Source organism: Flavobacterium chryseum (assembly GCF_004362015.1).
GTDB lineage: Bacteria > Bacteroidota > Bacteroidia > Flavobacteriales > Flavobacteriaceae > Flavobacterium.
This window is the reverse complement of sequence record NZ_SNWW01000016.1, coordinates 1-45,241: the sequence shown is the minus strand read 5'-3', so window position 1 is coordinate 45,241 and position 45,241 is coordinate 1. Positions and strand designations below refer to the sequence as shown.

The following is a 45,241-nucleotide window of genomic DNA, read 5'->3' as shown; positions in this document are numbered from 1 at the left end:
ATGCTTTGTAGTAAGTCAAAACCGCTTCCTCCAATACTTTTCTGCCAGTCAAGATCTCCTTTTTCGTTCATTTTCCAGATCCAATAATCCAGGTCGCCGTGGTTATCATCATCTTTATTTCCTGTTTTGTTAGAAAGGGAGCTGCCTGCCAGAATAAAACCGTAATCGGCTGTGGGCTGCGCATCAAAAAGGTAATCTGCATGCTGTCCCCCATATGATTTTTCCCAAAGAATATCCTGGCAGTATGTGAAAAAGGGCAATGAAATAAAAAGTAGTAGGTAAAGTTTTTTCATAAGCGTATGAGATGATAAATCTAGATTTGCGCGCAAATCTAAACTATTCGCAGATGAAACTTTTACGGCTTTCCTCATTTTGGAAAATAAAATTAATTATCACCAATATCTAAAATTAATAAGCCTTCAAAAATCATTGATTTTGAAGGCTTTATGTGTTTTGTTTGTGATTAAACATCTAAAAATATTTAATCATCCTTCGCTCAATCTCTTCAAATCACATCTAAAATGGTTCGAGAATTGTCCCGTTAGGGCTACTAAGTCAAAAAGCTTCAGAGAAATCTGAGGCTTTTTTGTTTATAACAATTTAAAAAGCAGAAGGCTTTTAACAGATTTACGATTTCGATTGAATCAAAAAAATGTGCAAACCAGAAACCTTTTTTCAACTTTGCATAAAAATACTTGGAAGATCATAGGACATTATTATTTATTCTTTTGTCTAAAATCAAATATGTTACTCTATTTCAATACATTACAAGAAAAAAAATCACTATCACTAAAATTGAAACATTATTAATAATTAAATAATATGTTTTCTCAATAACTGAGTTTATATTAGTAAATGTTTTTATAAATTTGCAATCTCGTATTGAAACCCATTATTTTGAATTTAAAATTATGACTTTCACATAAATACGACTAAAAGATGTAAAGTCTTTATTCAAAAACAAATTATATTATAACCATAATTAAATCCAATGCTTAAGAAAAACAAACCCCAAATTCTAATTTTTATTCTTTTAAGTTTATTTTTTTCGATTAATTCGTTTTCTCAAAAAAATCTTTATGCCGGAATTGAAATCGGACGCAGAGCAATAAAAACTTCAGTTCTGGATGTAGATAATATTAAGAAAGCAGATTATAAAATTCTATATTTCTCAAATGATAGAATTAGTCTTGCCGAACACATTATTGCCAGCGGTGAGATTCCTCAGGACGACATCAATAAAACCAGTGCTATAGTTGTTGATCAAATAAAAAAGATAAGAGAGCAATTTAAAGTTCCTGAAGCAAATATATTTATAATTGCCGCTCCCGTTTTCGCAACTGCCCGCAACGTTGATGCTTTGAAAAACAAAATTACTACTCTAACGAATAAAGGCATTGATGTAATTAATGTTGACGAAGAAGCTAAAATATTAGTAAAAGGCGCTATTCCGCCTGTTGATTATCCTAATGCACTATTGCTAGATATTGGTGCCCAAACTACTAAAGGTGGTTACATTAATGAACTTAAAGATAACAAACTAGAGTTTATACCTTTAGAGCTAGATTTCGGGACAATGACGCTTACTGATGCAATACAAAAAACGGTTGTAAATCAAACTCAGGCTAATGATATGTCAACCTATCAGGAAAAGTCTTTTGATTTTAATCCGGTTCTGCGTAAGAAGGTAAAAGAAATGCTAGATGCAAATCCTACTTTAGCAAAAAAAGAAAAAATATACTTGTCTGGTGGAGCAGTTTGGGCTTTTGCAACTTTATATTATGATGAGAACGTTAAAGATCATTACATTTCTTTAAGCATGGAAGACGTTATTAATTATGATGCAATCCTAAAAAATAATTTCAGTAAGTATACTAACCTTGCTAAAACCAATAAAGAAGCAGCCAGAGTTTTGAGTACTTATGACCAGAAATACCTTATTTCTGCAAATAATATTCTGGTGACCTTATTAGAAAGTATTCCAAATTTAGCAACTAAGAAAATATACTTTGTAAAAGAAGGACAAGTAACCTTACTTATCTCAGAAATTGCAGATCATTCTAAAAAAATAAATACTAATTTTTAAAGTTTTACTTTAATACTTTAAAAAAAGCTATTAAGACAAAGCCTCAGAGAAATCTGAGGCTTTTTTTATGTGCAAAAAATTTCTCTGTAATCCTGAGCGTAGTCGAAGGAATACTTCAATTCTTAAGTAATCTTGTCATTTCGAAGAACAACAAATCGCTGTAAAATTTATAAGAACAAGAATCTATATTAATCTACTGTATCGAACTTCCAATTAAAACTATACATACTCCTGGAAAATTATACGCGCTTTTATAAATTCTGACGTTCACTTTTCCGTAAAAAACAAAACAAAACCCTATTTAATATATAACTAATTAATAATCAATATTTTAATTAAGTTTTAAGCGATCAAAAAAGGGGAAAATTCCCCTTTTTTGGTACTCCATCATTTATCTAATTTAGACAAATCTACAAGCCCATGTTTTTATTGCAAGTTTAAAGCAAAACCCGAAGCCTCTCTTCTTATTTCAATTTACGCCTTGAGGCTGACCTTTTTATCAAATCTGAATGAGCATATAAATACTGATTCTTTAAAACTTTACCAAAAGATGATTTTTGAAATTATTCAAATAATTGCAGAACAAGTCAACAACTATCTCGATGAAATTGGGTTAGAGAAAACCGTTGTGGCAGAAAACATCGCTTTTTTAGAGTCTCAAAACGAAGGTGTATCTACAAATTTAGAAGATAAAGTAGCACTTACATTAATTAATTTAAGCGAAGAAGCTACTTTAAAAAACTTTCCCAATCATTCTATAGAAAATTCCAAAACAATTTATAAAAACAGCGTCATCAATTTAAATCTCTATTTACTTTTTAGCGCCAACAGAACTAAATACATCAATTCGCTAAATGATCTTTCAAAAATCATTGCATTTTTTCAGGGGAAAAAACTTTTTACACAAGCCAACACTATTTACAACAGAAATAATGTCGCAATGAACAATATCGACAATTTCAGATTTTCAATTGAGCTCTACACCCCCACTTTTGAAGAGTTAAATTATATCTGGGGAACATTGGGAGGCAAACAGCTTCCATCGGCTTTATATAAAGTGAGCCTGATACAAATTGAACGCAATATTGTACAAGCAGAAGGACAGCTTATTGGCGAGTACAAAGGAATAAGCAAAAGAAAAGAACAGTCATGAGTTTTGCTAATACATATGGATTGTTATTTGAAGTAACGCTTCTTCATAATTATTTTTTGAATAACGGCGAAAAAACCTTTGCTAGTATGTCATCTGCTGATAAAGAAAAAATGCTGCAAAAATTTAGTATTGATGCCTTTGCAACCATAACGCCAACTTTGGAAACCAATACGGTATTAAAAAACTATAAAATGATATTCAAAAAAAGCAAAACAGGTTTTAGAGTATACATTAAAGTAAAAGAAACAGATGAAACCGATCCGTTTATAAAAATTCCTGTCGATTTGAAATTGAATTTTTCAATCACCATCAACGACTATCAATTTGAAAATTATACCAATTTTGACTTTGCTTTGAATCAAGTATTCTTGTTTGGCAATGTTAAACCTGCAACCGAGCCGGTAACATTCAAATATCTTCCAAAAATAGATGACAACAAACTAATTTCAAATGCGTATTTAGTATCTGAAAAAACCACTGCCAATTTAATTTCAACACTGCAGCCGTCAGAACAACAAAATGTCTTTGGGCTTATTTCACTAACCGTTCAAGGCGACAACAGTTCAGAAAACATCGTAAACGATATTGGAAAAATGATAAGTCCAAATTTTAAAATTCATTTTGATAATCGAAAAACACTTTGGAAATATATCAACCGGAAAGCAGGAACCGAAATTAAAACCAATGCCGCAAAACCATTAACGCGCTCTGGTTTTGTTGAAATTGACCCGATTACCGATTTTACGCCTTCACAACCGGCAGAAAGTCAATACCCAAATCCATCTGTAAAATCAATAACAAAAATCAATAGTGATTACTATTCGGAAATATTTATTTAATAATTAAAAAAACAAATCAATTATGGCAACAACTTACAAAACGCCTGGAGTATATGTTGAGGAAATCGTAAAGTTTCCCCCTTCTGTTGCCCAGGTAGAAACAGCGATTCCTGCTTTTATTGGCTATACAGAAAAAGCCACGAACAAGATTAATGGAGATTTGAAATTGCAACCAACAAGAATAACATCTCTTTTAGAATACGAACGCTTTTTTGGCTTTGCTAAACCAGAGACAACAATTAGTGTTACCATTAATGATGTTTCAGGTGATAATGGAGACACAAGATCTATTGTTGTGGATCAGCCCACTGCAAAACAGCCTTTTTTGATGTATTATTCAATGCAGTTGTTCTTTGCAAATGGCGGTGGTCCGTGTTACATTATTTCGGTTGGCCGCTACGGAGATGAGCTGGATGAAACAGACACTCGTGTTACTTCAATCAATAACATTAATGCTTTGAAAAACGGATTATTAGAATTAGAAAAAGTAGATGAACCTACGCTAATTCTTTTTCCCGATGCCACAAAAGTAGCTGCAATAGACGCTACCAATTTCTACGGATTGTACAACAATGCCTTAACGCAATGCAAAAATCTTCAGGACAGGTTTACCTTAATTGATACGCTTAATTACGATGAATCGAGCCCTACGGATGCTAATATAGATGAGTTAAGAAACACTATTAGTTCTGAAAAAGATACCATTAAGTATGGAGCCGTTTATTATCCTCACCTGGAAACAATACTGGATTATGCTTTTGACAGCAATCAAATTGTAATACAGCATTATTCTTATACCGCAAAAGCGTATGATAAAATTGCTTTGGGATTAGGCCCTGTCGAAAATCCGACTACGGGAATTACTGCTACAGTAAAAAAATTGGTTGATGAACCTGTGGCAGGAGATATTGCCGGACAGATCAGTAATTTGCTTTTACAGCTTTACAGTAATGATACAAATGGTTTTGATTTAGGAGGAACATTTGTTAGCAACGCTGTCAAAAAAACAGCATTTTTAAATAATCTCAACCTTTTGCTTGCCACTTTAGAAGAATTATCGGTTTTAAGAAACTCATTAAACGAAGAAGCAAATGCAGCAATCAGCACAATATCAGACGAAGACATGGTTATTGCCGGAACGATCTCCAGCGCTTTAACGGCCTTTAATTTGAATTTTTCTGCAGCAAATAAAATTGATTCTGTATATAAAAACTTGAAAACATTAAAGAAAAAAATACAGGATGAAAACGCAACGGCGAAACTGCTTAAAATCATACAAACCGACGATGTAAGTTTTGATAAAGAACTGAAAAAACTGCTAGATTATACACCGTTAAACGCTCAAACCGGAATTTCAGGACTTGCAAACAGCTTTTCCGGAATTGGTACAAACCTGACCGCTCTTTTAAATGCCATTAAATCTGTTGAAGGAAAAGATTTGAATAATGGCGAATTAAACGGAAGAAAATTAAGTGCTTTAGAATCTGTTGACAACGTGACTTACAATAAAATTCTTGCTGAAATTTACAACCTGCCTATAACACTACCTCCAAGTTCAGCAATTGCCGGAGTTTATGCCAGAGTTGATAAAGACAGAGGCGTATGGAAAGCTCCCGCAAATGTTAGTCTGAACTACGTAATAAAACCGACCGTTAAAATAACAAACACAATTCAGGACAACTTGAATGTTGATACTGTTGCCGGTAAATCCATCAACGCCATCAGAAGTTTTACAGGCAAAGGAACCTTGATTTGGGGATCAAGAACCTTGGCAGGTAATGACAACGAATGGCGTTATGTACCGGTTCGCCGCTTCTTCAACATGGCCGAAGAATCCATCAAAAAAGCAACCGAACAGTTTGTATTCGAAACTAATGATGCCAATACCTGGATAAGAGTTAGAGCGATGATTGAAAATTTCCTAATTCTTCAGTGGAGAGCCGGAGCATTGGCCGGAGCTAAACCCGAACAAGCTTTTTATGTTAGGATCGGATTAGGGCAAACCATGTCTGCTCTAGATATTCTGGAAGGCCGAATGATAGTCGAAATAGGACTGGCAGTAGTTCGTCCGGCTGAGTTCATCATTCTTCGTTTCTCTCACAAAATGCAGGAATCTTAATTAAATCATCATTAAAAAAAATATAAATCATGAGTTATCCATTATCAAAGTTTCATTTCTCAGTTGACTGGGGTGGAACAAAAATAGGTTTTACAGAAGTTTCCGGATTAGATGTAGAAACTGAAGTTATTGAGTACCGCCAGGGAGCAAGTCCGGAATACAGCAAAATTAAGATGCCGGGCATGCAGAAGTACTCCAACATTACCATGAAAAGAGGCACTTTTAAAAGCGATAATGAGTATTATGCCTGGTGGAATACGGTAAAACTAAACACCATCGAAAGAAGGGATATTACCATAAAATTACTCAATGAGGAGCACGAACCAGTAATTACATGGAAAGTAAAAAACGCGTGGCCAACAAAAGTTCAATCGACTGATTTAAAAGCCGACGGAAACGAAGTAGCCATCGAGTCGATAGAATTGGTTCATGAAGGTTTATCTATTCAAAATGACTAGTTATGGCTAACTATTATCCACCCGTAGGCTTTCATTTTCTGGTTGAATTTGATCAACTGGGCACAAAAGAAAAAGACCATCAATTTCAATCCGTATCAGGACTTTCTGTAGATCTTGAAACTGAAGAAATTGTCGAGGGTGGAGAAAACAGATTCAAACATAAACTGCCCGTTAAAACCAAATATCCCAATTTGGTTTTAAAAAGGGGGATACTTATTGATTCTGACGTAATTGAATGGTGCAGAAAAGCATTAGAAAATTTCGAATTTAAGCCCATAGATTTAACTGTAAAACTCTTGAATCAAGACCACGAGCCTCTAATGCACTGGAAAGTTGTACATGCCTATCCCGTAAAATGGGCAGTTGAAGATTTTAGTGCTTTAGAAAGCAAAATTGTAATTGAAAGCTTTGAGCTTGCTTATAATTATTTCACCCTTCATAAAAAATAATTTTACCATGCCAATTGAAATCAAAGAGCTTCACATTAAAATAAACGTGAGCGAAAACTCAAATTCTGGTGCAAAACCAGCTTCTTCATCATCAGCTACTGAAAAAGATACTGTGGCTGAGTGTGTCGAGCAAGTAATGAAGGTTATTGAACGAAAAAAAGAACGCTAATATGGCAACTACTGGTGAACTAAAAAAACTGAAGATCATTGCCTATAGCGATCCTCAATTCAATAATCCTATTTCGGATATTGAAGAGTTTATTACTTTGATGAATCCCGAAAAATATACTTTTCATTACAAGATAGAGCAAGATACAACCCAAGCTGCCGGAACGAGCAGCCCGGCACCAAGATTTACAGCAATTGCTCCGGAGGAATTAGAATTGGATTTTGTTTTTGACCGAACAGGCGTTATTGCCGGCAAAGAAAGTACCGAAAATGGTGTTATTGAAGACATTGAGCATTTTAGAAAAGTAATTTTAGAATATAATGGTACAGAACATAAACCAAATTACTTGAAAATTGCCTGGGGAAGCCTGCTTTTTAAAGGGTCTCTCACAGAAATGACCATTGAGTATAAACTTTTCAGGCCAGATGGAACACCTATCAGAGCCATTGCAAAAGGAAAATTTAAAGGAGTTGTTGAGGATGAGTTAAGGGCAAAACAGCAAAACAATCAATCTCCTGATTTAACCCATACCAGAACTGTAAAAGCAGGCGACACGCTTCCTTTAATGTCATTTAGAATCTATGGCGATTCAAAATATTATCTCGAAGTAGCAAAGGCCAACAAGCTTATTAATTTCAGAAAATTAAAAATTGGCCAAAAAATATTTTTCCCTCCTCTACAAAAACAACAATAGATGAACAATACCGGCGTCATACAAACCAGTAAAAGTGCAGATTTAGTAACGCACAAATTGCTCATTGAGGGAAATGAGCTATCCGGCATTTATCAGGTAATGAGCATTGTAGTTCATAATGAGGTTAACAGAATACCTATGGCGCAAATTATTTTGACCGACGGAGATGCTGCCGCACGAGATTTTAAATTAAGCAACGAAGATTTGCTCATTCCGGGAAAAAAAATAGAAATAAAAGCAGGCTATCACAGTGACGAAGAAACTATTTATAAAGGAATAGTTGTAAAACATTCGATAAAAATAAAAGACAATTCATCCCTGCTCATTGTGGAATGCAAAGACGAAGCCGTAAAAATGACTATCGGTAGAAAAAGTAAATATTTTTATGATGTAAAAGACAGTGATGCTTTTGAAGACATTATAGGCACTTACGGATTACAAAAAGATGTGGAAAGTACTAATTTTAGTCATAAAGAACTAGTACAATACAATACTTCCGATTGGGATTTTATTGTCTCTCGTGCACAAGCCAATGGAAAATTATGTTTTATTGAAAACGGCAAAATTTCGATTAAAAAACCAGATTTAGCTTCCGGATCGGTCGAAACGGTTGCTTTTGGTGCCAGCATGCTCGATTTTGATGCCGAAATTGACGCTAGAAATCAGTTTGCCAAAGTTTCATCCTACAGCTGGAATGCATCAAATCAGGAATTATTAGAAATTGAAGCCAAAGACCCCAGCGTAAGCTTAAACGGAAATTTATCTCCTTCGGATTTATCCGGTATAGTAAAGCTGGAAAATTTAGAATTGCGTCACGGCGGTCATGTTACCGATACTGAACTACAGGATTGGGCCGATGCAAAATTATTATTTCAACAACTTTCAAAAGTCCGCGGAAGAGTAAAATTCCAAGGCATTCCCGCAGTAAAACCTAACACCATTATCACACTCGAAGGCGTAGGAGATCGTTTTAATGGCAAAGCATACATTACAGGGGTTTTCCATGAAATAGCAAACGGCAATTGGACTGTAAATGCGCAGTTTGGCTTGAATCCTGAATGGTTTTCTGAAACTTATGATATCAATACACCATCGGCTTCAGGAATAATTCCATCCATAAAAGGACTGCATATTGGTATTGTAACCCAACTTCAGGACGATCCCGACAGTGAAGACAGAATTTTGGTAAAAATACCAATTATCAATAACGAAGAACAAGGCATTTGGTGCAGAGTAGCTGCCCTGGATGCAGGTGACAACAGAGGCATTTTTTTCAGGCCCGAAATTGAAGACGAAGTAATTATTGGCTTCATCAACGAAGATCCCAATGATGCCATTGTATTAGGAATGCTCCACAGCAGCGCAAAACCTGCTCCACTAAAAGCAACTGACGATAACCATCAAAAAGGGATTTTTACAAGAAGCGAAATGAAAGTGCTGTTTGATGATGATAAAAAATCGATAGCCATTGAAACTCCGGCAGGAAAAAAAATAACACTGGACGAAGACAAAGGATCAATAATTATTGAAGACGAAAATTCGAACGTGATTACAATTGACAGCGCAGGAATAAAAATGGAAAGTGCTGGCGATATTTCAATAAAGGCAACAGGCGATGTAAAAATTGAAGGCACCAATGTAAATGTAAAAGCAACCGCCCAATTTAAAGCCGAAGGCAGTGCCGGGGCAGAAATGTCATCAGCAGCCGTGGCGATAGTTAAAGGCAGCATTGTGCAGATAAATTAATTTATCCTCCATTAGTTTCAGTTCTTAAAACTCTTAAATAAAAATAATAATTATGGGAGCACCAGCCGCAAGAATCAATGATATGCATGTTTGTCCAATGGTAACCGCAACTGTACCTCATGTAGGCGGGCCAATATTGCCACCAGGCGCACCTACAGTACTGATAGGCGGTCAACCGGCAGCCTGCCTGGGAGATATGATCGTTTGCACCGGGCCTCCGGATAGTATTATAGCGGGTTCAGGTACAGTGCTGATTGGAGGAAAACCAGCCGCAAGAATGGGAGATTCAACCGCGCATGGCGGAACAATTATAATAGGATGTCCAACTGTTTTAATAGGTTGATTATGGAAAATAAAAAAGATTTTTTAGGTACTGGATGGAGTTTTCCGCCAGAGTTTAAAAAGAACAATAAAGCAGTCGTCATGACATCTGACGAGGCAGATATTAAAAGCAGTTTGGAGATATTGCTTTCTACCAAAATCGGCGAGCGCATTATGCTGCCCAGATACGGATGCAATATGGATGAATTACTTTTTGAAACATTAGACAGAACATTAAAAACTTATGTTTCAGAACTAATAAAAACGGCAATTTTATATTTCGAACCACGAATTGATGTTGAAAAAATTGACATAACACAGGGTGATGATTTAGAAGGTGAATTATTGGTCATAATCGATTACAGAATAAGAAGTACAAACTCAAGAAGCAATCTTGTTTATCCATATTACAAAGGAGAAGGCACTAATATTTAAAAGCTTATAAGCTATGAGTACCAACAGCAGCCAAATAGACAATGTTATTTTTAAAAGAAATGGAGTCAACCAGGAAGAACGCTTTAGTGAAGCACTAGAGCCGGGCAACCTAAAACTTCATGATTTTACTATTGAGGACTGGCTGCTATTTGCTTATAATTTTGCAAAAGAAGTCAACTTTTTCGACATTGATAACGATAAAACCCCAGAAGGCGATTGGCAGGAATTTTTTAGCTATTTCGGCTTTTCAAAAGATAATCTTCCGGATGGCATACCGAAAAGAACAGATAAAGAATATGCTGTTTTAAAAGAAAATATTACCAAAACATTATCTAATGCTAATATAAATCAGGACCTTACTCCTCACATGACATTGTTTGTGTGTTTCCTGAAATTATTGGAATTATCCCAAAACAAACTTAATCTTATTACGAAAAAGCATTTAGATTTTTTTTACAAAGACATACTGCAAATCAAAAAACTTCCCGCAAAAGCGGATAAGGTCAATATCATTTTTGAGCTGGCAAAAAAAATTGCCGAAGAAAAAATTGCCGTAAATACCGAACTTGATGCCGGAAAAGATCCCGATGGAAAAAAATTAATATACAAAACCACCGAAGAATTTATTGCCAATAAAGCCAATATAGCTTACTTAAAAAGTGTGTATAATGACGTTGATTTGGGCGAAATAAAATACAGTGAAATTGCAAATTCTCTGGATGGAAAAGGTGAACCCTTAAAAGAAGACGCTCCATATTGGTTTCCTTTTGGATATACATCCAATGAAAAGAAGTATCCGGAATTAAGCGATGCCAAATTAGGTTTTGCAATAGCTTCAGAATTATTTAATCTTAAGGAAGGTGATAGAAATATTGACATCACAATTACTTTTGATGGAAATTTAACTTTTCAAAATCCATTTAATGTAGATGATCTTTTGGAAAACATCAGCATTCTATATAGTGGAAAAAAAGGATGGATTGGAAATTTTAAACTTAGCACAGCCATTGCTTTTAAGAATGGAAGTCAATCTTCAAGTATTGGCGGCAACAAATTAAGATTGGTTTTTCAGATACCAAAGGATGACCCGGCAATTGTTAACTACGACCAGAAAGTTTTAGGTGAATTTTTCTCTACAGAACTTCCTGTAATTCGATTTTTAATCAATACGCAAGATCCTAAAGGGCATAATCTTTTTAGAACTTTAGTGACAAAAGCAATCACCAGTATTACCGCAAAAGTTGAGGTTAAGGATGTGAAATCTTTATTGTTAGAGAGTGATAACGGTTTACTTAATGCTGCAAAGCCCTTCTATCCTTTTACAGCTCAACCTGAAAAAAACAGCTCGTTTATAATAAATTATCCTGAAATCTTTTCTAAAAAATGGACAGAGGCTGATATTAACATCAAGTGGAAAAACACTCCATTATCATTTGAAACTCATTATGCTGCCTACAAAAAAAGTTTTCTTGAAACAATAAGTAAAAAGATTTTTATTGATGCCATTTTCATCAAAGGTAACATTGAAGCCAAAATGAAGGCCAACCAGCCCGAAGATGGAATTACAAAAAAAACAGATTCAGAATCAAAAATTGCTTTAGAAACTAACGATTCAATTGCAATAAATCTAAACGGTCCAATTGTTACAAAAGACTATTTTAAAGCAACATTATCTGTTTTAAACAAAGAAGTTTGGGAGAATCAAAATACAGCTGTTAATTTATTTGATGATCCTGATAGTGATAAAGTATTTGAATCTAATATCAATGTAAAAGGGAACACCTATGCGATTGACAAAAGCGGTCCGATACGATTAACATTAAATCAATCGTTTTTACATTCGTTATTTCCAAAGGTTTATACTCTGGCAATAATGAATGTGGCTACAACTCCATCAACGCCTATTCCAAATGAGCCTTACACTCCGGTTGTAGAAAGCATAAGCCTGAATTATTCTGCTGAGGAAACTATTGATTTTACTGCCTACGAGTCTAACCGAATAAAATTGTTTCATGAAGCTCCTTTTGGTCAGCGTGAAGAACATTCGTATTTGAAACAACAAGCCATCAATAAAGAAATTTTAGATACTGCCACGCCAATTACTAATTGTTTGGTTCCGGATTATTGCAATGGAGGCGAATTTTATGTAGGCCTTCAGGATGCCGAAATATTACAGCAGATTTCATTATTATTTCAAATATTAGAAGGAAGCGAAAATACCAGCGTTCCCACTTTTACAGGAAAGCAAAAAGTAGAATGGTACATATTATGTTATAATTATTGGAAAAATCTTGATAAGGATATTTTGGCAAATGGTATCGATAACTTTTTAAAATCGGGTATCATAAAATTTAGTATTCCAAAGCAGGCATCTAATGACAATACACTGTTTCCAGCCAATACAATTTGGATAAAAGCAAAAATGCACAAAGATTATGATGCTGTTTGTAAAGTTATCGATGTAAAAACTCAGGTTGTTACCGCCGAATTTTTTGACAATAACAATAATTTATCTCATTTAGACAGCACATTGCCTCCGAAAACAATATCTAAATTAATTACCAGGGTTCCGCAAATTAAAAATATTGACCAGCCTTTTAATTCATTTTCAGGAAAACCATTAGAGTCTGATCCCTCCTATTATCTGCGTGTAAGTGAACGCTTGCGCCACAAAAACAGGGCTATAACGCTTTGGGATTATGAGCATCTTATTTTGCAGGAATTTCCAAATGTTTTTAGAGTAAAATGCCTTAACCATACTTTTATTTCGGGTACTAATACTTCGTTTTTATCTCCGGGAAAAGTAACGCTGGTAGTAATTCCGGATATCGTAGACAAAAATGTATTCGATATTTATGAGCCAAGAGTAAGCACAGCCACTTTGAACAGCATAGAGAATTTTATTAATTCTAAAAACTCAATGCAAGTGTCTGCAAAAGCAATTAATCCTGATTATGAAAAAGTTATAATAAAATTGGATGTAAAGTTTTATCCGCAATACGATGAGAATTTTTATAAAAAACAGCTCAATGAAGATCTTATAAAATTTTTATCTCCTTGGGCTTTTGATACTTCTAAGCAAATCATATTTGGAGTAGAACTGCAACGAAGTATTGTTATAGAATATATCGAAAATTTACATTATGTAGATTTTTTATCTACGCTTGAAATGGCAATATATATCGATAAAAAAACAGATAAGGAACATCCCAAACTATTAGAAGATACAGAAAACAACAAGGCCAATGTACATCTTTTAGACTTTTTAACCACACTGTCACCATCAAGCCCAAAAAACATTTTAGTCTCTGTTAAAAACCACATTATCGGTACCAACATAATAACTTGTAAACCACAAACTACTGAAGAACCTGAAAAATGTCGATACTAAACCAACATATCACCATTCCTAAAAAATCAGCAACCGAGGACGATTTGGATTTCTTTTATTTAAGAAAAAAAGGAATCGAATATATCGAGTCTTTTGGCAGTAAATTTTGGACAGATTTTAATGAGCATGATCCGGGTATTACGATGCTGGAGATGCTTTGCTACGCCATTTCTGATCTTGGCATGAGACTTAATCTCCCTATAGAAAATATATTAGAATCTAATGACAGCACTAAAGGTATTCCTAAACAGTTTTTTAAAGCCTCAGATGTATTGTCATCAAGTCCGGTCACGCAAAATGATTACCGAAAACTATTTATAGACATAGAAGGAGTTAGAAATTGCTGGCTCGCAAAACATGAAAAAACAGTGTATGTAGATTGCAAAAAAGATAAACTTTCTTATGATATTAAGGATTATGAAAATCTATCAGACAATTTAAGAAAATCTTTCGGGCTCAATGGCTTATATGATCTTTATGTAGATTTTGAAAGCTCAAAACCTGCGGAAATAGAGATCGTTAAAGAAAAAATAAGAAAGCAGTATCATGCAAACAGAAACCTTTGCGAAGATCTTGTTGATATAAAAAAAGTGGTAGACTATCCCATAAAAATATGTGCAGATATTGAAGTAGATACTGAAGCCGATGAAGAACTGGTTCATGCAAATGTCATTACTGCTCTGGAAAATTACTTATCGACAACGGTCAATTTTTATTCCCTAAAACAAATGATTGACAAAGGATATTCGACTTTGGAAATTTTTGATGGTCCAAGTTTAGAGAATGGTTTTATTGATACAAAAGAATTGCTTACGGCCGATTTGAGAAACGAAGTGCGTCTCTCAGATATTATGAGAATAATAATGTCGGTTCCCGATGTACTGCTAATTAAAGATATTTCTTTGGGAAATTGTGGCGGTGATGACCTGGAAAACAAATGGCTTATTTGCCTTTCAGAATACCAAAAACCTGTTGTTTGTGCTAAAAGTGTTTTCAATTACAACAAAGGATTATTGCCCCTCAATATCAATCAGGCTCAGGTAAAAATTTATTTAGACGCCATCAAGGCCGAAAAAGATAAAGCGACAACCAACGCCAGCCAGAATAAAGAATTAGAAATACCAAATGGCGAATATCTTAACACTGATATTTATACAACCATACAAAATGATTTTCCTGAAACCTATGGAATTGGCGAAGTGGGACTTCCTTCCAGAGCATCTATTGAACGTAAATCTAAAGCAAAACAATTAAAAGGATATCTTTTATTTTTTGATCAGATATTAGGAAGTTATTTTAAACAATTAGGTAAAGTAAGCGAATTGCTTTCTGTAAGCGGAAATTTGTCCCGAACTCTTTTTACTCAAGTCGTTCAAGATATTGAAGGTGCTAATGACATTGTAGACAAATATGAAGATTACGACGATGAAACTATTACAGCACTGCTTTTTGACCAACAGGACAATTATATTGAACGAAGAAATAAAATTTTAGACCATCTCCTGTCACGTTTTGCCGAAAATTTTTCGGAATACGTATTTGTTAACAAAACCATTTATGGCAACACTACAGATCAGGTAGTATTGCGCGACAAAGAAAATTTTTTGAAAGATTATAAAGTAGTAAGCAAAGAGCGCGGCAATGCTTTTGATTATTACAAACAGCCCATTGCCAATTTATGGAATACCAATAATGTTTCAGGAGCCGAAAAAAGGATTTCCAGACTTATTGGTATTAAAGATTACAGTCGCAGGAACCTTTCTAATTCGTTTGTCCAGATGTACAATTTTATTGATACAGACAATCAATCTGTCTACAGATGGCGTATTGTAGACACTCATAATGAGATTGTACTTTCTTCAACAGCAGAATACTTCGATACTTCCGCAGCAAATAAGGAGCTTTATTTTGCCGTATTGCAAATTATTCAGACTCGGGAATATAAAATAAAAGAGGCTTTTAAAAACGGCATAATAACAGATTTATCCATTATTGACAATATTTTAATTCAAAAGTCAGATGCCGGGAAATATTCTTATGACATTATAAATCCTGCAATCAAAGACAAGAAAAACCCAAACCGTATTATTGCCCGCAGATTTGAATACTATACTAATTTGCCGGATTTAGAAAAATCGATTCTGGAATTGATTCAATTTATGAAAGAAGATTTTACCGAGGAAGGAATGTTTTTGATAGAACATATGATGCTCCGTCCGGATGTAAATCTGACAACAGTAAATCCAGATACTTTCATGCCTATTTGCGCCGATGAATGCGATAATTGCGAACCAATAGATCCCTACTCCTACCGTGTGAGTGTTGTGCTGCCCGGATATACATTGCGATTTGCCAATACCGATTTTAGAAATTATATAGAAAAAATAATTAAGGAAGAATTGCCGGCACACGTTCTGGCAAAAATATGCTGGATTGGATATAGGGAAAAAGATGTAAAAGACCCCGCAGAAAACCAGCTTGTTCAATTTGAAAAAACATATAAAGACTACTTATTCGCCAAAACTGATTTGAATCAAGAGCAGCCGGAACCACAATTAATCAGCTTTATTAAGGCGCTAACCGTTCTGGACAATGTTTACCCAACCGGACGACTGTTTGATTGCAGTGATGAAAACGAGCGATTGTCAGATAAAATTATACTAGGAAAAACGAATTTAGGATCACTATAAAAACTATTCTCATGTCAGCAAAACTTTCAACAATAACAACACAATACCGCCGATTCACAAAGAATCAGGTACTTACAGAAGGAAACCTTAATGAGGTAGTAGATTTTTTTGACGATCAGGATCGCCTATCCCGCATTTACCTGAGTGGCGTTGGTATAGTTTGCGGATTTTATGCTGCTTATAATGAGGATCAAAAAAACATTTCAATAACACAAGGAACTGGTGTAACTACTGATGGTGATCTTTTTAAATTATATCAGGCAAATATATTGGGAAATAAAAAAATTGATTTTGACTCCAAAACCTATACGCATTGTAAAATTTATGATAATACAAAAGCGGCTTACAAACCTTTTTTTTATGATGGGGCAAACAAGCAATTACCTCTTTTTGAACTCTTGACAAAAGAAGAGCAAAAAAAAGAAAAAGACCCCAATTTTGCTTTATTAGAATTTACCGCAAATACAGAATTTGAGTTGAAAGATGCCGTAATTGTTTTATATCTGGAGTCTTATGAAAAAGAATCTGACCTTTGCGTAAGTCTTTCATGCGACAATCAGGGATTGGAAATTGTGGGCAATTTTAAAGTTTTAATTGTCAGCAAAGCCGTTGCCACACAAATAATGAATCATGACAGCATGATTGGCAAAATCAATTATTCTAATTTATACTATAATTTACCGGACCTAAAATCAAACCGAATTGTACTAAAACCCGATGATTTTGTACATCTTGATGCCATAAAACAAACCTTTACCAAAGGGATTTTCAAAAACAATGTTGTTAAGAATTTACAGGATGGCTACAATAAGCTGCTGACAGGCTTAAATATGCCACTTGTTTTAGATGCTATTCAAAAAAAGATAACCGAACTATTTAATTTTGAAGGAGACCCGGTACTTCCTCAGGATTTTCAATACCTCTATGATCTGCTTAACGACCTTATTGATACGTACAACGAAACCAAAGCACTGCTGCTTACTATAGATGATAATTATTGTTCTCCTGATATTAATGCTTTTCCAAAACATTTAATGCTGGGCGAACTAATAAAAACCGAGCCTTGTTATGAATTCCGTCATGCTTTTTACAAATCGCCTTTACTTACAGGAGAAAACGGTAGCACTTGCAATGACTGTCTTGCAGCTGATGACGCTCCTGTTAAAGATTCAGAAAAAAAGGAAAAAGACGCAACAGCAGATGAAATAAAAATATGCTACGGCGAAAACACATCCAGACAAAGAGTGTACAGTCTTATTCTGCGAAGTGCACAATTATTAGAAAACTACAATCCATTATATGATGTTATAAAAATTACGCCGTCTTTGCAAATGGGTAAATTGGGCAAAAAAGCCATTCCTTTTTACAATAATGTAAACGATTTGCTTATTAAGACCTGGGATTTTGATAAAACAATTTTAGGGTTAGAAAAAAACAATGTTAGTTACCATGATGATTTATTGAATACTAAAAAACCGCTCGAAATTCATCTTGATAGCGATTTTTACAGAATTGAAGGACACCAGGGACGCAATTACAAAGAAGCATTAAAAGCTATTCAACAAATTAGATTAGAAAACGGACTCGGATTTAATATAATGATCCTGGCAGTAAATGCTAATGAACTGGATAAAACCATTCAAAATTTCACCAAATATTACCTCAACAAAAACCATGGTTACGAGCATAAAGCAGGCGTAATTCCGGGAGGTACATTTATAATGATATATCTGGAAGAAAAAACACCTTATTATAAAAGCCGCAGACTATCTTTAACCGGTGACTTCGAGAAATTTGCTGAAGGAATACCCATTTTAAATCCAATTGTTGCTGATTTTTCAATACCGTATTTATGTTGCGACGAAAATAATATAGGTCTTACTTTACCTGTAGATAAAATTTGTTTTGACAGCAAAACACCTCCTCTGCCTTTTAAAGTATCTCCAGCGGGAGGTTTTATAAAAGCTAATGTTAGACCCGATCAAAACGGTGGGGTAACGGTAAATGAACTTGGAGTTCTTGTGTTTGATCCAAATTTAGTCAGCAAAGAGTTAATAGGCCAAACAATAACATTTACAGTTAATAATTTTGATACTAAATGTGCCATAACCATCTTTGAAAAACCAATATTTGATTTTGTTGCTGTTCCTTCACAACCCTCAGGAATTAGCGAAACCGAAGTTACTTTTACCGTAACCGGAGAAAATCTTGCCGGTAATAAATATACCTGGAATTTTGGCGACAAAAGCGAACCTGTTACAGATGAAAAAACAGAAATAAAACACATCTACAAGTATAATAGTGAATCACAAAAAAAATTCACATTTGATGTTACTCTTAGTGCAGACAATGGCAACTGCGGTTTTCAAATCACTCAGCCTGTAAGTTTTGAAATTGAAGACCCAAAAGTACTGATATACAACAGATTACTTAATAACATATCTTTTTGTAGAAATGATAAAGCAGTGCCCCTAACCCTTGAACCAAATATAAAAGGAGCAATTATTTCCGGAGAAGGAGTTGTAGCATTAAAAGGAGGACAATTTAGGTTTAATCCGTCCATTGTAGCGCCGGCTGTCACAAGCGTAACCATTTTGATAGACGGCAAACCATCCAATCTTTCTATTACACTTTTAGATCTGCCTACTGCCAGTTTTACATTTGTTATAGATCCAACGGGAATGCTGACCTTAAACAACAATTCCCAAAATGCCGAAACTTACATTTGGGAAATTAATAAGGAAATAGTAAAAACGGATAAAAAAGACTCAATAACAAGACCAACTGCTTTATTTAATGAATCTTCTATTTCCGTTTCATTAATAGCCGAAGGCAAATGTGGCTCAGTAACCGATGGCCCAAGATTAATTGAGATTAGGAAAGAAGCCGAAGTAAATACATGTCTTGACAATGCTGATTTATTTGTAAAAAATTCAATTGGAACCACTTCCAGTTTAAAAGAAACTTCCGTTTTAAATAAATTCAATAAGGACACAATTAACTTAATTTCTGAAACTGAAAACAGATTTGCCGAAGTTCAAAAAAACCTTGAAAGTTACATCAACGGTAAGTCAAATGCTAAAGTACCTGAATTGTTCACGCAGGAATATTTCAATTTTATATCCACAGTTGTTGCCGCTGCCATCAGACTGCAAAATTTAAATCAGATTTCCGCTGTACAAACACTTATATCGCTAAATACATCCTTGTTTTACACTATTTTAAGATGTCAGGATGCAAAGACACTTAAAACTTCTGAAGAACAAATTGTGCGAACAGCATTGCTTTTTAATGATTTATTTAAAAGTTTCATCGAATTAAAATTCAATACAGATAAGGACGGATCATTGAAAGAGTTTTTGTCGAGCATGCTAAAAGTATTTGCAAAAATCGATTTTATACTGTCTAATTTAAATATACAAATAGAAGAACTTACAACTAGTGCTAAATTCAAATAAACATATTATCAATAAGGTTTTCCTTGAGATAAATACCAATTCTAAAGAAAAAGGATATTATCTCAAGGACAATATTGATGCGTTTTTGCAAAAGGAAATATTCTCGATTTTAGAAAATTATTTTAATGAATTGGATACAAAAAATCCTCAATACAGCATACAATTAGACAAACTCAACATTGATATTGCCATAAATCAAAATTTGGATTTTGAAGATTTCAAAGAGCAAATCCTAAAAAAAATTACAAAACAAGTTGAAGAAGTTTTTGAAAAAGAAGATGCAAATATAGAGAGCTATAGACGCATCAGACCACAGGAAAAAGGAATAGAAAGCTTTTTTTATTTCCTGGAAACTGGCACAAATACCTGGTGGACAACCTTAGATCATGATTTTGAAATAGTAGATGACACTACATTTGGTGAAATCCTAAATGATGAAACCTTTTCTTTTAAGTGGGCAAATGCAGTCCAAAAAACAATTGCGAGAACAAGGTTTATCAAACAATTTACTGATGAACAAATTGTAACAATTATTAAAAAAGGAATATTACTTAAAAAAAATAGTGCTGACAGCAGTGCCAAAATAATCAGGATTAGCGCCATAAAAAAACACATTGAAAGCAGTATTGCAAAAAATGGATTAATTCCAAATCAAAGATTTTTAATGTGGGAAATAGTTGTTTTAAGCCTTTTGGGGACAAGAGATGCAATTGTAAAACAAAAGCTTTCCGGATTGATTTGCAGTGTGTTTGAATTTCATAAAAAAAACAGCTTTTTGAAACACAAAGAACTTTTTCTAAAGGAAATTGAAAATCAGATAGAAAACAAAAACGAACTGGAATTGCTGGCTAACCTTAATACTATTGTTTTGATTATCGAAAAAAAACTTGACAAAGTTATTCTAACGGGAATAGAAACTGCTCCAAAACCCCAAGCAGAAATAAAAACGGAGACAGAAATAGAAACAGAAAAAATTCAGGAAAATAATGAAAAAACAACGCCCAACCCGGATTTGATTTTGTTAAAAAACAAAGATGCGATTGTTCACAGCGCCGATAAAAATACCGAGTCTTTATCAGATAATTCAAAAGAAAAAACTCCAAATAATAACGAAAAAGTAATCGATAAAAAAGATCCTTCTTTTAGAAAAGAAGAAGCTATAATAGATGCAAATATTAGCGGTTTATATGTTGGCAATGTGGGTTTAGTATTGATTCATCCCTTTTTGAAATCCCTTTTTGATAATTGCAAACTGCTCAATAAAGACAACAGCATAAATAATCCTGAAGTTGCCACGCACCTTTTGCATTATATAGCCACAGGAAAAGAACAGGATTATGAGAACGCTATGACTTTCGAAAAATTCTTATGCAATATTCCAATAGACGAACCTATTGAAAGAAACATTGTACTCTCTGAAGAAATGAAAAAAGAAGCGACCACAATGCTGCAAGCCGTGTTGAGCAATTGGGATATAATGAAAACATCATCGGCAGAATTGCTGCAAAACCAATTTTTGCAACGCCCGGGAAAACTAAGTATCAATGGAGATGAAAGCCCTGTAATAATTATAGAGCGAAAAACACAAGATATTTTATTAGACAAATTAAGTTGGAATTTGAGCATCATAAAATTGGCCTGGAAAAAACGAATCATATATGTTAACTGGTAAAAATTAAAAATATGAATGTTGAAAACACCTCTTTTTTAGAATACGATAAAAAAAATATTTTTACTGAACAGCAAAAAGCGTTTGGATTTGTATTCGATAATCTTGATTTATCGAAAATCGCCTTTTGCGGAGGAGTAGCAGATTATTTGAACCTTCGTCAGTACTATCAAATGCAAATAAATGATTTGGATATAATGTATGAAAACGAAGAAGATTTAAATCCTATTAAGAATAAAGTTGATATAAAGAGGTATACCTCAAAATTTTACAGAACCTTAAACGGAGAAACATTGGTTTATAAATTCAAAATTTATGGCAAGGAAATAAATGTAGATAATTTCCCAAATAATTTTTCGAGATTAACCCTTACACAATCACCTCTTTTGGGCAAAATGGTATGGCACTCCTCATTTAATGAAATGAAAAAATTTCATAACAATGAGATACATCTAAAAACCTCTGAAATAGCAGGAATAAATTACGAATGGAGACGATTATATAAACACAGCCGAAAAGCTTCTTTGTACAACAATGTAACTTTTCTGGAAGAAAAAAACTTAATTCATACTATTAAAAAAAATATTTTATGAGGGAAGAGCCTAGAATAATTTACAGCTTAGATGCATTTCCTGTTAGTAATAATCGATGGAATCAGGGGAATAAGTTTAAAGAAACGATTTATTCGACTGCATTAAGTATACTATATAGCCATTTATGGTATAAAGACATCGAGCTTTATGCTGATGAAACAGCTTATAGATTTCTTTATATGTTGCCTTGCAGAGTTACTAAAATTAGCAGTAATAAAGACACTGTCATTTGGATGAAATCGAAAATTGATGTTATCGAAAAACAAACTAAACCTTTTATACATCTTGATAATGATGTCTTTATAAAGAAAAAAATACATTTTGATTTTGATAAGGTAATTGTTGAACAAAATGATTACGAATTACACAGTATGTACAAATATCGTGTAGATTTTTTTAATCAATATACTCAAAATTTAGACTATTGGAAACCAGATCTGGGATATGCATATAATTGTGGAGTATTAGGTTTTAGTGACTTTGAACTTCGAGATCAGTTTTTAAAAGTTTTTTATGATTTAGAAGAAATCTTTATAAAAAATCATAATCCAAAAATAGCAAAAATAGAACCTTGCATTGTTTTAGAACAATATAATCTGGCGGCATTATTACATCATCATAATATTAAACCAACATTATTGCTATGGAAAAAAAACTTGTTCGAAAATTACCAGCTAGCAGATAAAATTGGTTATTCACACATTGTGGGTCAAAAAAAATACAGGATAGACATTGTTCAGGAAATAGAAAACAGGCTTTTTAAACTGTTTCCGTATTGGTACAAAGAAGTAAAGAATGCTTTAGAAAAAGAAGGTATCGTTTAAAAAAACTATAAATAGCTGTATATGAAACAAAGACACAGGATAATTTATAGCCTTGATGTGCTTCCTATTATGAATAACAGATGGAATATGGGAGACAAACTAAAGGAAACTATCTACATGACTGCTCTAAGTATATTATATAGTCATATGTGGTATGATGAAATTGAGCTTTATGTAGATGAAATAGGCTTTGAGTTCCTACACATGCTTCCTTGTGCTGTTACCAAAGTGAAGGATGACAACAAAATAGAACTTTGGATGAAATCTAAAATTAATGCTATGGAACTACAAACAAAGCCATTTGTTCATGTAGATACCGACATATTTATTAAGAAAAAAATAGATTTTAGTTTTGATGATGTAATAGTAGAACGCAAAGAAGATACTTATGAAATCCATTACCAGAAGCAAGTCGAATTATTTACCAAATACACGAATAACCTTCCTTACTGGCATTCCAATTTAGGCTATTCCTATAATTGTGGAATATTTGGTTTTAACGATCTCAAACTTCGCGATGAATTTATAAAAAGCTATTATGATTTGGAGAAAATATACGTTGAAAACCAAAACAGCTTTTCTCTATTGAAACAAGAAGGTTATGAGACTTGCATTTTAATAGAACAATATACCCTTGCATCGCTATTGAACTATAAAAACAATAATCCTACAATACTATTGAAAGGAGAAAACATAACAGAGCAAGGAAAATATGCCGATAATATTGGGTATTCTCATTTTTTTGGAATGAAAAAATATGAAAAATATGTTGTTGACGAGATTGAACTTCGGCTCTCTAAAATATTTCCGTATTGGTATATTCAAATAAAAAACGCATTAGAGAAAGAAGGTGTTATGGCGAATAATCCGCAGTTTGTTTAGTTAAACAAATTATTAATCCAAAATGGTAAAATAATAAGTCATGAGAGAATTTGAACAAAAAAAAATAGCTAACGCCTCTCCTTCTCCTTTTTTTGGACCAAAAATTCAAAAAAAACTAACCACAGGCACGGTAGGAGACAAATACGAAACAGAAGCCGACAATGTTGCTGACAAAGTAGTTAACAAACGTAAAACGGGAGGGTTGCTTCAATCGAGAAGTGAAGAAGCTGTGCAGCAAAAGCCTATTTCAGAAACCATTTCAACGGTTCAAAAACAAGATCTGGCACAAGAAAAGCCGCTACAAAAAAAGGGCAAGGAAAAAGAAGAAGACAAAAAAGTACAAAAGAAATCCGATAAGGAAGAAGATAAGAAAGTACAGAAAAAAGGAGAAAAAGAGGAAGACAAGAAGGTACAAAAGAAATCCGATAAGGAAGAAGACAAAAAAGTACAAAAAAAAGGCGAAAAAGAAGAAGACAAGAAAGTACAAAAAAAATCCGATAAGGAAGAAGATAAAAAAGTACAGAAAAAGGGCGAAAAAGAAGAAGACAAAAAGGTTCAGAAAAAATGTGCCGATTGCGAGAACGAAGACAAAAAGGTTCAGAAAAAAGAAGAAAAAAAGGAAGAAAAAAAACCAGTTCAGGCAAAATTAAATGAGTCAAACTCAGTAAATGAAGGAGTTGAAAGTGACCTTAAAAGCTCAAAAGGCAGTGGCAATGGCATGGACAAAAAAACAAAGCAAGAAATGGAATCGGGTTTTGGTGCCGATTTTAGTAATGTAAACATCCACACAGACAGCAAAGCTATACAAATGAGCGAACAGCTGGGCGCACAAGCTTTTACACATGGTAACGATGTCTATTTCAATAAAGGAAAATACAACCCAGACTCCAAAGAAGGTAAACATTTACTTGCGCATGAACTCACGCATACGATACAGCAAACAGGCAGCAAGACAACAAATAATGTTCAAAAACTATCTGATTCAGATTGTGGCTCAACTACGACTTTAAATTTATCCGGCTCATGTCATGATTATCACAATACCTGTTATACAGAAACTTTTGTCCCTGCCAAAAGTGACGCTTTAAAAATAGTTATTGATGTAGATTATATGAACCCTGTTGGCTCCTGGATCAAAGAAGACTTCAGTGCTCAGGTTATAAAATGTGGTATAATAGACGATACTAATATAGGTTCAAAAAGATTATCACCAGGTAACATCCCTTCAACCTTAGAATTTAAGATCGCAAGTGTTACTCCCGGAGATAAATATTTTATCAGAATTTATTCAAGATCCAGTTCAGCTTTAAAATCAAATTACAGCGTAAGTCAATAAAAATATGCCAGTCTTAACCAAAAAAACAAATACGAATCCTTCGCACTCCGCGTCACATCATGACAAGGGGAAGGAATCTTTTTTTGGGGTACAGGCAAAATTGAATATAGGAAAATCTAACGATAAATTTGAAGCTGAAGCCGATAGGGTGGCAGATCAAGTGGTTGCCAATAAACAAACAGCAAAGACAGACACTTTCTTTTCGCCATCGCCAGTAATGCAAAAGAAATTGGCGGGTGATGTTCAAAAGCAAGAAGAACAAAACAAAGAAATTCAGCAAAAAACTGCAGCCGAAACCATAACGCCTGTTACACAGTTAAAAGGTGAATCAATCCAAAATAAACTCGATTCCAGAATAACAGAAAAACGAGAAATCAATCCGGCTTTTTCTGCATCAAAAACCTTTATTCAGAATAAACTCGAAGATAAAATCCAGAAAAAAGAGGAGACAATTCAAAATAAGACAGAAGTCAAAAAAACAGAAACTACCTCAACAAATACGCTTTCACTTAAACCTTTAATTCAAAATAAAGGGGAAGAAGAAAATTTACAACAGAAAAAAGAAGAAGAAAAACAAACCAAAGACGAGGAAAAACAAATACAAAAAAGTGCTGCTGGGGATGCCAATCCTAACGATAATTCTAATCTAGAGTCCAATTTAAACAGCAGCAAAGGTAGAGGTTCTCCACTATCCGGAAAAGTAAAAACCGAAATGGAATCCGACATTGGAGCGGATTTTAGCAATGTCCGCATACACAATGACGCTAACGCTGTTCAAATGAATAAGCAATTGGGAGCGCAGGCTTTTGCAACCGGAAACAATATTTATTTTAACGAAGGAAAATACAATCCAAATTCGCAGGATGGCAAGCATTTACTCGCCCACGAATTAACACATACCGTACAGCAGGGAGCAGCTATTAGAAAAAAACCGGAACCAATCTCCCCTGCTCCCGAAATGGTTCAGGGTTCGTTCCTCGATTTAGTTCCGGATTGGATCATCAATGAGGCACGACACGTTCCGGGTTACACTCTTTTCACCGTTATTATTGGTTACGACCCGTTACGACAAATTGATGTAGAACGAACTCCAATTAATTTGGTTGAAGGTTTAATGGGTCTTATTCCTTTTGGAACTGCTATATTCGATAAGCTTCAGGAATATGGAATTCTTCAGCAGGTTTTTGACTGGGTAGAAGGAAAATTAGGTGAACTGGGACTAACAATCGACAGTATTTTAGATTTAGTTGAAGATGTTTGGGATGAGGTATCCTTTCCTTATACAGATATAATTGATTTAGTAACTGAAAAATTTAATGAAGTAGTTAACAGAATAACTTCTTTTGTAAGTGCAACTGTAGATCAGGTTATTACCTGGATAAAAGAAGCTTTGATTGGTGTAGCTGAACCTATACTTGCAGAAAACAAAGCCTGGTCATTAATCAAAAAAATAATCAAATACGATCCGTTACGCGATGAAGAAGTCAATGCTACAACGGTAGAAATATTAGAAGATTTCTTAATACTTATAGACAAGCAAACCGAGCTTGAGCAAATGCGCGAAAAAGGCACGCTACAAAAAACGGCCGACTGGCTTGACACTCAGGTTGGAACTTTCAATTCGTTATTAGGCGAGCTTCGCGGACTCATAACCGCAGCCTGGGATGCTATTCAGCCTTCAAATCTGGCAAACATTGCTGATAATCTTTCGGCACTTGCAGCTCAGGCCGGAGGATTTCTGCAGCGCGTTTGGGATTTTGCCTCAGGCGTAGCATTAAAAGTATTGGAACTTGTTAAAGAGTCATTATTAGGATGGCTGTCTTCTCAAGCTGCTACTGTAAGAGGTTATTCGCTTGTTAAAGTGATTATTGGAAAAGATCCTTTTACACAAGAAGCTGTACCTCGCACAGTTCCAAATCTAATACGAGGTTTTATGAGCCTCATGGATGGCGGAGAAGAACAATATGCTCAAATGGTTGAATCTGGTGCAATAGCCAGAATAGTAGGTGAAATTGAAGCAGCAGTAGCGACCCTCAATATGACACCAGAATCTATAATACAATTGTTTACTGACATTTGGGATTCTATGACTATTGATGACCTCATTCATCCAATAGATGCTTTCATGAGAATCATTGACAAATTTGGAGAGCCTATTGGAAGATTAATTGCTTTTGTGGCAGAAATTATCCGAATAGTCATTGTTGCCATTTTAGAGATTATGAATTTCCCATTCGATCTCATAGGAAACATCATCACAAGAGCTTTAGAAGCAATTGATGATATCAAGAAAGATCCAATTGGTTTCCTGAAAAATATTCTCAGAGCCTTAAAACAAGGATTTATTCAGTTTTTTGACAATATCGTAACCCATTTAATCAATGGTGTAACCGGTTGGCTAATGAGCGAGTTAAAAGATGCTAATATTCCGGTCCTTACTGATTTCTCTTTACAAGGTGTTATTACCTGGGTAATGGAAGTATTGAATATCTCGATGGAAAAAATCTGGGAAAAATTAGCCGCACATCCTCGCATTGGACCTGCAAGAGTTGCCAGAATTAGAAGCATGATTAATACGCTTGAAGGTATTTGGACATTTATTAAAGATGTTCAGGAACGCGGTATGGCTGCCATTTGGGATAAAATTCAGGAACAGCTTAGTAATTTATGGAATACCGTTCTCGATGCCGTGAAAAACTTTGTCATGGAACGTATTGTCAATCGAATAACAGCCAGACTTTTAAGCATGCTTGACCCAACCGGAATCATGGCTGTGATAAACGGTGCTATGGCTTTCTTTAATGCAATACAAAGTTTTATCAAATACTTGCGTGAAATGCTCGAAGTTGTTAATTCGTTTGTCAATGGCGTAGCCGATTTAGCCCGAGGTAATGTAGCCACAGCCGCAAATTATCTCGAAAGAACTATGGGACAAGCCATGCCAGTTGTAATAGGTTTCTTAGCGAATCAGGTTGGGTTAACAGGAATTGGGGCAAGAATTGGCGAAATGATTATTTCTGTACAACAAATGGTTGATGAGGCGCTTACGTGGCTGGTAAATAAAGCGGTGGATACGGGAATGGCTTTGTTAGACAGAGTTATGGCTATGGGTGCGAATGCCAGAGATGCTGTTTTGGGATGGCTAGGAATAAGAAAAGAATTTAGGGATCAGAGCGGAGAACAACATACATTTTTCTTTAAACAGGTAGGTAATGAAAAAAGGTTAATGGTCAAAAGCGAAGAACAAGATTACAAGAATTTTATAACTAATTTGACTTTTGCTGCATCTGATCCCAAAAAAACAGAGAAAGACACAGCTAAAAGGGATGCTATAGTAATATTAGAAGCCATAGAAAGATTGAAAAGTACCAACACTTCTAATAATACTGAAGGTGCAGGAAATTCTGCAGAATTTGATAGACAACTAGGTCTTCTAGCACAAAAAACAGCTGTTTTTATGGAGTCTGCAGTAGGTGAAATCCCAGAATCCACCCCTCCTGTTTATGGAGGCAGATCACCTGGAGGTTTTGCAACATCCATGGAAATAAATGTACTCACAAAAAAAGGACCTGAAGGTTCTAGTGCAGTCACATCACTTTCTACAGGAACCTTTGAAAAACTAGGAAAAAGACACGAATCAAAAGGATCCTCCGTAAGATTCTATAAACATGGCCACCTACTTAGCAGCCATTTACATGGACCTGGGGATGATTTTAAAAACCTAACCCCACAATCTGAATCTGGAAATCAAACCTTTGAAAGTAGTGTTGAAAACACTTTGAAAAGAAATATAAACAAAGAAAATGAACCAATGATATATAAATATAAGGTGGAAGCGATTTATGCTTCCAGATCTGACAAAGGCAGCCTTAAACAAAATATTGAAAGGGAATATGCAAATCGTATAGACGATATTGATGATGAAGGTTTAAAAGTTAAATTACAACAAGAACTTAGCGATAAGAAAGACATTATAGATGCAGAAGATCAAGTAGCAACAAGATTCAATGTCAATGCAAAACCATTAAACAATAAACTAGAAGAAATCTCAGGTGAAAGTTTTACTAATTTTCCAGTTGCAAATAATATAAAAAGAGAAGCAGATAAGTATATATTACCAAATGAGTTGAGTGATGAAGAAAGAGCCAATAAATCAAAACGAAAACGAAATTCTGAACCAACAAGACCTGCAAGAGAAAGAACTACTCGTATAGAAATAGATAGAGTAAAAGTACTTTTAGCAGAGGGAACAAAAACACGACAACAGATAGCGGATGAGGTTGGCGTTTCAATTGACACAGTTAAAAGAATTAAATCAGGTCAAATTATTTAGAAATCATGAAGTATTTAAGCATATTTGAAAAAATAAAAGAAGATATAATTAAACATCCATATCTTGAATTGATAGAATGTCAATTTAATTCTGGATTAAGTGAAGTTGAATTGGAAAATTTAAAAACTGAATTGTATCAATGTGTAGGTTATTTCCAATCCATAGATATGAAAGCGATTTACAAGTTTTATAGAGAATGCAATGGATTGACTTTAAGTTGGAGAATAGCAAGTCATTTGAACGAAAAGGAGTATTTAGAATTAAAAGAAAAATTTCCAGATCTCACCTTCCCATACACAAGAGATTTAGAAATTGGAAAAATAAAAATACTTCCGTTTGAAGAAGTTTTTCTTTATGAACAAAACTATTTTGACACTTCAAATTCAGGAGATCATTTTACACAATTCAATGAATATATTTATGAAGGAAATTCCTTTGGTAAAATGCTGTTTATCTTCGATCTTTTTAGTGAAACTTGCTGTATGTCATTTGTGCCAGACGAAGATAACAAAGAGCCAAAAGTAATTTTTCTATCTGACTATTATATCGTTTGGGATAATTCAAGAATTACTTTTTTTGATAGTTATATTAATTTTTTAGCTGTGACACGAGGTCTTATAGAAAGTAGGAAGGAAATTTTTGACCATTTCAGGGGAGACACAAAAAAGCCAATTATATATAAAAAAAAATACGGTACTGATTTAGAACCCTCATTATTCAAAAAATAGCTTTATTCATGCAAAAATTTAAAAAAAAAATATCCAACACCACAATGAAGAGGTGTGAAGTTTTTTAGTTTACAACTCAATCTGAGTAGAGGAAAATCAAAAGATAAAAATGGAAAATGTATTTGAATATTTAAAATTGCAATTCATCCATCAGTTGGACATGGTTTTTATGGTCGAAAACCCTTCGGAAAAACCTGTGTTCAAAAGAACAAAGTCACAGGATGTTATCAATAAAATAATGGCTACTTTGATTTAAAAAACAGAATAAAATTAAAGAGGTTGAAGGCGATAACTTAAAAAAACATTTAAAAACAATAAAGTCATGCAAAAAACATTCTACCAAAAAGAGTTGCTTATTAAAGCAGAACAACAAAGAAAAGGCGTAAATAACAATAAGAAAGACGTCGAAAAAATTCAATCTTGGCTTAATTTATTTGCTATGCAAAATCCAGGTTCGGGAACATCAACAGGTATCGACGGTGATTTTGGTCCTGCAACAGAAAAAGCAGTGCTTAATTTTCAAAAATTTAATAGCTTACCTCAAACCGGAAGTGTAGATCAAAAACTCTTCGATTTACTTGTTTCTCCACTTAAAAAAGCTTTTCAAGGTCCTGTATCAGGCAATAATTTGAGAGAATTAATCCTGAATACAGCCCAAAACCATCTTAATAATCATCCTTTTGAGCTTGTAATAAACAACCAAAGCAATACCGGCCCGTGGGTACGAAGTTATATGGATGGTCATGAAGGAAGTGACTGGTTTTGGTGCATGGGATTTGTTCAGGCCATAGTTGATCAAGCGGCTTCTGTTAAGGGAAAAAATTTCAAAACCTTAATGCCATTAACATACAGTTGTGATACTGTCGGAACTACCGGCATCCAGAAAAAAATATTGACTCGTTTTCAAGTAGCAAGAACTAATCCCGCTTTAATAAAACCAGCAGATATATTTTTGATTCAAAAAACGACAAACGATTGGTTTCATACCGGAATTGTAACTGCGGTTCATGGAGATATTATTGAAACTATTGAAGGCAATACCAATTCTGGTGGTTCTCATAACGGAAACGCCGTCATCAACAGAATCCGAAACTATAAACAATCAAAAATTGATTTCTTTTCAATCGAATCATTAGTAGCATAAAATGGAAAATGTATTCTCTTACTTAAAAAACCAATTCGTTTTTCAGCTTGACGCCCTTTTTCAAGTCGAAAATCCGATGGAGAAACCTGTTTTAAATCAAATAGATGAAAGTGGGTTTATCAACGAGTTCATCATCGAAAATAATCTAACAGAAATTGATATTCTTTTATTAGGATTGGGTCTTGCCCCACACCTAAAACCCGATTTTTTAAGTTCGATTATTGCCGAATATTTACCCAATGGCGGCGAATTACCTGAGTTTGGGGGAATAAAAACGAAGAATCATCGCGGGATTTTACCAACGGGTGAAACGGCTCAGTTTTTAATTGCCGGAAATAATTTGGATGGCCGAATTTCATTTTATGATTACTTGCACAATCATTCTTTTCTTTATCAAAAAAGAATCATCAAAATAGAATCTGTTCCAAATGGTGAACCCAAACTAAGTGGTTTATTGATTTTAGAAGACGAATACATCGAAAAATTCATCACCGGAAAAATCCTAAAACCTCAACTCAGCAGCATTTTCCCTGCACAATTAATAGAAACGCAATTAGACTGGGACGATTTGGTGCTCAATTCTAATACTTTAAATCAGATCAAAGAAATAGAAACCTGGCTTAAATTCAACGATATTTTGCTTCATGAATGGAACATGAAAGCCAAAATAAAACCAGGTTTCAGAGTCATGTTTTACGGCACGCCCGGAACTGGGAAAACGCTGACGGCTTCACTCTTGGGAAAATACACCAAAAGAGATGTATACCGAATTGATTTGTCGATGGTGATTTCAAAATACATTGGTGAAACGGAAAAAAATCTTTCTTCGCTTTTTGACAAAGCGGCTGATAAAGACTGGATTCTCTTTTTTGATGAAGCCGATGCTGTTTTCGGAAAAAGAACTAATGTTAGGGATGCACATGATAAATATGCGAATCAGGAAGTTTCGTATTTGCTGCAGCGCATCGAAAATCATCCGGGATTGGTTATTCTGGCTTCGAACTTTAAAACAAATATCGATACGGCTTTCACTCGCAGATTTCAATCTATAATTGAGTTTGAAGTTCCCTCTCATGCCGAACGTTTACAGCTTTGGGAAAACAATTTACCAAAGGGAATCAAAATTGCAGAGGATGTAAATTTCAGTGAGCTTTCAAAAAAATACGACATCACCGGCGCCAATATTGTAAACATTATTCAATATGCCTGCCTGAGAACATTAGAAGACGAAAACGAAAGCATTAATCTTAATCACCTTCTTCAGGGAATTAAGAAAGAATATGCGAAGGAAGGGAAAATGATGTAACGGAGGGTTTGTGATTTAATCTTCACTTTACTAGTGATCATTTTTAACGCTGCGTATTTTATGAATAAAAAAATTGCATAAAGTCAGAGATATTTGCGAAGTTTTAACGATTGACTATACTCTTCGCAGAGCGGGTACTAATGTTTTATATAAATAATTAATATCAATACCTCTAGAACATTATCAACCATTACTTGGACAATCTTTCAACAGAAAGTTTTCCTAGTATGATTTTGGGTTCTGAAATTCTATTAAGTTCATTTAGACTTTGAACTTTCCATTCAATAATATTTCTTTTAGGAAATGAGTCCAGACTTATAATTATATTATTATCATATCCCTCATAAAAGGCATTATCGGTATATTTTGAACCAATGAACCAAGTAAAATTATACCCTTTTAAACTTTGTTTATCTGTAATTATAATCATTTGATAATTATTTTCTATTATTTCTGCCTTCTCACTATTTTCACCTGCATATCGCCATTGATATTCTAACCATGCAGATTTAATATTTATTGATAGACTATCATTAATTCTATAAGGATTATCATCCACTTTATATTCATTAATAAATACTTTCCTTGTTTTAGAATCTTCAATGTTTAAACTAACTCCTAAACCTCCATTTTTAACAAAAAAATTACACGAGAATATAGTAATAGATAATAACAAACAAACAAAAATGCTTGGTCTTCCGTACTCTTTAACCGATAAAAGTAAGCTTTCTATACATTTCATAGAATATTTTTTAAATTAATATTTTAGTTAATTTATTCTACTGATCCTCCGCTCGCCTCGGCTCCACACAGTCTTTATTCGTAACGCTGCGCAAATGTCTCTGACTTTGCGCCCATCCCAACTAAACATCTTCAAAAAACGAAAAACTTATAAAGTCTCCAACTTTAAACTAAATTCTAATACAGATTATATTTAGTAAACGATTTAGAATCTAAAACATTTACGACAGGATTATCTGCTTTTTCAATCGTTAGAAGTCCGTTATCATTAACATAATTGCTGGCACTAGAATAAATATAATCTGAAGCTTTGCAACAAGTCCGGCTCTAAAAGGATTTAAATGTATGTAATCTAATTTTGACCACATAAATTTATTGCTATAAATTTCCTCTGCATGATTTCCGTATTGCCAAAACTGATATTCTTTATTTCTCTGATGACTCTGAGCTGCTAATTTAAAACGTTCCAGCATCCATTCTCTTCTGCTTTCAGGATTATTTTTAATTTTATCTAAAATAGATTTTGCAATAAATTTTTTAAAATCTCTTATCAGGTCTGACAATTTTCCATCTCCTGATTGTACTATTAAATGAATGTGATTGCTCATAATGACATAACCGTACAAAATCATTCCTTTATTCTTTATACAATATTCAAAACATTCAATCACGACATCTCGATAACTTTGTCGTGTAAAAACATCAACCCAATCTACTACTGTTGGTGTTATAAAATGTGGTAAAGTTTGATCCCGAATTACATATCCTTCTTTCATTTTTAATATTTTCTTACAAAAACAACAGTTTTATCTTACTTTTTTTTGTTTTGAAAAACTGAGCTTGAAAAGTCGGGATAGTTTTTATTTGATTTAGGCTTTCGTAAGTAAATAAAAAAAACTCGCATTGATGCGAGGTTTTTACTTCTTTTAGATTGCGGGAGCAAAGTCAGAGACATTTGCGCAGCGTTGACGAGAAACTATACTCTTTGCGGAGCGGGGGTTTGATCCCGAATTACATATCCTTCTTTCATTTTTAATATTTCCTTACAAAAACAACAGTTTTATCTTACTTTTTTTTTGTTTTGAAAACTGATATTTAAAGGCAGGGAGACTTTATTTAATTTAGGTTTTCGTAAGGAAATAAAAAAACTCGCATTAATGCGAGTTTTTTTATGCCTTTTATTTTCTTTACTTTATTTAGATTGTGGGCGCAAAGTCAGAGACATTTGCGCAGCGCTGACGATTAACCATACTCTTTGCGGAGCGGGGGGATCTTGAAAAGTGTAGCTTTTTGGCACTTTTTTTCAAAAATATTTTTTTTGATTAGTAAATCAGTGTTCCAAAATGAGACACTAGTCTGGGAGGTTTCAAAAATTAGAAAATTTTCGCTTAGAGCATCGATGGTATCGATTGGAACAGGTACACAATTTTACGGTATGGGGAGGTAACTTGGCACTAAAAATATCGGCTTTTGGTATCGAAACCGCCGATACAGGGAGGGAGGATGCTCTGAGTGCTATTTTTGAAATTTATTGAGATTGTCTAGCAGTTGCAGGCTAACTTGAATTCTATTTTAACAGTTTGGTACACTTTAAAACGCTATAAAATCAAAAGCCACTCCGTTAGGAATGGCTTTGTTAATACTAGATTTCAAATTTAATTATTTGGTATTAGATTTAAATTGATGACAACTTTATTTTCAGTTACATCTTCTGCTTTAAAACTAGTTTTATAGCCATTTTTGTTTGATTTAACTTCAATGAAAGCTCCTTTTTGAAAATTAGTTTTATAGATACCTTTTTTATCTGTACTTGTTTTTATGGAATCTTGACTAGTATAACTACCATCAGGAGTTTCACCATAGCTCCAGCAAACAATTGAAACTTCAACATTTTCAATTGGCTTTTTAGTTATACTATCTACAATTGTTCCTTGAATTTGAACATTTTTCACATCATTGTAACAAGATGTAAATAAAAAAATGCTAATAAATATTCCTAAGTATTTCATCTTATCTTTTTTTAACTGTTGAATTGATAACTGGATTAATAATATTGCTTGCTTTTTGTTGAACATTTCCATGGTTTACACCTGCTCCAGAAACATCCTTATTAACGACATTTGTTTTTTTAGTATTAGAGGCTTTGTTTGGACCACCACTTGAACCTGGCGAGTTAGAACTTCCACTCTTACTTTTATTACTACTACCACTACCATTACTACCGCTAGTACTATTACTTGTTGCTCCAGTTGTAGAACCTGTTACTCTTGAAGCACTAGAAGCTCCTGAATTACTAGTTTGATATACATTTAAATTCGTTTTCACGTTTTCTGGAATTGTAGTATTAACAGTTACATTTTGCAATGGTCCATCAGAACCGTCTACCGTTACCAGTAAGTCAATAGGTACACTTGCCGCATTTAGTGTTTCTGCCAAATCAACTGCAACATCTACACCATAACTATAGCCGTACAAAATTACTTGGTCTCCTTGTTCGTAATTAGCATTAAAAAAATCTAATCCTTCTTGAACTCCCGAAGCAGAAGTAGCACCAGGGGCAATAATTCTACCCGCAAACTCTTTTCCATTTGCTGTTGCTGTAGATTCTGTGTTCTTGAAATACTGTCCTGTATATCCTGCTTGTCCAACCGTGGTAGGTTTGCCACCACCCGTTGGTCCTCCATGATAAAATATTGCTAGTACTTTTTCCAATCCTTCCAATTCTCTAAAAGCAATTGGAGTATTTTCACAGAATGCATATGGAGATTGATAACTGTAATCCTCACTTAACGGGTCAAGACTCATGAATCTACCTATGGCTGGGTCATAGTTTCTGTATTTAAAACTGTCCCAATTCAGTCCCAGCTCATCCTGACGCTCTTGTCCTTGGTACTTATACTTATTATTAGTCGCCACATAATCATTATATCCTTTGTGTTTTAATCCAAAAGGGTAATAATTATTTTCTTCGATAATTTCAAGAACTTGAGTTGTTGGGTTTTTAGCAAAGCTCAGTCGAACATTTCCTAAATGATCTTTGTACTGAAACACATACGATAGCACACCTTCGGTATTTTTTACATACCCTTCTGCTGTTGGGAAAAACTCTAAAACATTGTCTTTATACTGAAATCCTCCCAAATAATTGGTATTGGTTGTGGTAGTTCCCTCCTTTACAATTTTCTCTAGTTTTTGTCCTGCTGCGTTGTAAATATACTCAATTGTATTTCCCGTGCCAAAAGTTATTTTCTTGGGTAAATTCAGCTGATTATAAAGGATTTCGGTGATATTTTTATTTTTATCAGTGATCATGTTTCCGTTAACATCATAGGTGTAATCATCACCTGTTGTATTGGCATCGTTAAAACCGCTGGTGTTATTGGCACTATCCACCACTTTTGAAAGTTGGTTGGAATTGCCGGGATACATATATGCTAAATTATCGATTACATTGGTTCCTATTTGAGGATCCATATCTCCGTTTCGGTTCAAATACAGTATATTTCCGTTTTTATCATAGGATAAATTCTCGTTGTAAGAATCTGTCGTTAATTTCGATTTTTGATAAATGGCGCTTGTTAGTCTGTTTAGCTTATCATACTGATAACCGTAAGAACGCTCCAGATTATCAGAACCTGTTTTCCAGAAGGTTTCGGATATGTTTCCGTTATATAATTCTATTACATTTGGAATTTCAGTTTGTGTCTTATCATAATTAATTTTAAAGGCAAACAAATCAACAGGATCTGTATTTTGCTGCAGCTCATCGGTTTTGTTAATCCCGGTAAGCCAGCCTCTGATGTTATAATTAAAATCTACTTTTTGCAAAGGGCTTCCGGTGCTGTTGCCTACATTTTTGCTGGTCAACTGTCCGAGTGCATCATAGGTATTGTCTGCCAAAAGCTGTACAACGCCACCATTGATTTGGTGTGTATGAGTAAGCAAGCGATCCTGAGGCGAATACGTAAATTCTTCTTCTACAGTAATTTTTGGTCCTCCATTTACACGCTGGTGTTCTGTTAATGTATTTAGTGTTTTTCCGCTAAAATCAAGCTTACTATCAGTATGACTATTGCCAGTTAAATGATTCTTTATATAAGTACTTATAGGTCTTGCTTGACTATCATAAAACGTCGTGGCTGTTTCCCCTGCAATAGAAGATGTAGTTGTAAGTGCCCTTGTCCAGCTTCCGGTTGGTAATCCTTTTATATTTGTTAAAACTCCTTGTCCCATTATCGCCGAAGGCACACTCTGAGCTTCGGGAAAAGTATAATCGTCATAGTAATTAACGGTTAATAGTTTAAAACTAGTAGGCACTATACTATTATTATAATTAGTAGCAATGCCATCAATATTTAATGGGGTTGTGGTCTCAAATAAAGTAACTGCCAGATTTTGAGCATCCTGTAAAGACTTTCTGGTAGCTGAATCCGCTGTCTGACTGTTCCAACCTGTATAAATTGGTCGGCCAAACGCATCGTATTTGGTTATGAGCCAGCCAACATTACTGTCATCTTTAAAAGGCGATAACGCAGGACCTGTTGCCACAGGTCTGTCGAGTTTATCATAAACGATGAATTCCCATTGTTTGCCCGGTAATTTTTTCTCTGCCAAACGATTGCGATAATCGTATTTATATTGGTAACACAATCCGTTTAAAACTTCATCATTAATGGCTCCGTCTGCTTTTGGCGGAATTACATAGGTTAGGTTTCCGTAAGCATCATATACATAATACGTATCGAGTTTACTTCCGGATTCATAGGTTCTTTTTAAAAGAACCTGACCTTCTTTATTTTTAAATTCTACCGTAGATCCCGATGATTCGCTTGGATTTGCAGTAGTATTTTCATCAAAAGTTACATTCTTGTATAATTGATTTTCTGCATAATTTTCTGCCTCTGAAAAAGCAGGTTCAAACAATCCTGAACCGTCATCCCAAGTAGCTGTTGCTTTATATAGTTTTACTTCATCAGCAGTATTGGTCTGGTAATCGAGTTTAATTTCATGGCCGCTGCCCATAACCCATGAAGTTCCCGGAGCTGCTTGTTTTATAACTCTGTTTAAGGGTGATGATTCAAGTTGTTTTTCTGAAAATGGGTTGGCGGTATTCTCATATTTTTCTGTCGAATAAAAAGTTATCGTACCACTTTCAGCATTTCCATCAAACCCCATATTAGTCGAAGAAGACTCGTAAGGTAGATATTCTCTGAGTTGTCTTCCAAATTCATCATAACCAATGTGTGTTACAATATCTTTTCCTGATGAAGATTGCTTATTGGCAATTTGCTGGACGGGTCTTCCTAAACCATCAAAGTAGGTGATATTAGTCTGAACCTGATCTGCAGATGCAGCATCTATTGAGACAGCTGTTGGCTTCTTATATGTTTTAGTAATAATATAATTATGGTCTGAAGATGGGTTTGTAATATTGGAACAGTCAGAATTTGTTCCTTGTAATACCGGACAATTGTCGTCACTATTCCTTACATAACTTCCGCTTGGAACTGTACATTGCTGTACATAATTTGCAGGATCTCCAAGACCATCTAGTTCAGTATCTGCATACCATTTTGTATTTGGATGAAGTGTACTATCTCCATCATTACAATCGGTGTTATTGGTTACATAATCAGTTGGACGAATACTGTAATATACACTTACACCAGGATTACCAAAACCATCATTGTCAAAATCATAATAAAAATACTGTGGTGCTATATTAGTGATATTTACTGTCCCATCGTGGTAATCACTTGCATTTGAAACATATCGGTACGGCTGGGTACAGCTTTGCATCGTAACGGAACTTGCTCCAAAACCATCACCATCGCCATCAAAATACCATATGGCATTTGGGTTTACCGCAGCAGTGGAATCGTTACAATCTGTGTTATTGGCTACATAATTTACCGGTCTCAAACTATAATAAACGCTGACATTTGGATCGCCAAAACCATCATGATCATAATCATAATAAAAATACTGTGGTGCTATATTGGTAATATTTACTGTCCCATCGTGGTAATCACTTGCATTTGAAACAAATCGATACGGCTGGGTGCAGCTTTGCATCGTAACGGAACTTGCACCAAAACCATCACCGTCGCCATCAAAATACCATACCACAGTTGGATTTACAACAGCACTATAATCATCGCAATCTGTATTATTAGTGACATACCCACTTGGCTGTATGCTATAATAAACACTAATATTAGGATTACCAAATCCGTCTCCATCAACATCCTGATAAAAAGTCTGTGGGGTAATATTGTTAATATTGGCAGTAGCATCATTGTAGTCTGCTGCATTTCGAACATAGCCAGCAGGTTGATTACAGCTTATTGTAGTGATATCAACATTTCCGTATCCATCGGCATCGGCATCACGATACCAGATTGTATTGGGATTAATTGTTGCATTGGTGTCATTGCAGTCACTAGCATTCGATACATAACCTGTTGGGATTACACTATAATAAACACTAATATTAGGGTTACCATAACTATCTCCGTCATTATCCTGATAAAAATATTGTGGTGCGATATTGCTAATATTCGCTGTTGTGTCGTTATAGTCTAGTGCATTTCTGACATAGCCGTTTGGTTGTGTACATATATTTGTAGTGGTGGCACTTGTACCATATCCATCGGCATCGGCATCGCGGTACCAAACTGTATTTGGATTAATAGTTACATCCGAATCATTACAATCGGCATTGTTAGTGACATAACCTGTTGGTTTTGTACTATAATATACACTTATGATAGGATTTCCAAAAGTATCGCCATCAGTATCCTGATAAAAATATTGTGGGGCTATATTAGTAATATTAGCAGTACTGTCATTATAATCTGCTGCATTTCGAACATAACCTGCAGGCTGGTTACATTGTATTAGTATTGGACTGGATGCGCCATATCCGTCGGCATCAGCATCACGATACCAAACTGTATTTGGGTTTAATGACACATCATTATCATTACAATCGGTGTTATTTGTAACATATCCTGCCGGTTTTACACTGTAATAAATCGTAGCTGCAGGATTTCCAAAATTATCACCATCTACATCTCTGTAAAAAGTTGAAGGAGCAATATTAGTAATATTAGCCGTTGAGTCATTATAATCTAAGGTATTACGAACATATCCTGGTGGCTGCAGACATTGCACAAGTCTTGGCGTACTCACTCCATAACCATCGGCATCGGCATCGCGATACCATATTGTATTGGGATTAAGAGAAGCATCCGCGTCATTACAATCAGACTGGTCCGCAACATACCCGCTAGGTTGCGTGTCTGCATATATAACTGCACCGGGGTCACCAAAATCATCGTGATCCCAGTCTCTGTTCCATTGGTAACAATAAGTACAGCCACCTTCCTCAGGAGGATCATCCATAGTAGTTATTGGAGCTTTATTATTTACTTGCGCATACCCAAAAGTTAGCATCATTACTAAAATGAAACTAAGTATATTTTTTTTTATCATTTTCTTATTTAGTTTTTATAATGATATTCATTTTCAGATAAAATTTTACCGTCTTTGTCCTTTATAAATTGTAATCTGTTTAAGTCATCGTACGTATAAGTGGTTGTATATCCTTTTGGGTCTGTAACGGTACTTATACCTACTAATGGTTTGTAAGTATAGCTTGTAATCATGGCACCAGGTAAGTTGTTTCGAAAAGTATTTTCGTTAGCATTATATGCCCCTATAGCCTGATCGTATGTTGCATTTTCTACTTTGGCGATTGGCTTGGTTTTATTGTAGCCCCAAATAATGGCAACCGGTAATCCTCCTTCTGGTGTATATTGGAGTACATTCCCCATATCATCGTACTTGTTAAAAATAATTTTCCTGTCTGTGTCTAAACTAATATCAATATCATTACTCAATTTATTAGCATAAACAGATTTTGGTAATAATAAGTTGTTTGTGGCAGTACTCTGTTCATACTTTGTAATTGATTCTGATGTTTTTACATCATTAACAAAAGTCTGTGTTTTAACAGGAATCCCAATTCTGTTTTGGTCAATTAACTTTTGCATTTCTGTTGCTTGTAGTGTAGCTAATGATTCGTGAGGATAACTATATTTTGTTTTCAGTGTCTCACCTTTAGAGTTTTTTGACACTATTGACGTGGGTTGGCAATGTAAAGGATTATTATACTCATAAGTCGTTTCTTTTATTATCGGATTCTCTCCATTTATATCATAATCCTTTTGGGTGCTCTTTTTAAGATAACTCCATTGGGAACGAACCAAATATTCATTTAGAGAAAACAACGTAGGAGAGTTCCATGGAAAACAATCAAGAGTATGATCCGTACCAGCTGGCCAATGGTAAAGTTCAAAACTTCTATATGCTAAGCGACCTGTTACAAATTTATCCTTACTGGCGTCATGCTTGTATTCGTTTATGGTTTCCTGTAATGTTATATGGTGACCAAAAGAGTCCAGTTTAAAAGCTTTATGATTTAATAATCGGCCAGCTCCAAAACCATTGGTAAATGGTGTCGTTTTGTCTTCTTCTCCCTGCACTATATAAGGCAGGGCATCCTGCGTAATGTCATACACAAATTCTTCACCACCATTTTCAAAATTTTCCCCATAACTTTTATTGACTACATTATAGCCAAATTGAACATTTTGCATAGAATAAATTCTCGCTAAGCAAGAACTTGAAACAGAGAAACGAATTGTACTTGTACTGCTCTCACAAGTATTAAATCGTTCTGTTTTTCGTACATAAGCAATTGGTGCTCGCGAGATATAAGTCCCTCCATAATATAAGTATTTTTCTGTTCCAATTTTTCCACTTAATAAATTATCGTTTATTGTTTTAGATACTCTAAGTCCCCCGATCTCTGGTTCTATATCATGATAGGTAATAGGATCCGAATAATAATTAAAACCAATATTTGCCATCACACAAGGTGTCGTTACCTCTAATGTAACAATATAATTTTTGTTAGCTTCCAATGTAAAAGTGACAGAGTCAGAAAGGTTTGAGTCAGGATTGAATGCATAAAAAGCACCTAAACCAGTTGGGTAACCAATATCAGCATGATTCGTAAATTCAACTTTTGTATTTGTTTCGACATCACTTATATAAATTGTAGCTTGTGGATCATGTGGATCGGGCTCTGCACACGCGCTATTAATTGATGCTAGTGTGTTTAATTTAATTATTTGATTATCGGATGAAAATAATGGTTTACTAATCGAAAGTGAGCGTTCATTAATAGCGGTAAAAAGCGTAAGATTCATATTCTTACCTGGAGGATATACAGGAACTGTAACTTTTTGCCCAACGTTTGGCTCATATACGAATGTCGTAGTACCTTTAGTAGGATACGTTATTTTTTTTAACAACCCTAAATGTCCAAAATTATGATCGGGTTTTCTATTGGCCAATTCTGTGTAGAATGAGTTATAAACAGGGTGTAATACATAAGTAGGAACAGCAACTTCATTAGAAATCAGGGTAGTGTTATCTTTACCATTAAAAACGCCATAGTTATCTTTTGCAAAACTAAAACGGGCCGGTAAGTTTTCAGGAGAATAATATTCAAATTGATGAACTTTTGAATTAGAGGAATTACTATGCTCATTAATTTGACTAAGATAAAAACGTTTTTTAAGATAATCAGGAGAATTTCTTATGTTTTCTGGAAGATAAGCATAGTTTGAAAATGAATTACCGCTATATTCCACATAATTTAATCCAATTTTATTGATCAGGGTATTTTGATTATCGTAAATATTAATTTCATCCATTTTTACAAAATCAAAATCGTTGTCTGTAAATCTTTTTGAATATGAAAATGTTACTCTACAATCATTAGATATAATTTCCTTCAAAATTGATTCACTTGAAGAAGAATGATATTTAGCAGTTGTTAAAGATATTTGTGGATATGAAGTAGATTCTTTATATTCTAATGTTTGATCAAGCCCTGAAAGATATTCTACATAATTAGCTTCATAATTTAATGTAATTAAATTATTTGTCATTGTATCTAAAATTTTAGTCAAATACCAAGAGGTTTTTATCGCCTCTGATCTTGTACCTTGCAGGTTAAGATCTCTTATCAGACTTGTTTCAAGCCCCCCACCCCCTCCAAAAAAATATTTAACTCCTTTTGTATCGGTGATGATAATTTCAGGTTGTCTGTTAGGCCCTGAAATTCCAGTACCCAACTCGAGAAAATTACTGGTAACCTCAAATTTAAGTCCACTAGGTTCAATTTCAACCGGCACGTTATCATCATCTAAATAAAATTTGCCAGAAAGACCTCCGAAATTATAATTATATATATCGGGTTGTGTATCAACTTCAGGAGCTGATGTTACCTGTTCGAAGAAATTATACATTTCAGGCGAATTAATTGGTACATTTGGCTTCTGTAATCTTCCATTATAACTATCCTGATAATCATAAACTTGCCTGGTTATAACACCTCCGGCATTTAATGCCCAACCCATTCCCACATTCGACTCATATTGATCGACTTTTATTCCATCTGATGAATACGACAAACTAATAGGAAGTTCTATATTGCCTGATTTAATGCTATGTAAAGGAATATTTACAGATCCATTTCCTGTAAACTGATTTAAAGGAACCTGACCATACAATCCCAAGCTGGCACTATTAGGTGGTGGTGGAACTATGTTTGGTGTTGTACTTGGTTTTACGGGACCGTCATCATGTTGTGCAACAGCCTGTAAAGTTGCAAATATGCATAACAGCAACAGTAGGTAGCTAATCAAGTTGTTTGTATATAATTTATTCATTTGATTTTTTAATTAACTGATTTGATAACTTTAACAGATTCCGTTTTAACATCGGTTTTGATATTTATGATGTAGATTCCTTCTGAGTATCTGCTCAGATCTACAGGTACCGTTCTGCTGATAATACTGAATTCCTGCAAAATTCTTCCCGAAATATCTACCACAGTAGCAGTGCCGGATTTAAAATCATGACCTATAATGACGTTGGTATAAGTACTGGCAGGATTAGGGATTGCTTCTATACCAGCTTTCACTTTTTCGACTTTGGTTTTGTCTTTTAGTTTTACAACCCAAAAATCATTGCTGCCTATAGTAGAGTTTTTATCCTTTGACGAATTGGAGTTGGAAGTACCCGCCATTAAATAGCCGCCATCCCTGGTTTCGATTACTTTTCTAAGGATATCTTCTCCGGCGCTTCCTATTGTTTTCTTCCAGATTTCTTCGCCTTTATCATCAATTTTTAAGGCAATGTAATCATCGATTCCGTCCTTTTCCTTGCTTGCTCCGGCAGCTTTGGCTACTTTATTGACAAGAGATCTGCCTGATTCTGTCTTGGCATGGCCTCCCAGTAAATAAGTATTATCCTTATTTTCTACCAAAGAAGTTAAAATATCTATTTTTCCAAAATCATAGGTTTTGCTCCAAATTACGCCTCCTTCTTCATCTAATTTTAAAACCCAAAAATCTGTTCCATTCCCTACAATTCCTCCTTGTGTCGTTAGGGCATTTTTACTGTTGGAGTTTCCTCCCACAATATAGCCTCCATCGATGGTTTGGTGAATCAAATAAGGCTGGTCATCACCTTCTGCTCCATATGTATTTTGCCATTGAATTTCTCCGGTATCATTTATTTTTATAATCCAGTAATC

General features: G+C 34.5%; 30 protein-coding genes and 1 pseudogene. 24 read left to right on the top strand and 7 right to left on the bottom strand.

The features are described 5' to 3' along the window. Positions 1-371 (bottom strand): annotated as a pseudogene (locus EV143_RS20355) (hypothetical protein); the annotation flags it as partial. A gap of 620 nt (positions 372-991) precedes the next feature. Between EV143_RS20355 and EV143_RS20350 the strand changes: the two are divergent. The 24 genes from EV143_RS20350 to EV143_RS20245 all read left to right on the top strand — a co-directional run bounded on the left by EV143_RS20350 (position 992) and on the right by EV143_RS20245 (position 32,823). Next, a complete protein-coding gene (locus EV143_RS20350; protein WP_133509768.1) occupies positions 992-2,086 on the top strand; it encodes a Ppx/GppA phosphatase family protein in 1,095 nt (364 codons plus the stop codon). A 550-nt stretch (positions 2,087-2,636) separates the two neighbouring features. After that, complete coding sequence (locus EV143_RS20345; protein WP_133509767.1) at positions 2,637-3,239, top strand: DUF4255 domain-containing protein; 603 nt, start codon at positions 2,637-2,639, stop codon at positions 3,237-3,239. Next, complete coding sequence (locus tag EV143_RS20340) at positions 3,236-4,078, top strand: hypothetical protein (RefSeq protein WP_133509766.1); 843 nt, start codon at positions 3,236-3,238, stop codon at positions 4,076-4,078. Before EV143_RS20345 ends, EV143_RS20340 begins: the two co-directional genes overlap by 4 nt. A 22-nt stretch (positions 4,079-4,100) precedes the next feature. Next, positions 4,101-6,197 (top strand): phage tail sheath C-terminal domain-containing protein, encoded by a 2,097-nt coding sequence (locus EV143_RS20335; protein WP_133509765.1) that lies wholly within the window; start codon positions 4,101-4,103, stop codon positions 6,195-6,197. A gap of 29 nt (positions 6,198-6,226) precedes the next feature. Then, the gene (locus EV143_RS20330) at positions 6,227-6,655 is read left to right on the top strand and encodes a phage tail protein (RefSeq protein WP_133509764.1); all 429 of its coding nucleotides are present in this window, start codon (positions 6,227-6,229) and stop codon (positions 6,653-6,655) included. Positions 6,656-6,657: 2 nt separating this feature from the next. Continuing rightward, complete coding sequence (locus EV143_RS20325) at positions 6,658-7,104, top strand: phage tail protein (protein ID WP_133509763.1); 447 nt, start codon at positions 6,658-6,660, stop codon at positions 7,102-7,104. 7 nt (positions 7,105-7,111) lie between these two features. Continuing rightward, positions 7,112-7,273 carry a DUF5908 family protein gene (locus EV143_RS21565; RefSeq protein WP_166638194.1) on the top strand — a complete coding sequence of 54 codons (162 nt, stop codon included), beginning with the start codon at positions 7,112-7,114 and terminating at the stop codon, positions 7,271-7,273. A 1-nt stretch (position 7,274) separates the two neighbouring features. Then, a complete protein-coding gene (locus tag EV143_RS20320; RefSeq protein WP_133509762.1) occupies positions 7,275-7,967 on the top strand; it encodes a CIS tube protein in 693 nt (230 codons plus the stop codon). Continuing rightward, complete coding sequence (vgrG, locus tag EV143_RS20315) at positions 7,968-9,713, top strand: type VI secretion system tip protein VgrG (RefSeq protein WP_133509761.1); 1,746 nt, start codon at positions 7,968-7,970, stop codon at positions 9,711-9,713. It begins immediately after the preceding gene. A gap of 52 nt (positions 9,714-9,765) precedes the next feature. Then, on the top strand, positions 9,766-10,056 hold the full coding sequence (locus EV143_RS20310; protein WP_133509760.1) for a PAAR domain-containing protein: 291 nt from the start codon (positions 9,766-9,768) through the stop codon (positions 10,054-10,056). Positions 10,057-10,058: 2 nt separating this feature from the next. After that, positions 10,059-10,469 (top strand): GPW/gp25 family protein, encoded by a 411-nt coding sequence (locus tag EV143_RS20305; protein ID WP_133509759.1) that lies wholly within the window; start codon positions 10,059-10,061, stop codon positions 10,467-10,469. A 13-nt stretch (positions 10,470-10,482) separates the two neighbouring features. Further along, positions 10,483-13,860, top strand: coding sequence for a baseplate J/gp47 family protein (locus tag EV143_RS20300; protein WP_133509758.1), 3,378 nt, complete (start codon positions 10,483-10,485; stop codon positions 13,858-13,860). Further along, the gene (locus EV143_RS20295) at positions 13,848-16,550 is read left to right on the top strand and encodes a hypothetical protein (protein ID WP_133509757.1); all 2,703 of its coding nucleotides are present in this window, start codon (positions 13,848-13,850) and stop codon (positions 16,548-16,550) included. Before EV143_RS20300 ends, EV143_RS20295 begins: the two co-directional genes overlap by 13 nt. A gap of 11 nt (positions 16,551-16,561) precedes the next feature. Then, positions 16,562-20,008 carry a PKD domain-containing protein gene (locus tag EV143_RS20290; protein WP_133509756.1) on the top strand — a complete coding sequence of 1,149 codons (3,447 nt, stop codon included), beginning with the start codon at positions 16,562-16,564 and terminating at the stop codon, positions 20,006-20,008. Then, entirely contained in the window at positions 19,992-21,680 is a 1,689-nt protein-coding gene (locus EV143_RS20285; protein WP_133509755.1) for a contractile injection system tape measure protein, read from the top strand. The genes EV143_RS20290 and EV143_RS20285 overlap by 17 nt, the downstream gene beginning before the upstream one ends. Positions 21,681-21,691: 11 nt before the next feature. Further along, a complete protein-coding gene (locus EV143_RS20280; RefSeq protein ID WP_133509754.1) occupies positions 21,692-22,270 on the top strand; it encodes a hypothetical protein in 579 nt (192 codons plus the stop codon). Beyond that, on the top strand, positions 22,267-23,094 hold the full coding sequence (locus EV143_RS20275; RefSeq protein WP_133509753.1) for a DUF6734 family protein: 828 nt from the start codon (positions 22,267-22,269) through the stop codon (positions 23,092-23,094). Before EV143_RS20280 ends, EV143_RS20275 begins: the two co-directional genes overlap by 4 nt. Positions 23,095-23,115: 21 nt before the next feature. Next, positions 23,116-23,976, top strand: a complete 861-nt coding sequence (locus EV143_RS20270) for a DUF6734 family protein (protein ID WP_133509752.1) — start codon at positions 23,116-23,118, stop codon at positions 23,974-23,976. Between the two features lie 40 nt (positions 23,977-24,016). Further along, positions 24,017-25,312 carry an eCIS core domain-containing protein gene (locus EV143_RS20265; protein WP_243739923.1) on the top strand — a complete coding sequence of 432 codons (1,296 nt, stop codon included), beginning with the start codon at positions 24,017-24,019 and terminating at the stop codon, positions 25,310-25,312. A 4-nt stretch (positions 25,313-25,316) separates the two neighbouring features. Further along, on the top strand, positions 25,317-29,645 hold the full coding sequence (locus tag EV143_RS20260) for an eCIS core domain-containing protein (RefSeq protein WP_133509751.1): 4,329 nt from the start codon (positions 25,317-25,319) through the stop codon (positions 29,643-29,645). A 5-nt stretch (positions 29,646-29,650) separates the two neighbouring features. Further along, positions 29,651-30,373 carry a hypothetical protein gene (locus EV143_RS20255; protein WP_133509750.1) on the top strand — a complete coding sequence of 241 codons (723 nt, stop codon included), beginning with the start codon at positions 29,651-29,653 and terminating at the stop codon, positions 30,371-30,373. A 109-nt stretch (positions 30,374-30,482) separates the two neighbouring features. Then, positions 30,483-30,629, top strand: a complete 147-nt coding sequence (locus EV143_RS21560; protein ID WP_166638193.1) for a hypothetical protein — start codon at positions 30,483-30,485, stop codon at positions 30,627-30,629. A gap of 66 nt (positions 30,630-30,695) precedes the next feature. Beyond that, entirely contained in the window at positions 30,696-31,517 is an 822-nt protein-coding gene (locus tag EV143_RS20250; RefSeq protein ID WP_133509749.1) for a peptidoglycan-binding protein, read from the top strand. Position 31,518: 1 nt separating this feature from the next. After that, the gene (locus EV143_RS20245) at positions 31,519-32,823 is read left to right on the top strand and encodes an ATP-binding protein (protein ID WP_133509748.1); all 1,305 of its coding nucleotides are present in this window, start codon (positions 31,519-31,521) and stop codon (positions 32,821-32,823) included. 190 nt (positions 32,824-33,013) lie between these two features. On the opposite strand, the gene EV143_RS20240 is transcribed toward EV143_RS20245, so the two are convergent. The 6 genes from EV143_RS20240 to EV143_RS20215 form a co-directional block, all read right to left on the bottom strand. Further along, positions 33,014-33,565, bottom strand: a complete 552-nt coding sequence (locus EV143_RS20240; RefSeq protein ID WP_133509747.1) for a hypothetical protein — start codon at positions 33,563-33,565, stop codon at positions 33,014-33,016. Positions 33,566-33,815: 250 nt separating this feature from the next. Further along, a complete protein-coding gene (locus EV143_RS20235) occupies positions 33,816-34,340 on the bottom strand; it encodes an REP-associated tyrosine transposase (RefSeq protein ID WP_317128080.1) in 525 nt (174 codons plus the stop codon). A gap of 879 nt (positions 34,341-35,219) precedes the next feature. Continuing rightward, on the bottom strand, positions 35,220-35,573 hold the full coding sequence (locus EV143_RS20230; RefSeq protein WP_133509746.1) for a hypothetical protein: 354 nt from the start codon (positions 35,571-35,573) through the stop codon (positions 35,220-35,222). A 1-nt stretch (position 35,574) separates the two neighbouring features. Next, positions 35,575-41,061 carry a DUF6443 domain-containing protein gene (locus tag EV143_RS20225; RefSeq protein ID WP_243739922.1) on the bottom strand — a complete coding sequence of 1,829 codons (5,487 nt, stop codon included), beginning with the start codon at positions 41,059-41,061 and terminating at the stop codon, positions 35,575-35,577. An 8-nt stretch (positions 41,062-41,069) separates the two neighbouring features. Further along, on the bottom strand, positions 41,070-44,372 hold the full coding sequence (locus EV143_RS20220; protein ID WP_133509745.1) for an RHS repeat domain-containing protein: 3,303 nt from the start codon (positions 44,370-44,372) through the stop codon (positions 41,070-41,072). An 8-nt stretch (positions 44,373-44,380) separates the two neighbouring features. Continuing rightward, positions 44,381-45,241: T9SS type A sorting domain-containing protein (locus EV143_RS20215; RefSeq protein WP_133509744.1), on the bottom strand; the 861-nt coding region annotated here is incomplete at its 5' end.

Coding starts and splice junctions, on each gene's coding strand:
- EV143_RS20350 (WP_133509768.1), top strand. CDS start 992: ATGCTTAAGAAAAACAAACCCCAAATTCTAATTTTTATTCTTTTAAGT.
- EV143_RS20345 (WP_133509767.1), top strand. CDS start 2,637: ATGATTTTTGAAATTATTCAAATAATTGCAGAACAAGTCAACAACTAT.
- EV143_RS20340 (WP_133509766.1), top strand. CDS start 3,236: ATGAGTTTTGCTAATACATATGGATTGTTATTTGAAGTAACGCTTCTT.
- EV143_RS20335 (WP_133509765.1), top strand. CDS start 4,101: ATGGCAACAACTTACAAAACGCCTGGAGTATATGTTGAGGAAATCGTA.
- EV143_RS20330 (WP_133509764.1), top strand. CDS start 6,227: ATGAGTTATCCATTATCAAAGTTTCATTTCTCAGTTGACTGGGGTGGA.
- EV143_RS20325 (WP_133509763.1), top strand. CDS start 6,658: ATGGCTAACTATTATCCACCCGTAGGCTTTCATTTTCTGGTTGAATTT.
- EV143_RS21565 (WP_166638194.1), top strand. CDS start 7,112: ATGCCAATTGAAATCAAAGAGCTTCACATTAAAATAAACGTGAGCGAA.
- EV143_RS20320 (WP_133509762.1), top strand. CDS start 7,275: ATGGCAACTACTGGTGAACTAAAAAAACTGAAGATCATTGCCTATAGC.
- vgrG (WP_133509761.1), top strand. CDS start 7,968: ATGAACAATACCGGCGTCATACAAACCAGTAAAAGTGCAGATTTAGTA.
- EV143_RS20310 (WP_133509760.1), top strand. CDS start 9,766: ATGGGAGCACCAGCCGCAAGAATCAATGATATGCATGTTTGTCCAATG.
- EV143_RS20305 (WP_133509759.1), top strand. CDS start 10,059: ATGGAAAATAAAAAAGATTTTTTAGGTACTGGATGGAGTTTTCCGCCA.
- EV143_RS20300 (WP_133509758.1), top strand. CDS start 10,483: ATGAGTACCAACAGCAGCCAAATAGACAATGTTATTTTTAAAAGAAAT.
- EV143_RS20295 (WP_133509757.1), top strand. CDS start 13,848: ATGTCGATACTAAACCAACATATCACCATTCCTAAAAAATCAGCAACC.
- EV143_RS20290 (WP_133509756.1), top strand. CDS start 16,562: ATGTCAGCAAAACTTTCAACAATAACAACACAATACCGCCGATTCACA.
- EV143_RS20280 (WP_133509754.1), top strand. CDS start 21,692: ATGAATGTTGAAAACACCTCTTTTTTAGAATACGATAAAAAAAATATT.
- EV143_RS20275 (WP_133509753.1), top strand. CDS start 22,267: ATGAGGGAAGAGCCTAGAATAATTTACAGCTTAGATGCATTTCCTGTT.
- EV143_RS20270 (WP_133509752.1), top strand. CDS start 23,116: ATGAAACAAAGACACAGGATAATTTATAGCCTTGATGTGCTTCCTATT.
- EV143_RS20265 (WP_243739923.1), top strand. CDS start 24,017: ATGAGAGAATTTGAACAAAAAAAAATAGCTAACGCCTCTCCTTCTCCT.
- EV143_RS20260 (WP_133509751.1), top strand. CDS start 25,317: ATGCCAGTCTTAACCAAAAAAACAAATACGAATCCTTCGCACTCCGCG.
- EV143_RS20255 (WP_133509750.1), top strand. CDS start 29,651: ATGAAGTATTTAAGCATATTTGAAAAAATAAAAGAAGATATAATTAAA.
- EV143_RS21560 (WP_166638193.1), top strand. CDS start 30,483: ATGGAAAATGTATTTGAATATTTAAAATTGCAATTCATCCATCAGTTG.
- EV143_RS20250 (WP_133509749.1), top strand. CDS start 30,696: ATGCAAAAAACATTCTACCAAAAAGAGTTGCTTATTAAAGCAGAACAA.
- EV143_RS20245 (WP_133509748.1), top strand. CDS start 31,519: ATGGAAAATGTATTCTCTTACTTAAAAAACCAATTCGTTTTTCAGCTT.
- EV143_RS20240 (WP_133509747.1), bottom strand. CDS start 33,565: ATGAAATGTATAGAAAGCTTACTTTTATCGGTTAAAGAGTACGGAAGA.
- EV143_RS20235 (WP_317128080.1), bottom strand. CDS start 34,340: ATGAAAGAAGGATATGTAATTCGGGATCAAACTTTACCACATTTTATA.
- EV143_RS20230 (WP_133509746.1), bottom strand. CDS start 35,573: ATGAAATACTTAGGAATATTTATTAGCATTTTTTTATTTACATCTTGT.
- EV143_RS20225 (WP_243739922.1), bottom strand. CDS start 41,061: ATGATAAAAAAAAATATACTTAGTTTCATTTTAGTAATGATGCTAACT.
- EV143_RS20220 (WP_133509745.1), bottom strand. CDS start 44,372: ATGAATAAATTATATACAAACAACTTGATTAGCTACCTACTGTTGCTG.